The 55,653-nt window shown below is 71.7% G+C and carries 54 protein-coding genes and 1 pseudogene (1 of these 55 cut by a window edge); 28 read left to right on the top strand and 27 right to left on the bottom strand.

Features of this window, described 5'->3' with window-relative positions:
• Positions 1-413: the final stretch of a M14 family zinc carboxypeptidase gene (locus tag ACIPSA_RS43805; protein WP_402645852.1), read on the top strand. 838 nt of this gene lie to the left of the window's left edge; the window shows 413 of its 1,251 coding nt (coding positions 839-1,251); the start codon falls outside the window, past its left edge; its stop codon occupies positions 411-413.
• 100 nt (positions 414-513) lie between these two features.
• Here the strand turns inward: ACIPSA_RS43805 and ACIPSA_RS43800 are convergent, their stop codons facing one another.
• From ACIPSA_RS43800 to ACIPSA_RS43790, 3 genes are all read right to left on the bottom strand, one after another.
• Positions 514-942, bottom strand: coding sequence for an SSI family serine proteinase inhibitor (locus ACIPSA_RS43800; protein ID WP_402645851.1), 429 nt, complete (start codon positions 940-942; stop codon positions 514-516).
• Entirely contained in the window at positions 939-2,264 is a 1,326-nt protein-coding gene (locus tag ACIPSA_RS43795; RefSeq protein WP_402645849.1) for a M14 family zinc carboxypeptidase, read from the bottom strand. The genes ACIPSA_RS43800 and ACIPSA_RS43795 overlap by 4 nt, the downstream gene beginning before the upstream one ends.
• Before the next feature lie 180 nt (positions 2,265-2,444).
• Positions 2,445-2,996 (bottom strand): FHA domain-containing protein, encoded by a 552-nt coding sequence (locus ACIPSA_RS43790; protein WP_402645847.1) that lies wholly within the window; start codon positions 2,994-2,996, stop codon positions 2,445-2,447.
• A gap of 174 nt (positions 2,997-3,170) precedes the next feature.
• Here ACIPSA_RS43790 and treZ point away from each other — a divergent pair, with 174 nt between their 5' ends.
• Complete coding sequence (gene treZ, locus ACIPSA_RS43785) at positions 3,171-4,916, top strand: malto-oligosyltrehalose trehalohydrolase (RefSeq protein ID WP_402645846.1); 1,746 nt, start codon at positions 3,171-3,173, stop codon at positions 4,914-4,916.
• A gap of 29 nt (positions 4,917-4,945) precedes the next feature.
• Here treZ and ACIPSA_RS43780 read toward each other — a convergent pair whose 3' ends face one another.
• From ACIPSA_RS43780 to cyc2, 4 genes are all read right to left on the bottom strand, one after another.
• On the bottom strand, positions 4,946-5,890 hold the full coding sequence (locus tag ACIPSA_RS43780) for a phosphotransferase family protein (RefSeq protein WP_402645844.1): 945 nt from the start codon (positions 5,888-5,890) through the stop codon (positions 4,946-4,948).
• 52 nt (positions 5,891-5,942) lie between these two features.
• Positions 5,943-7,070 carry an aminopeptidase P family protein gene (locus ACIPSA_RS43775; protein ID WP_402645842.1) on the bottom strand — a complete coding sequence of 376 codons (1,128 nt, stop codon included), beginning with the start codon at positions 7,068-7,070 and terminating at the stop codon, positions 5,943-5,945.
• A gap of 117 nt (positions 7,071-7,187) precedes the next feature.
• Positions 7,188-7,748 (bottom strand): PDZ domain-containing protein, encoded by a 561-nt coding sequence (locus ACIPSA_RS43770; RefSeq protein WP_402645840.1) that lies wholly within the window; start codon positions 7,746-7,748, stop codon positions 7,188-7,190.
• Positions 7,749-8,291: 543 nt separating this feature from the next.
• A complete protein-coding gene (gene cyc2, locus ACIPSA_RS43765; RefSeq protein WP_402645838.1) occupies positions 8,292-10,484 on the bottom strand; it encodes a germacradienol/geosmin synthase Cyc2 in 2,193 nt (730 codons plus the stop codon).
• A 165-nt stretch (positions 10,485-10,649) separates the two neighbouring features.
• Between cyc2 and ACIPSA_RS43760 the strand changes: the two genes are divergently transcribed.
• Positions 10,650-11,441: an alpha/beta fold hydrolase gene (locus ACIPSA_RS43760; protein ID WP_402645835.1), complete on the top strand. Its 792-nt coding sequence runs from the start codon at positions 10,650-10,652 to the stop codon at positions 11,439-11,441.
• Positions 11,438-12,703 (top strand): cytochrome P450, encoded by a 1,266-nt coding sequence (locus ACIPSA_RS43755; protein ID WP_402645832.1) that lies wholly within the window; start codon positions 11,438-11,440, stop codon positions 12,701-12,703. The genes ACIPSA_RS43760 and ACIPSA_RS43755 overlap by 4 nt, the downstream gene beginning before the upstream one ends.
• Here the strand turns inward: ACIPSA_RS43755 and ACIPSA_RS43750 are convergent.
• Positions 12,675-13,871, bottom strand: a complete 1,197-nt coding sequence (locus tag ACIPSA_RS43750) for a damage-control phosphatase ARMT1 family protein (protein ID WP_402645830.1) — start codon at positions 13,869-13,871, stop codon at positions 12,675-12,677. The two genes, ACIPSA_RS43755 and ACIPSA_RS43750, sit on opposite strands and share 29 nt — an antisense overlap.
• A 22-nt stretch (positions 13,872-13,893) precedes the next feature.
• Positions 13,894-14,541 (bottom strand): ScbR family autoregulator-binding transcription factor, encoded by a 648-nt coding sequence (locus ACIPSA_RS43745; protein WP_402645827.1) that lies wholly within the window; start codon positions 14,539-14,541, stop codon positions 13,894-13,896.
• A 527-nt stretch (positions 14,542-15,068) separates the two neighbouring features.
• Here ACIPSA_RS43745 and ACIPSA_RS43740 point away from each other — a divergent pair.
• Positions 15,069-16,016, top strand: a complete 948-nt coding sequence (locus ACIPSA_RS43740; protein WP_402645824.1) for a lytic polysaccharide monooxygenase — start codon at positions 15,069-15,071, stop codon at positions 16,014-16,016.
• A gap of 18 nt (positions 16,017-16,034) precedes the next feature.
• On the opposite strand, the gene ACIPSA_RS43735 is transcribed toward ACIPSA_RS43740, so the two are convergent.
• Positions 16,035-16,685, bottom strand: coding sequence for a Tat pathway signal sequence domain protein (locus ACIPSA_RS43735; RefSeq protein ID WP_402645822.1), 651 nt, complete (start codon positions 16,683-16,685; stop codon positions 16,035-16,037).
• A gap of 615 nt (positions 16,686-17,300) precedes the next feature.
• Here ACIPSA_RS43735 and ACIPSA_RS43730 point away from each other — a divergent pair.
• From ACIPSA_RS43730 to ACIPSA_RS43720, 3 genes are all read left to right on the top strand, one after another.
• Positions 17,301-17,963, top strand: coding sequence for a DUF6230 family protein (locus ACIPSA_RS43730; RefSeq protein ID WP_402645921.1), 663 nt, complete (start codon positions 17,301-17,303; stop codon positions 17,961-17,963).
• Entirely contained in the window at positions 17,963-18,409 is a 447-nt protein-coding gene (locus tag ACIPSA_RS43725) for a DUF6114 domain-containing protein (protein ID WP_402645819.1), read from the top strand. Before ACIPSA_RS43730 ends, ACIPSA_RS43725 begins: the two co-directional genes overlap by 1 nt.
• A 251-nt stretch (positions 18,410-18,660) precedes the next feature.
• Positions 18,661-19,731, top strand: a complete 1,071-nt coding sequence (locus ACIPSA_RS43720) for an Lrp/AsnC family transcriptional regulator (protein WP_402645817.1) — start codon at positions 18,661-18,663, stop codon at positions 19,729-19,731.
• Positions 19,732-20,040: 309 nt separating this feature from the next.
• Here the strand turns inward: ACIPSA_RS43720 and ACIPSA_RS43715 are convergent, their stop codons facing one another.
• The 3 genes from ACIPSA_RS43715 to ACIPSA_RS43705 form a co-directional block, all read right to left on the bottom strand.
• Complete coding sequence (locus tag ACIPSA_RS43715; RefSeq protein ID WP_402645815.1) at positions 20,041-21,468, bottom strand: MFS transporter; 1,428 nt, start codon at positions 21,466-21,468, stop codon at positions 20,041-20,043.
• Between the two features lie 85 nt (positions 21,469-21,553).
• The gene (locus tag ACIPSA_RS43710) at positions 21,554-21,790 is read right to left on the bottom strand and encodes a hypothetical protein (protein WP_402645812.1); all 237 of its coding nucleotides are present in this window, start codon (positions 21,788-21,790) and stop codon (positions 21,554-21,556) included.
• A gap of 40 nt (positions 21,791-21,830) precedes the next feature.
• Positions 21,831-22,790: an ABC transporter substrate-binding protein gene (locus tag ACIPSA_RS43705; RefSeq protein WP_402645809.1), complete on the bottom strand. Its 960-nt coding sequence runs from the start codon at positions 22,788-22,790 to the stop codon at positions 21,831-21,833.
• 317 nt (positions 22,791-23,107) lie between these two features.
• Between ACIPSA_RS43705 and ACIPSA_RS43700 the strand changes: the two genes are divergently transcribed.
• From ACIPSA_RS43700 to ACIPSA_RS43685, 4 genes are read left to right on the top strand one after another with little or no spacing between them, the layout of a single operon-like run.
• A complete protein-coding gene (locus ACIPSA_RS43700; RefSeq protein WP_402645806.1) occupies positions 23,108-25,693 on the top strand; it encodes an ATP-binding protein in 2,586 nt (861 codons plus the stop codon).
• Positions 25,690-26,166: a roadblock/LC7 domain-containing protein gene (locus ACIPSA_RS43695; protein WP_402645803.1), complete on the top strand. Its 477-nt coding sequence runs from the start codon at positions 25,690-25,692 to the stop codon at positions 26,164-26,166. Before ACIPSA_RS43700 ends, ACIPSA_RS43695 begins: the two co-directional genes overlap by 4 nt.
• 37 nt (positions 26,167-26,203) lie before the next feature.
• Positions 26,204-26,620, top strand: coding sequence for a DUF742 domain-containing protein (locus tag ACIPSA_RS43690; protein WP_402645801.1), 417 nt, complete (start codon positions 26,204-26,206; stop codon positions 26,618-26,620).
• Entirely contained in the window at positions 26,607-27,209 is a 603-nt protein-coding gene (locus ACIPSA_RS43685) for a GTP-binding protein (protein WP_402645799.1), read from the top strand. The genes ACIPSA_RS43690 and ACIPSA_RS43685 overlap by 14 nt, the downstream gene beginning before the upstream one ends.
• A 4-nt stretch (positions 27,210-27,213) precedes the next feature.
• Here the strand turns inward: ACIPSA_RS43685 and ACIPSA_RS43680 are convergent, their stop codons facing one another.
• From ACIPSA_RS43680 to ACIPSA_RS43655, 6 genes are all read right to left on the bottom strand, one after another.
• Positions 27,214-27,882, bottom strand: a complete 669-nt coding sequence (locus tag ACIPSA_RS43680; protein WP_402645798.1) for an ABC transporter permease — start codon at positions 27,880-27,882, stop codon at positions 27,214-27,216.
• Positions 27,879-28,532, bottom strand: a complete 654-nt coding sequence (locus tag ACIPSA_RS43675) for an ABC transporter permease (protein ID WP_402645795.1) — start codon at positions 28,530-28,532, stop codon at positions 27,879-27,881. The genes ACIPSA_RS43680 and ACIPSA_RS43675 overlap by 4 nt, the downstream gene beginning before the upstream one ends.
• Positions 28,529-29,653 carry an ABC transporter ATP-binding protein gene (locus ACIPSA_RS43670; RefSeq protein WP_402645792.1) on the bottom strand — a complete coding sequence of 375 codons (1,125 nt, stop codon included), beginning with the start codon at positions 29,651-29,653 and terminating at the stop codon, positions 28,529-28,531. The genes ACIPSA_RS43675 and ACIPSA_RS43670 overlap by 4 nt, the downstream gene beginning before the upstream one ends.
• A 213-nt stretch (positions 29,654-29,866) precedes the next feature.
• Positions 29,867-30,619: an FAD:protein FMN transferase gene (locus ACIPSA_RS43665; protein WP_402645789.1), complete on the bottom strand. Its 753-nt coding sequence runs from the start codon at positions 30,617-30,619 to the stop codon at positions 29,867-29,869.
• Positions 30,620-31,012 (bottom strand): FMN-binding protein, encoded by a 393-nt coding sequence (locus ACIPSA_RS43660; RefSeq protein WP_402645786.1) that lies wholly within the window; start codon positions 31,010-31,012, stop codon positions 30,620-30,622.
• 13 nt (positions 31,013-31,025) lie between these two features.
• The gene (locus ACIPSA_RS43655) at positions 31,026-32,363 is read right to left on the bottom strand and encodes a ferric reductase-like transmembrane domain-containing protein (RefSeq protein WP_402645783.1); all 1,338 of its coding nucleotides are present in this window, start codon (positions 32,361-32,363) and stop codon (positions 31,026-31,028) included.
• Positions 32,364-32,514: 151 nt separating this feature from the next.
• On the opposite strand from ACIPSA_RS43655, the gene ACIPSA_RS43650 reads away from it, so the two are divergent.
• Together ACIPSA_RS43650 and ACIPSA_RS43645 are read left to right on the top strand one after the other, a co-directional pair.
• On the top strand, positions 32,515-33,207 hold the full coding sequence (locus ACIPSA_RS43650) for a response regulator transcription factor (RefSeq protein ID WP_402645781.1): 693 nt from the start codon (positions 32,515-32,517) through the stop codon (positions 33,205-33,207).
• Positions 33,204-34,679, top strand: coding sequence for a sensor histidine kinase (locus ACIPSA_RS43645; RefSeq protein WP_402645778.1), 1,476 nt, complete (start codon positions 33,204-33,206; stop codon positions 34,677-34,679). Before ACIPSA_RS43650 ends, ACIPSA_RS43645 begins: the two co-directional genes overlap by 4 nt.
• A gap of 629 nt (positions 34,680-35,308) precedes the next feature.
• Here the strand turns inward: ACIPSA_RS43645 and ACIPSA_RS43640 are convergent.
• A pseudogene (locus ACIPSA_RS43640) lies at positions 35,309-36,037 on the bottom strand (ATP-dependent helicase); the annotation flags it as partial.
• A gap of 1,554 nt (positions 36,038-37,591) precedes the next feature.
• Between ACIPSA_RS43640 and ACIPSA_RS43635 the strand changes: the two are divergent.
• Both ACIPSA_RS43635 and ACIPSA_RS43630 read left to right on the top strand, forming a co-directional pair.
• Positions 37,592-39,709 (top strand): RNase A-like domain-containing protein, encoded by a 2,118-nt coding sequence (locus tag ACIPSA_RS43635; RefSeq protein WP_402645918.1) that lies wholly within the window; start codon positions 37,592-37,594, stop codon positions 39,707-39,709.
• A 21-nt stretch (positions 39,710-39,730) separates the two neighbouring features.
• Entirely contained in the window at positions 39,731-40,387 is a 657-nt protein-coding gene (locus tag ACIPSA_RS43630) for a contact-dependent growth inhibition system immunity protein (protein ID WP_402645774.1), read from the top strand.
• 5 nt (positions 40,388-40,392) lie between these two features.
• Here ACIPSA_RS43630 and ACIPSA_RS43625 read toward each other — a convergent pair whose 3' ends face one another.
• On the bottom strand, positions 40,393-40,824 hold the full coding sequence (locus tag ACIPSA_RS43625) for an ATP-binding protein (RefSeq protein ID WP_402645771.1): 432 nt from the start codon (positions 40,822-40,824) through the stop codon (positions 40,393-40,395).
• A gap of 151 nt (positions 40,825-40,975) precedes the next feature.
• Here ACIPSA_RS43625 and ACIPSA_RS43620 point away from each other — a divergent pair, with 151 nt between their 5' ends.
• Both ACIPSA_RS43620 and ACIPSA_RS43615 read left to right on the top strand, forming a co-directional pair.
• A complete protein-coding gene (locus ACIPSA_RS43620) occupies positions 40,976-41,824 on the top strand; it encodes a helix-turn-helix domain-containing protein (protein ID WP_402645768.1) in 849 nt (282 codons plus the stop codon).
• On the top strand, positions 41,821-42,009 hold the full coding sequence (locus ACIPSA_RS43615; RefSeq protein WP_402645766.1) for a DUF397 domain-containing protein: 189 nt from the start codon (positions 41,821-41,823) through the stop codon (positions 42,007-42,009). The genes ACIPSA_RS43620 and ACIPSA_RS43615 overlap by 4 nt, the downstream gene beginning before the upstream one ends.
• A 731-nt stretch (positions 42,010-42,740) precedes the next feature.
• Here the strand turns inward: ACIPSA_RS43615 and msrB are convergent.
• From msrB to ACIPSA_RS43595, 4 genes are all read right to left on the bottom strand, one after another.
• A complete protein-coding gene (gene msrB, locus ACIPSA_RS43610; RefSeq protein ID WP_402645764.1) occupies positions 42,741-43,148 on the bottom strand; it encodes a peptide-methionine (R)-S-oxide reductase MsrB in 408 nt (135 codons plus the stop codon).
• A gap of 13 nt (positions 43,149-43,161) precedes the next feature.
• Entirely contained in the window at positions 43,162-44,553 is a 1,392-nt protein-coding gene (gene murC, locus ACIPSA_RS43605; RefSeq protein WP_402645761.1) for a UDP-N-acetylmuramate--L-alanine ligase, read from the bottom strand.
• 98 nt (positions 44,554-44,651) lie between these two features.
• Positions 44,652-45,125, bottom strand: coding sequence for an indole-3-glycerol phosphate synthase (locus ACIPSA_RS43600; protein ID WP_402645916.1), 474 nt, complete (start codon positions 45,123-45,125; stop codon positions 44,652-44,654).
• A gap of 156 nt (positions 45,126-45,281) precedes the next feature.
• Positions 45,282-46,157 (bottom strand): pyrimidine reductase family protein, encoded by an 876-nt coding sequence (locus tag ACIPSA_RS43595; RefSeq protein ID WP_402645760.1) that lies wholly within the window; start codon positions 46,155-46,157, stop codon positions 45,282-45,284.
• A gap of 37 nt (positions 46,158-46,194) precedes the next feature.
• Here ACIPSA_RS43595 and zapE point away from each other — a divergent pair, with 37 nt between their 5' ends.
• The 8 genes from zapE to ACIPSA_RS43555 all read left to right on the top strand — a co-directional run bounded on the left by zapE (position 46,195) and on the right by ACIPSA_RS43555 (position 52,688).
• A complete protein-coding gene (gene zapE / locus ACIPSA_RS43590) occupies positions 46,195-47,301 on the top strand; it encodes a cell division protein ZapE (protein WP_402645757.1) in 1,107 nt (368 codons plus the stop codon).
• Between the two features lie 184 nt (positions 47,302-47,485).
• Positions 47,486-47,881 (top strand): hypothetical protein, encoded by a 396-nt coding sequence (locus tag ACIPSA_RS43585; protein ID WP_402645755.1) that lies wholly within the window; start codon positions 47,486-47,488, stop codon positions 47,879-47,881.
• A 75-nt stretch (positions 47,882-47,956) separates the two neighbouring features.
• Positions 47,957-48,535, top strand: coding sequence for a carbonic anhydrase (locus ACIPSA_RS43580; RefSeq protein WP_402645753.1), 579 nt, complete (start codon positions 47,957-47,959; stop codon positions 48,533-48,535).
• A gap of 8 nt (positions 48,536-48,543) precedes the next feature.
• Positions 48,544-50,043 carry a SulP family inorganic anion transporter gene (locus ACIPSA_RS43575; protein WP_402645750.1) on the top strand — a complete coding sequence of 500 codons (1,500 nt, stop codon included), beginning with the start codon at positions 48,544-48,546 and terminating at the stop codon, positions 50,041-50,043.
• 117 nt (positions 50,044-50,160) lie between these two features.
• Positions 50,161-51,027 (top strand): slipin family protein, encoded by an 867-nt coding sequence (locus ACIPSA_RS43570; RefSeq protein WP_402645747.1) that lies wholly within the window; start codon positions 50,161-50,163, stop codon positions 51,025-51,027.
• Entirely contained in the window at positions 50,963-51,517 is a 555-nt protein-coding gene (locus tag ACIPSA_RS43565; protein WP_402645744.1) for a YbhB/YbcL family Raf kinase inhibitor-like protein, read from the top strand. The genes ACIPSA_RS43570 and ACIPSA_RS43565 overlap by 65 nt, the downstream gene beginning before the upstream one ends.
• Positions 51,518-51,644: 127 nt before the next feature.
• On the top strand, positions 51,645-52,487 hold the full coding sequence (locus tag ACIPSA_RS43560; RefSeq protein ID WP_402645741.1) for a polysaccharide deacetylase family protein: 843 nt from the start codon (positions 51,645-51,647) through the stop codon (positions 52,485-52,487).
• Between the two features lie 18 nt (positions 52,488-52,505).
• Positions 52,506-52,688 (top strand): hypothetical protein, encoded by a 183-nt coding sequence (locus tag ACIPSA_RS43555; protein WP_402645739.1) that lies wholly within the window; start codon positions 52,506-52,508, stop codon positions 52,686-52,688.
• Here the strand turns inward: ACIPSA_RS43555 and ACIPSA_RS43550 are convergent.
• Together ACIPSA_RS43550 and ACIPSA_RS43545 are read right to left on the bottom strand one after the other, a co-directional pair.
• The gene (locus ACIPSA_RS43550) at positions 52,680-53,351 is read right to left on the bottom strand and encodes an ABC transporter (RefSeq protein ID WP_402645736.1); all 672 of its coding nucleotides are present in this window, start codon (positions 53,349-53,351) and stop codon (positions 52,680-52,682) included. The two genes, ACIPSA_RS43555 and ACIPSA_RS43550, sit on opposite strands and share 9 nt — an antisense overlap.
• A complete protein-coding gene (locus ACIPSA_RS43545; RefSeq protein WP_402645734.1) occupies positions 53,348-54,244 on the bottom strand; it encodes an ATP-binding cassette domain-containing protein in 897 nt (298 codons plus the stop codon). The genes ACIPSA_RS43550 and ACIPSA_RS43545 overlap by 4 nt, the downstream gene beginning before the upstream one ends.
• Positions 54,245-54,279: 35 nt before the next feature.
• On the opposite strand from ACIPSA_RS43545, the gene ACIPSA_RS43540 reads away from it, so the two are divergent.
• Entirely contained in the window at positions 54,280-55,011 is a 732-nt protein-coding gene (locus ACIPSA_RS43540) for an aminoacyl-tRNA hydrolase (protein WP_402645731.1), read from the top strand.
• A complete protein-coding gene (locus ACIPSA_RS43535; RefSeq protein WP_402645729.1) occupies positions 55,008-55,646 on the top strand; it encodes a TetR/AcrR family transcriptional regulator in 639 nt (212 codons plus the stop codon). The genes ACIPSA_RS43540 and ACIPSA_RS43535 overlap by 4 nt, the downstream gene beginning before the upstream one ends.
• The last annotated feature ends 7 nt before the right edge of the window (positions 55,647-55,653 follow it).

Below are 55,653 nucleotides of genomic sequence, written 5' to 3'. Positions count from 1 at the left end.
GTCGGCTGCGGCGGGACGCGCGGCAGGTGGAGCGGGTGCTGGCCGAGGTGCTGCCGCGGCTGGACGACGCCGAGGGGCCGCTGCTGCGGGCCGCCAGGTGGGGGCTGGAGCTGATCCCGGGCCTGGCCGACGACTGGATCCGCACACCGCCCGTCGACACCACGAGGGCGTACGTGGGCAGCGTGGACGCCTTCGGGCGGCGGCTGCCGCTGCGGGCGGCGTCGATGCTGCTGCGGGTGCTCCAGGAGGCCGACGACCGTGCCGCTCCCGGGCTGGAACAGCTCGTCGTGTCCTGGTGCGAAGCCTTCGCGGAGCGCTTCCGCGCCCGCTGGGTGCCGCTGGAGGATCAGGTGCGGCACCAGTCGCGTACGGTCCTCGCGGCGGCGCAGTACGCGCGTGACCGGGCGGCCTGAGGGACGGGAAGCACACGGCACGCGCGCGGGGGCGCCGAGCCGTCCCACGCGCGCGTGCCCCGTTGCGCCGCATTCCGTCCCCCGCTCAGCCGTCCCCCGCTCAGCCGTCCAGCGCGAACACCGCTCCCGCCCGCGCCGTCATCGCGCACGCGTTCGAGAAGGTCTCCTTGTACAGGACGGGCCGGCCGTGCCACTTCCCCAGGGCGCGGGCGGTGACCGGGGCGTAGACCATCGGGCAGACGGCGCCCTCCTTCGGGGAGGTGCTCTGGATGTCGCCGTCCGCAGCCTCCAGTTCGGCACAGGCCTCGGCCGCGTGGGCATGGCCCCGGGGCGGGTCGCACAGCAGCAGGGTGCCGCGTGTGTCGCCGACGGAGTCGTCACGGGTGACGGTCAGGAAGAGCCAGGTGTCGGGGAGCGCGTCCCGGGGCGCCGCCTGGGCGGGAGCGGCGGTAGCAGCCGTGAGCAGGGCGGCAGCCGCCAGCAGGGCGCCGCGTACGACAGTCGCTTCGATGGATGTGCGGTACGTCATTCCCGGTGCATCGGCACGGCGGCCTCCGTCCCCCACCCCGGCTCACCCGAACGGGATCGCACGCGCGCGTGTCGTTGCGCCAGTTCGAACGCGCTCAGCACCACGCGCGCCTGGTACTCGGCCTGGCGCGCGACCGGGATCCAGCGCGCCCCACAGCCGTCGCGGTAGTCCGCGCACCACTCGTCGATGAGCCGGTCCAGGTCCGGCAGGACACCGGCCGGATCGTGTCCGGTGCTGAGCGCGAGCCGCTGCAGCAGCCCGGCCGTGCGCAGGGCGAGCCGGCGCCCCGAGATGCGCAGAGCGGCCAGGTGGGCGGTATTGAGCGCGGGCAGCGGGCGTGCGCTGCCGTTGTCGATGTCGGGGTCCCAGGCGTCGGCCAGACCGGGGCACACCAGTAAATAGTCGTCGACCGGTGCGAGCAGGCTCGCCGTGTCGGGCACGGCCGCCAGCTGGGGCCGGATCCGGGCGAGCACCCCGTCCAGGAGCCGGGTGTCGTGGCGCAGGGTGCCGCTGACGGTGCGCAGCACCGCGTCCCGGTCGGCGGGCGGCGAGCTGTCCTCGACGGCGTCCACGCCCCACATGGGAGCCTCGACGATGGCGGTCACCGTGCCGTGCCGGTGCGGGTGGAACCAGGTCGACTCGACCGCGGCCTCGGTGATGGCCGCGGCCAGGTCGCCCCGGCGGGGCGGCGGGATCCGGTAGACGGCGGGGCCCACGGTGGGCCAGTACAGGGTGTCGTACGCGCCGAGTTCGCGCGGGATGCCCAGGCGGGCCGCGGTGTGCGCCACGCGCCGGGCGAGGCCCGGCAGGTCCCTGGTGAGCTCCACGAAGCCGCCGCCGACGTCGACGCCGTGCAGGGAGCACTGGAGAAAGGGCCGCAGTTCGTCCTGGAGGTCGAGCAGGGCGCGCGTCTCGGGCAGGACGACCGCGTCCGCGCCGTCGGGCAGCCATTCGGGCTGCTCCAGGAAGCCGGGCCGAAAGAAGTTCCGGAAGTAGTGGCCGAGGGTGTAGGGACCGGACAGCCAGCCCTCGTTGCGGCGCGAGCCGTCGGGGTCGAGGCACAGGAGCAGGTTCCAGGTGGCGTCGGAACCCTCGGTGAGCCGGGGGTCGGCGAGGGCGCGTTCGGCCAGGCGCAGGACGGTGGCGCCCCCCACCGGCTCGTTGGCGTGCGGTCCTGCGACGACGAGGGCGTGGCGGCTGCCGTGACCGACGGAAAGCAGCCACAGGGGCGCGCCCGCGCGGGAGGTCCCGATGCGGCGCAGCCGGGCGTCCTCGGGGCGGCGCGCGACGAGCGCCGCCGCGCGGGCACCCAACTCGTCCACGGTCGGGTAGCGGAGGAGCGGCAGGACACACCTCCACAATGTGGTGCCGTCGGTTCACCTGCTGTGCGTGGCGTACGCACAGTCAGTCACGACTTCATGGGTACGTCAACACCGCGGCGGACAAACGCTTTTCGGCCACCGCGCGCCGGTGCGGTCCCGGGTCGGCGCCGGGGTCCTCGCTCAGTTCGAGGAGAGCCGGAAGGCCATCCGGCCGAAGCCGATCTGGTCGCCCTCGCGGACCACCACGGCACCGATCACCCGGCGACCGTTCACGGTCGTGCCGTTGGTCGAGCCGAGGTCCCTGAGGACCCACATCCCGCCCTGCCGGCGGAGTTCGGCGTGCACGCGGGACACCGTCTCGTGGTTGAGGCGCAGCCCGTTGGCGGGATCGCGGCCGATGCGCAGCGGATGGCCGTTGCCGGGGTGCGGCAGCAGCAGCTTGGGCAGCCGCTCGGCCTGCCAGGCCCTGCGCAGCCGTACGGTGAAGCCGGAGACCGCCTCGACGCCGGAAAGAAGCACGCGCGAGAAACGGTTGTCCCGGGGCAGGTCGGCGGTGAGCGCGGCGAGTTCGTCGGACCGGCGCGCGGCGAGCGCGAGCTCCATGCGGCGTACGAATGTGTCGTGCGACAGCCGGCCCATGGCGACGCCCTCGCGGAGCACGTTCAGCGCCTTGTCGCGCTCCACGTCGGACAGCCGCGCGGGATACGTGTTGAACTCGAAGGACGACGTCACGCTGGCGATTGTCGGTCAGTGAACCCCGAGTGTCCAGAAAACGGGGAAACGGCCCGCCACGCGCGTACTTCCGGCGACACCCGCGGGGAAAGGGAAGATTCAAAAGCGGATCGATCTCGCTCGCGGCACGATGGGCGAGCTACATCACGGTGAGCAGACGAAGGGGAACCGTCCGTGCAGTTCGAGGTGTGGGCACCGCAGGCAGACCGCGTGACGCTCCATTGCGAGGGTGCCACGCGCGCGTTGGAGCGTGATCCGGAGCGAGTGGGCTGGTGGTCCGGGGAGGCGGAGGCGCGTGACGGCGCGCGCTACGGGTTCGCGCTGGACGACGGTCCCGTGCTGCCCGACCCGCGCTCGAGCCGCCAGCCGGACGGCCCGGACGGGATGAGCGCGGTCGTGGACCAGGGGCGGTACGCGTGGCGTGCCGAGTGGGCGGGGCACCCGCTGCCGGGGGCGGTGCTCTACGAGCTGCACGTGGGGACGTACACCCGCGAGGGCACCCTGGACGCGGCCGCCGACCGGCTCGGGCACCTCACCGAACTGGGTGTCACACACGTGGAGTTGATGCCGCTGTGTCCCTTCCCGGGGCGGCACGGCTGGGGGTACGAGGGCGTCTCGCTGTGGGCGGTGCACGAGCCGTACGGCGGTCCGGAGGCACTGAAACGGTTCGTCGACCGGGCGCACGAACTCGGTCTCGGCGTGGTCCTGGACGTCGTCCACAACCACCTGGGGCCGTCCGGGAACCACCTGCCGGCGTTCGGGCCGTACTTCACGGAGACCCACCACACCCCCTGGGGAGCGGCGGTCAATCTGGACGCGCCCGGCTCGGACGAGGTGCGCGCGTACCTGGTGGGCAGCGCGCTGGCCTGGCTGCGCGACTACCGGATCGACGGGCTGCGGCTGGACGCGGTGCACGCGCTGCGGGACACGCGCGCGTGCCACTTCCTGGAGGAGCTGTCGACGGCCGTGGACGGCCTCGCCGCCGAGCTGGGACGGCCCCTGTTCCTGATCGCCGAGTCCGACCTCAACGATCCGCGGATCATCACCCCGCGCTCGGAGCACGGCCTCGGTCTGCAGGCGCAGTGGAACGACGACTTCCACCATGCCCTGCACACCGCGCTGACCGGCGAAGCCCAGGGCTACTACGCCGACTTCGCCCGCTCCCCCTTCGCCGCCCTCGCCAAGACCCTCACCGGCGGCTTCTTCCACGACGGCACGTACTCCAGCTTCCGGGGCCGGCACCACGGCCGCCCGCTGGACCGCGCCCGGGTCGCCGCGCACCGGCTCCTGGGCTACGGCCAGACCCACGACCAGGTCGGCAACCGCGCCCAGGGCGACCGCCTCGCGCAGTCCCTGTCCCCCGGCGTGCTGGCCTGCGCGGCCACGCTCACGCTGACCGCGCCGTTCACGCCGATGCTGTTCATGGGCGAGGAGTGGGCGGCGGGCACTCCGTGGCAGTTCTTCACCGACCACACGGACCCGGAGCTCGCGGAGGCCGTACGGCGGGGCAGGCGGCGGGAGTTCGCGGCGCACGGCTGGGCCGAGGAGGACGTGCCCGACCCGCAGGACCCGGCGACCCGCGAGCGCTCCTGCCTGGACTGGTCGGAGCCGGACCGTGAGCCCCACGCGCGCGTGCTGGCCTGGTACCGGCGGCTCATCGCCCTGCGCCGGGAGCAGGCGGACCTCACCGATCCCGACCTCGCCGACACCAAGGTGGCGTACGACGAGGAGGCCCGCTGGCTCGCCTTCCGGCGCGGGGACGTCCGCGTGGCCGTGAACCTCGGCAAGGAACCGGCGGCGATCCCCCTGGGCGCCGGAGAGGTACGGGTCCTCGCCGCGTGGGAGCCGGTCGAGGCGCCGGGGGCCGACGGGCTGCTGCTGGTGCCCAGGGAGTCGTGCGTGGTGCTGACGCAGGACTGACCCGCCGGGCCCGGGCCGACGACGGGGCCCTACGGCTCCTCGTCCGTCTCCTGGTCCCGCAACTCCGTCGCGCGCTCCAGCAGGATCGTCTCCCAGGCGTGCCGCAGCTGGGTCCTCAGGAGCGGGAGGGGGCCGGTGTCCCGGCCGTCGAGGCGGTCCATGAGGCGGATGACGGTGTCGCAGCGGGCCAGCCACAGGCCGCGCAGGCAGGGGCGGGCGCCGTAGCCGGCGAGGGTGGCGGCGCGGACGGCCGCGCCGGAGCCGACGGCGAGGGCGAGCCCGGCGATGTCCTCGGCGGGGTCGCCGACGGCCGCGTCGGTCCAGCCGAGGACGCCGCGCACCCGGCCGTCGGCGCTCACCACGAGGTGCTCGCCCTTGAGGCCGTGGTGCACCAGGACCGCGGTGCCGGGCTGTGCGGCGAGCTGGGCGGCGCCGGGCGGGGTGAGCTGGTGGAGCCGGGCGGGGTCGAACTCGTCGGCGGCGCCGAGGCGTTCGGCGGCCCGCACGGCCATCCGGCGCAGCGCCTCCAGGGAGCGCGGGGCGGCGCGCGGCACGCCGAGCGTCTCGGCCTGCCGTACGGGCACCTCTCGCAGCCCGGTGAGCAGTCCGGCGAGATCGGCCTCGCCGACGGCGGACACGTCGTGCTCCTCGCCCGTGCCGCCGGCCACCCTGGTGTCGAGCGAGCAGGTCAGCCCCGGGGCCCACTCGCCGTGCGCCACGCTGGTGGGGACGGCGACCGGGAGGTGCGGGCGGACGAGGTCGCGCAGGCGCAGTTCGCGGCGCCGGCGGGCGGAGGCCTCGCGGTCGGGGGCGAGGCGGAGCACATGGCGGGTGCCGACCCACCACGTGAAGTGCCCGGCGCCCTCCGCGACGGGCCGGACGTCGGGTCCCGAGGTGCCGTCCGCGCTCTCCTTGAACAGCGAACGGACCAGTCGGCGGACGGTGTCCGCGGTGGGTGTCGGTGCCTGGGTCATGGTCGCGCCGTTGCCGTTCCGGAGTCTTGTCGAGGGTGTCTCCTGGGTCCTCTCAGTCCACTATGACCATCTCGCGGGTGGTGGTGTTGAGGCGGCGGCCGCCGTTCTCGGTCACCGTGACGATGTCCTCGATGCGCACTCCGAAGCGGCCGGGCAGGTAGATGCCGGGTTCCACGGAGAAGCACATGCCGGGCACGAGGGGCTGTTCCTCGCCCTCGATCATGTAGGGCGGCTCGTGGGTGGTGACACCGATGCCGTGGCCGGTGCGGTGGATGAAGTACTCGCCGTAGCCTGCGTCGGCGATCACGGCGCGGGCGGCCCGGTCGACCTCCTGGCAGGCGACGCCCGGCCGCACCGCCCGGAAGCCCGCCTCCTGGGCCGCGCGGACGATGTCGTGGACCTTGCGCTCCTCGTCGGTCGGCTCGCCCACGTGCACGGTGCGCGTGGTGTCGGAGCCGTAGCCGTCCTTGAGGCCGCCGAAGTCGAGGACGACCATGTCGCCGTGCTGGATGACGCGGTCGCCGACCTCGTGGTGCGGGTTGGCCCCGTTCGGGCCGGAGCCCACGATGGTGAAGTCGACCTGCGCGTGCCCGAACCGCCGCAGCAGGCCGGCGAGGTCGTGGCCGATGTCGGACTCGCGCCGGCCGGCGAAGGGGACCTTCCGGATCTCCTCGAACGTCGCGTCGGCGGCCGCCCCGGCGGCCGCGAGCAGTTCCAGTTCCGCCGCGTCCTTCACGGCACGGAGCATGGGCAGCGCGTCGGTGAGGGAGGCGTAGGAGGTGCCGGGCAGCGTCTTCTGCAGGCCGAGCAGGTGCATCGCCCACGCGTTGTCGCTGATGCCGAACCGGCCGTCCTTGTCGAGGAGGGCTGCGGTGAGCGCGTAGGGGTCCTTGCCGTCGGTCCAGTCGCGCAGGGTCAGGGCGGGCGCGCCGGCCGCCTTCTCCGCGTCCGGGGCCTCCAGGGCCGGTACGACCAGGATCGGGTCCCGTCCGGCGGCCAGGACCAGCACGGTGAGCCGTTCGGTGACCGCGGTGGGCGCGTAGCCGCTGAGCCACACCATGTCCGGCCCCGGCGCCACGAGCAGCCCCGCCAGCCCGGCCTCGGCGGCGGAGCGCGCGGCGCGCTCCATGCGGGCCCTGTAGACGTCGGCGGTGAAGGGCGCGGGCGTGCTGCCGGTCATCCGGGCCTCCGAGGGGCGTCTGGGGGCTGGCGAGGTACTACGTGCAGCATCCTGCCCGGACACGGAGGGCCGCGCGAGCCGGTTTCGAGGTCCCGCCGCCACGACGCCTCCGGCTGATCAGGTGACGACACCGGGGACGGCCCTCAGCTTCTGGTAGCCGCCGCCGCGGTGCCGCACCGTGAGCGTGACCTCGACTCCGGGGCGGGCGCGGGAGACGGCCCGCGCGAGGTCGGCGGCGGTGTCGACGCGGGCGCCGCCGAACCGCAGGAGCACGTCGCCGCGGACGAGGCCCGCCGCGTGGCCGGGGCCGGGCTCATGGACGCCGACGACCAGCGCCCCGGCCTTCTCGGCGTCCACGACCTCCACACCGAGGCTCGCGCCGGGCGGGGCCTGGGGCTGCGGCCGGTGCTGTAGCTGAGCGAGCCCGTTCGTGCCGATCACGGTGGCCCCGACCGCGCCGACTCCGACGCCGGACAGGACCAGGACCGTCCCGACGAACAGGCCGAACAGCAGGGTCCTGAGCCGCCTGCCGCGCCGTCGCGCGGCGTGCGGGCGCCGCACGGTGCCGGGGGTGCCGGGGGTGCCGGGGGTGCCGGGGGTGCCGGGGGTGTCATCGGTCTCATCGTTCCGCCGCTCCTGACCGGGCATCGGCTTGGGACGCAACGCAGTCTGTTCCATGGATCGCCTCCGGCTGATGCTCTACCCGGCGTGCACGGGCGCGACGAGCCACGAACGAGTGAGACTGACCCAGGATCAGCACAGGGAAGTCATAGGCGTCACGGGGACCAGCCGCTCGCGCGGGGTCCAGCCCCGTCGGTCGGCCGCCGCACGAGAACCGCGGCGGCTCCGCCCGGTGTGCCCGCACTCCCGGCGGACCGCCCAAGTTCCCCGAATATCCCGATCCACACGAGAAGACTGGAAATCGTCCACGGGAGTGAGGAGCGCGGCCCCAGTGGCAGGGGCGTCGCGCTGTCGGTGGGCGCCGTTGCGTTCTGGTCGTGCTGCACGCGGCGCTGCTGCGCACCGCGGGGCGTGCACCTCGGCCGGTTCATCGCCGAGGAGCACTACGCACTCGTCCGCGCCCTGGCCGATGCGGACCTCCCCGAGGAGGCCCGCGCGGTCCTGGCGGCGGGCGAGGCGGTACGCGGCGAGCTGTCCGGGGCGGCCGTGGAGGCCGTGCGGGAGCTCGCCGAGGAGACGTCGACGCGGATACGGGGGGGTTCAGCTGACGGGCAGCACGGGCGCCGGCGGCCGGTCCGGGAGGAAGCCGTGGGCGCGGCGGGCGAGATAGCCGGCCTTGTAGCGGTCTACCCGCTGATGCCAGTTCAGGATGGCGGCCATCCAGTTCTGCAGGTCGAGGACGTACTCCCGCATGCTTTCGCGCGCCTCTTCCGAGAGGCCGAAGTCCTCGTACACCAACGGCAGTTCGTTCGCCACCACGTGCTCGAACTGCCGCATGCGCCGGGTCATCAGGTCGTGCACGACGCCGAGGGCGGTCGGGTAGTCGACGCCGAAGAAGTTCTGGACGACGAGGATCGCGTTGTGGATCTCGCCCTCGTACTCGATCTCCTTCTGGTAGGAGAAGACGTCGTTGACGAGGCACCCGTAATCCATGGCGGCGTTCTCCAGCGAGCGCACCGGCCCGCTGCGACAGACCTCCGGCGGGATCGCGGCGCCCCGGCCCATCCGGCACAGGCTCAGGGTGAGGTCGGAGCCGAAGGTGGCGCGCCGCATCTCCAGGTGGTCGACCGGGTCGGGAATGCGGTTCTGCAGCCGGTTGGAGAGCTCCCACACCCAGCTCTCCGTCATCGTGTCGACCGCCTGCTTCAGGGCGGTGCGTTCACCGGGGGGCATCTCCGCCGTCGTACGGGCCCACAGGTCGACCAGTCCGCGTTCCATCCCGTCGGCCGGGACGGGGACCGGGTCGCCGTCGAGGGGCATGCACGCGGACAGCCGTGCCGTGGACAGCCGGGCGGCGGCCAGGTCGCGGCGGTGCCCGAAGACGAGGGGGTAGTAGTCGTCGCCGTACGTCCCCCAGGCGAGCCACTGTGCGCTGAGGTCGAGGGCCTCGGCGGTGGCGTCGGGGTCCATGCCCGCCGCGCAGAGCGGAAGGTCGTACGCGAGGAGCTTGTCCTCGTCCCAGACCCCCTCCCGGAGCATGCCCGTCCGGTGCATCCAGCCGGTGAGGCGCTCGCGGGCACCGTCCAGATGCGGGGAGAGCTCCAGCCGGAAAGGCATGGAGAAGTCGGGCAGCAGGGACGGGCCGACCTTCTGGAAGGGCACATGGGAGTACGCGCGCAATCGCCCCCACTGCCTGAAGGGCGTGGGAGGTACCCCCACCGAGGCGGCCGAGGCGAGGAGCGCGCCCACGTCGGCGGCGGAGGTGCCCGGACCAGTCAGGCCGTGCCACGGAGAGACGGACACGGCGCCTTCGTTCATGTACCGGCTGGAGCGCAGGTGCCATTCATGGCCGCCCGACTGCCAGTCCTGCAGCCCCTTGGTGTAGGCCGCCACCGCCGCCACCTGGCCCGGGGTGAGGCCCTTCTCCAGGGCGAGGGCAGGCACTTCGGTGAGCGCGGTGTGCTCGAACTGGTGGAGGCGCGAGGTGAGGATGTCGTTGACGGTGTCGGCGGCCTCCTGCGTGGTGCAGCCGAAGAAGGTCTCCAGGACGAGTACGCCGTTGCTGTTCTCGCCCTCGTCCTCCACCTCCCGCTGGTAGGAGAACAGGTCGTTGCGCAGGTGCACGGCGTCGGAGAAGGTCTCCATCAGCACCCTGAGCGGCCTGGATCCGGCGACGGACGCGGGCACCTCGGCGGTCGCGTACTCGACGAGCCCCGAGGACCAGGGGGCGCCGCCCACCTTGCGGCGCATCTCGATGTACTCGACGGGGTTGGCGATCCGCCCCTCGTTGATGTTGGACAGCTCCCACAGCGACTCGTTGAGCAGATGCTCGGTGGCCACGGCGAAACGCTTGCGCCAGTCGACGGACATCGACGGGACCGTGCGCGCCCACAGGTCGGCGAGGCCCGCCTCGACCGGGTTCTCCGGCCGCGGTACGGGAGTCGTGAGGTCGAGCGGCATGAACAGCGGCAGCCGGTCGAGGTGGGCCTTGCCGGCCGCACGGTCCTGGGTGCGCTTGTACATCTCCAGGAAGTGGTCGTCGAAGAAGAACACCCACACGTACCAGTCGGTGATCAGCGAGAGAGCGGGTCCGTCGCAGTCGGGGTGGGTGTAGGCGCACAGGAGCCCGTAGTCGTGCGCCTCCAGGTCGGCCTGTGTCCACACCCCGGAGCCCTCCAGCATGCCCATCCCGCGCGCCCACGCGGTCGAGTGCGCACGCGCCTCGTCGACATGCGGGTTCAGCCGCGCGGGGTACGGCATGTAGAAGTGCGGGAGTTCGAACGGCTGCGTCATGGCCGGGGCCCTACCCGTGCCCTCCGACGGCCATCCGCCGGGCGGCACATGATCACACCATCGCGTGAACCGGGAACAATTCCGTCTACTTCCGGCGCACCGGGCCCGCGGCCATGCCCCGTCCGCGCCCTTGCCGAGCCCCCGCTCACGGGTCACGGTGGTCGCATGACCTCCTTCGTGCTGCCCCATGAGGTGCACGGCGACGGCCCCCACAAGGTGTTCGCCGTGCACGGCTGGTTCGCCGACCGGTCCGCCTACGCCGCCGTCCTGCCGGATCTCGACCGCGAGACGTTCACCTACACGCTGGTCGACCTGCGCGGGTACGGGCCGGCGAGGGACGCCACGGGCGCGTACACCACCGCCGAGGCGGCGGTCGACCTCGTCGAACTGGCCGACCGCCTCGGCTGGGAGCGGTTCTCGGTGGTCGGGCACTCGATGGGCGGCGCGGTGGCCCAGCGGCTGCTGGCCGTGGCACCGCACCGGCTGCGCCGGATCGTCGGCGTCTCCCCGGTACCCGCCTCGGGGCTGCCGTTGCCCGGCGAGCAGTGGGACCTGTTCGCGGACGCGGCGCACAGGCCGGAGAACCGGCGCGCGATCATCGACTTCACCACCGGCGGCCGCCGTCCCGCGGCCTGGCTGGACCGGATGGTCGCCACCTCGCTGGACCGCAGCGACGCGAAGGCGTTCCGCGCCTGGCTCGACTCGTGGGCGGACGACGACTTCCGCGCCGATGTCGAGGGCTCCCTGGTGCCCGCGCTCGCCGTGGCCGGGGAGCTCGACCCGGCCCTGTCGCCCGGCCTGATGCAGGAGACGTGGATGTCCTGGTACCCGCGCGCGGAGCTGCGCAGCCTTCCCGGTGCCGGGCACTACCCCATGGACGAGACCCCGCTGGAGCTGATCCGGGTGGTCGAGGACTTCCTGCGCGAGGACGGGCCCGGCACGGGCGGACCGGCGTGAGCGTGCGCGAGGCTCCGCCCGTCCCGGACGTCTTCGATCCGCGCCGTTACGCGTCCGGGGTGCCGTACGCCGACTACCGCGTCCTGCGCGACCACCACCCTGTGGCCTGGCAGGACGAGCCCGAGGTGCTGGGCTGGCCGGCCGGGCCAGGGTTCTGGGCGGTGACCCGGCACGCGGACGTGGTGCGGGTGCTGAAGGACTCGGCGACGTACTCGTCGTACGTCGGGGCCACCCAGATCCGGGATCCGGACCCGGCGGACCTGCCCTTCATCCGCCGCATGATGCTCAATCAGGATCTGCCGCAGCACGGGCGGTTGCGTCGGCTGGTGAGCCGTGCGTTCACGCCGGGGCGCGTCGACCGGTTCACGGACGTCGCGCGGGAGCGGGCGCGCACGCTGTTCGCCGGCGCCCGGGAGACGGCCCGCGTGGCGGACGGCACGGTCGACCTGGTGACCGCCGTCACCGACGACTACGCGCTGCTCAACCTCGCCGACCTGCTGGGCGTTCCGGCGGGCGACCGGCGGCTGCTGCTGCGCTGGACGCAGCGGGTGATCGGCTACCAGGACCCGGACGAGGCGGGTCCGCCGGTACTGGACGGCGAGGGCAGGCCGGTCGATCCGCGGTCGCCGGCCATGCTGCGGGACATGTTCGACTACGCCGGTCAACTGGCCTCGTACAAGCGGCGCTACCCCGCCGACGACGTGATGACCACGCTCGCCCATGACGCCGAACTCTCGGGCGCCGAGCTGGAGATGTTCTTCTTCCTGCTCACCGTCGCGGGCAACGACACCGTACGCAGCGCGGCCCCGGGCGGGCTGCTGGCACTGGCGGAGCATCCGGAGGCGTATGAGCTGCTCCACGGAGGAAAGGTCCAACTCGCCACCGCGGTCGATGAGTTGCTGCGCTGGCATCCCCCTGTGCTGACCTTCCGCCGTACCGCGGCGCAGGACACCGAGCTGGCCGGACGGCGGATCCGCGCCGGGGACAAGGTGGTCGTCTTCCACGCCTCGGCCAACCGCGACGAACGGGCCTTCACCGGCCCGGACCGCCTCGACCTGGCCCGTACGCCCAACCCGCACGTGTCCTTCGGGGACGGCCCGCATGTCTGCCTGGGCGCCCACTTCGCCCGGCTTCAGCTGCGGCTGCTGTACGAGGAGGCGCTACGGGCGCTGCCCATGTCGCCACGCCTTGCCGGACCCCCCGAGCGTCTCGTGTCGAACTTCATCAACGGGCTCAAGTCGCTTCCCGTCCGGCTGGGTTGACCTGGATCAGGGCGTGCGTGCCGCCGGTGCGCCAGTGCTGTCCCTCGGCGGCGACCAGCGCGGCCTCGGTTGCGGCGGCCAGGCCGGTGATCACGTCGGACTTGAGTGTGCGCAGGGCGGCGACCGGGCCGGGGAAGTACGCGGTGACGTCCCGGAACGGCGTGGTCGGGGACCACAGCCGGTCGCCCACCAGGCGCCGGTAGTTGAGGTCGCCCTTGAAGATCGTCAGCGTGGCCGCGGCGAAGTCCGCGCGCAGGTCGTCGGGCATGTCCGCGTACGGCAGCGGGGCGCAGGAGAAGGGGTGGGCGCGCACGGTGAGGCGGCCGTCGGCCATGGCCGACCACAGGCGCCGCCCGTACGCGGCCGCCGCGCCCGGTGCGGCGGTGAGCCGGCGCAGGGCGTCGACCACGTCGGCGGTGGTGGCGTCGGAGACGTAGTACGGGTACGGCTTGATGTGCAGCACGGCCCGTCCGATCCGCCCTTCGGCCAGGAGATGGGCGATCAGCAGCAGATCGGGGACCAGTTCGCGGCCCGCGTTGTCCGCGACCAGGCAGAGCGTGCCCGTGCCGGAGGACGGGAGCAGGGACCACAGGATCTCGCTGTCGTCGGCGACGAGGGCGGGGGCGGCCTCCTTCGCCTCGGCGCCGGCGTCGGACAGCCGGAAACCGAGGTCGGCGCGGTTGCCCCAGAGCGAGCCGTGCAGCAGGGCGCGTGCCCGTTCGTCGTCCGGCCCGTCCTGCAGCGCGTCGAGCGCGGCCAGCTCCTCGTCCGTCTCCTTGGCGTCCAGTTCGGCGAGTTTGAACGGGCGGAAGGGGTCGACGCCCTGCCAGGCGCCGGGGGCGAAGAAGCCGACGGCGTCGAGGAGCCGGCGGTAGAAGTGGCTCTCCGACCACAGCCAGGGGACGTCGAACCAGGACCGGCCTGCGTACGCGTCCGCGCCCCACTCCCGCCAGCGGTCCCGGTCGGGCGCGTCCGCGGGGAGCGGCTCGATCACACCCTCGGTGCAGCTCTTCAGCAGCGCGTCGAGCGCGCGGTGCCGCCCGGGGCCGTACGGGAAGGCGTCCCGCACCTGCCGGATGATGGCGGGATGCCGTTCGGCCAGCACGCTGTGGGGGAACGAACCGGATTCGTTGCCGAGGAGCACGGGCGCGGCGGGGGTGTCGGGCATGTGCGTCACCGTACCGCGCGGGTCAGACGGTTCTGATCTCCCGCTCCAGCTGGGAGGCGAGTGTCAGATAGCGGGCGCGGCGGGGCACCGGCACCAGGCCGCGGATCATGAGGTGCCACATCTCGGCGACTCTGCGGGGCAGCCGTGCGACGGGGTCGAGGGAGCGGCCCGCGACACGGGTGCCGACGAAGAAGTAGACGAGGGAGTGGGCGACGGCGTCGATGTCGATGTCCGGGTGCACGTCGGATTCCTTGACGGCGCCCAGGAGTTTGCGGGTGGCGAGTTCCAGCCATTCGGCGAAGGGGTGCCTCAGCGGCGGCCGTACGGCGACCTCCGCGGTGGCCAGACGCAGTCCGGCCCGGGGGATCGGGCCCTCGACGGCGAGCCGGGCGATCCCGAACGTGGCGCGCATCAGGGACTCCAGTGACGAGCCGCCCCGGCTCTCCACCTCTCTCAGCACCTGCCGCGAGGCCCTGGACTGGAGCTCCATGATGGCGTGCGCCAGGTCCTCCTTGGCGGCGAAGTGGAAGTACAGCGCTCCTTTGGTGACCTGGGCGTGCTCGACGATGTCACTGAGGCTGGTGGATTCGTAGCCGTGACGGTCGAACAGGTCGGCTGCGGCTGTGATGATCGTTGCTCGGGTCTGCTCGGCGCGTAACTGCCTCGCCATCGACTGGACACTCCTTGCGGATGGAAACCAACGGGACATGCCGTTTGTTTTTTACCCTACGCACACGATAGCTCACCGTGCGAGAACGGTGGACAGGTGTGCGGACCTGATGGTCGACACGTGTAACTGATGCGGGAGCGGCCGTCATCACCATCGAGCCCCGACAAACGGACGACGTCAAAGCACGTCCCTCCCTCGACTCTCCCGCTTTTCCGGAGGCCATGACGGGCGGCGGGCCGCCGCATCGGTGATCGCCACGATACGAGGCGGACAGCCCGTTCTCAATGGGGCCTCTATGGGACCTCAAAACAGACGGGCCGGTCGGTGAGTCTACGCACCGACCGGCCCAGGGCTCACCGGAGTGGGGTCGATCGGCCTCGACCCGACCGAAAACACAGTGTCGGTTTCGGCCGGTCGACCGGTCCTGACCGCGTTCACGGCAACCGGCCGCGAGGTGAACACGAAAGGCCTCGGACCCGTACTGCACTGAACAGACCGTTCCCGCACCGGCCGAGGAGACGTCCCGGATGACCCGGATGACCGCACACCTCAGGGTCACGGGGGCCGCCGTCGCGGCCTCGGCCCTGCTCTCCCTGTGGGCGGCGGGCCCCGCCCTGGCGCACGGCGCGCCGACGGATCCCGTCAGCCGGGTGTACGCCTGCTCCCCCTCGGGCGGCAGCGCCGGGGCGGCGGCCTGTCGGGCGGCGATCGCGGCGAACGGCACGTCCTTCGTGGCGTGGGACAACCTGCGGGTGGCGGGGGTGGGCGGCCGGGACCGGCAGGTGATTCCGGACGGGAAACTGTGCAGCGGAGGCCTGTCCGCCTACAAGGGGCTCGATCTGGCCCGCACGGACTGGCCGTCGACGCGGCTGGCCCCGGGCGGACGGCTGACCATGACGTACGCCTCGACGATCGCGCACACCGGCACGTTCAAGCTGTATCTGACCAAGCCCGGATACGACCCGGCCAAGCCGCTGAAGTGGTCGGATCTGCCCACGCGGCCCTTCGCGGAGGTCAAGGACCCGGCCCTGACGAACGGGGCGTACCACATCGGCGCGAAGCTGCCGTCGGACCGGACGGGGCATCAGGTGCTGTACACGATCTGGCAGAACACCAGCACGCCCGACACCTACTACTCGTGTTCCGACGTGGTGTTCTCGGCGGCCGCCAAGGCGCCGGGCGCGACGACGGGCGCCGGATCGGCGAAGAAGCGGGCGAGCGGCAGTCCTTCGACGAGCGCGGAGCCGAGCCCGTCGGCGCCCTCGAAGAGCGCCGCGGCGCCTTCGGCTTCGGCGACGACCGGGGCGTCGGCCACCCCGCAGGCCGCCGAGGGCACCACCGCCGACAGCACGCCGGTCGCCTCCGACACCGCCACCGGCTCGGGTCCGTCCGCGCCGTTGCTGGCGGGCGGCGCCGCCGCGGTGCTGGTGCTCACCGGGGGCGCCGCCCTGGCGCTGCGTCTGCGCCGGCGGTGAACGCCGGGTCGGCGGGCGTCAGTTCACGTAGACGGCCGCACCCGCGTCGGTGACAGGGGCGTACTTGGCGGTGAAGTAGCCGCTGGAGAAGCAGAGCGAGGAGCCGGAGCTCTTCGTGAACTGCTGGTTGGTGAAGGCGATGCTGTTGTCGGCGTTGTCGGCCTTGCCGGTCAGGCTGGCGGCCTGGTAGACGCAGGTGATGCTGCCCAGCAGGGTCTTCAGCTTGACCGTGGTCTGGATGGTGGAGCCGCTCGCCGGGGTGACGGTGAGGGTGCCGTCGGAGGCGACCGCGGTGCTGTACGGCAGGTTGTCGACCGTGATGCTGGTGACGCCGGTGACTCCCAGGACGTTGCTGGTGCAGCTGCTGCTGTCGAAGGACTGCCCGCTGACCGACTCGGTGGCCGTGCCGGGGGCGGCGGGGTTGTCGGCGACGGTGGCGGTGAAGGTCGAGGACGTGCAGACGACGCCGCTGGTGCCGGTCGAGCTGGAGTAGAGCGTCGCGTTGGTGCCGCTGGCCAGCGGCGCGCTGAGCACGTCGCCGACCGCGACGGCGGTGCCGCCGAGGCTGCCCGTGGTGAGCACGGCACCGTCCGCGGAGGCGGGGACGGTGGCGGCGGCCGTGAGGGCGACGACGGTTCCGGCGAGGGCGAGGAGGGATCGCGTACGCATGCGGGTGCCTCTTTCTGGGGCGGGGGTGGGGTGATGTGGGGGGGTGGGACCCGTGGGGGGGGTTCTGGGGGGTGTGTGCGGCGCCAGCCGTTGCCGGCCCGTTACGCCTTCTCCGTACGTGACGGACCGGCAACGGCAGCCGACCGGCCACCGGCCGGAACACCTCAGGAGGAGGCCTCCGGCCGGGCCGGGTACAGGCGGCAGGGCACGGACCGAGGGGGGAAGCGACCGTGGCGGTGCCGCGCTGATGCGGAGCGGTCAAAAGGGTGGGGGGTCGGGCCGGGACGCGGCCGATGCCGCGCGGGCGGATCCGGCGCCACGGATCCGAGGGAAACCAGAGAGAGTTGTAGACCTGAGTGTCCGTCAACGTCAAGGCTGATCAAGGGAGTTGAAGGTCAGCGCACACCTGACCCACATTCAACACTCTTTTTTCACAACTCTCTTGACCCTGAAAAGTAACCACCGGTAACTTCCTCGAAGGCTACTGACGCGTAACGAGAAAGCCCTTGCAAAGTCCGGGACTTGTGAGGAGTTGTGCGCGGCAGCCGCTGTCCGCGCCAGGACAACGTGCCACTGAAGCCCGACCCGCATATGAATTTGCCCATGGGAGCAGACATGGCCTCGTCCGCCGACAACATCCCCGAGAACCCGGAAAGCGGTTCCGGAGAAACCACCGAAGGTCCCGACAGACGCGGCCGGGTCCGGCTGCGCCGTGCCGCCGTGATGGCCGTGCCGGCCACCATGGTCGTCGCGGGCCTCGCGGTACTCACCGCCCAGGGAGCGCTGGGTGTCCAGTTCGCCATCTCCGGCATGCCCTTCACCGTCACGGCCACCAACCTCGACGGCACCGGCTTCGAGCAGTTCGGCCAACTCGACAACATGGCGAAGGACAGCCCGAACGCGGGTGACACGGGCGGTCAGGTGCTGGTGGTCACCTCCGCGATCAAGAACGCCACGCTCACCAAGCTGTGCCAGAGCGTCGACCTCGGTGGTATCAACCTGAAGATCACGGCCGGCGGCGGCGTGGACAAGGTGACGGCGACAGACCTGACCACCGACTCCACCGAGCTGTCGGGCGACGCCGCGTTCAGCAACATCGAGATCGGCAACGACGCCAGCACGCTGACGAAGGCCGGGGTGAAGGGCCCGATCGGCGTCTTCAGCCAGCAGGCCGACATCGTGCACATCGGCAACCTGCGGCAGACCAACTACGCCACCACCGCCGGCGTGTTCAAGCTTCCGGGGCTGAAGCTCGGCTTCAGCGAAGACGCCTGCTGATGACCGACCGGTCACCGCAGGGGATGGGGCCCGCCTTCCGGCGCTGGCGGGCCCGCCGTCCGTTCTGGGGCGGGCTGCTGCTCACCCTGGGCGGGGCGGAGGTCCTGCTCACCATGAAGGCGTCGATGAAGGTCATCATGCACGTCGGCATGCAGGGCCTGGCCGGCTATCTCCTGCCGACCGTGATGCTGCTGTGCGGCCTGCTGACCCTGTTCAGCCCGGCCCAGCGGATCTTCTACTCCATCATCGGGGTACTTGTTTCCCTGGGCACCTGGCTCACGTCGAACCTCGGCGGCTTCTTCATCGGCCTCCTTCTCGGCCTCATCGGCAGTTGCCTCACCTTCGGCTGGCTCCCGGAGCAGGAGCCGCGCGTGAGCCGCCGGAAGCGGAGGAAGGCGCGCGCGGCGGCAGCCGCCCTTGCCGAGGGCGCGGGGGAACCCGCCTGAGCCCCGCGGCGCGGGGGCGACGGCCGGACGACCGGACCACGCGCCGCTCACAGCCCCGGCAGCCGCCGGGGCTCGATCGTTCCTCCACCGCCGTATCCCCGTCACGCACGACGTCGTCGTCCTGTACGGCCGTCCACGGCCGTCCACGGCCGTCGTCGTCCGTCCACGGCCGTTCTCGTCCGTCCCCGTCCGCGAACCGCCCCGGTCCAGGTCGCTGACGGGAGGACGCCTCCCCCGCGAGGATGGGGCGCATGCTCGACGACCTGGACCGTGCCCTGATCCACGCGCTGCACCTCGACGGGCGCGCACCGTTCAGCCGGATCGCCGACGTCCTCGGTGTCTCGGCGCAGACCGTCGCCCGCCGCTACCGGCGGCTGCGCACCGAGGCGGGTCTGCGGGTCGTGGGCCTCGCCGACCCGCAGCGGGCCGGGCGGACGCAGTGGCTGGTCCGGCTGACCGCGACGGCGCGTTGCGCGCAGGACATCGCGGGGGCGCTGGTGCGTCGGCCGGACACCTCGTGGGTGAAGCTCACCTCCGGGGGGACCGAGATCACGGCGGTCATCCACGCGTCCACGGACGACACGGCGGGCAACTCCCTGCTGTTGAGGGACATTCCGCGCACCGGCGGGATCACCGCGGTGTCCGCGCACTGTCTGCTGCACACCTACCTCGGTGGGCCGACGAACTGGCGGCGCAGCGCCGAGACGCTCGACGCGGAGCAGCAGGGGGCGCTGCTCGGGTACCTGGAGACCGCCGAGGGTGTACGCCAACCCGGTCCGCAGGACGCGGAGTTGCTGGCGGCGCTGGAGCGGGACGGGCGGACCGGGCAGGGGGAGCTGGCGCGGGCGACCGGGTGGTCGGCGGCCACGGTGGCGCGGCGGCTGACCGAACTGCGGGCGGGGGGCGGGGTGTTCTTCGACGTGGAGGTGGATGCCGGGCTCTTCGGGGTGTGTACGCGGGCGCTGCTGTGGATGTCGGTGCGGCCGGCCGATCTGGAGGGCGTGGCGACGGCCCTGGCGGGCCACGACGAGCTGGCGTTCGTCGCGGCGACCACCGGACCGGCGAATCTGGTCGCCCAGGCGCTGTGCCGGGACCCCGCCGACCTGCACCGCTATCTGACCCGGCGGCTGGGTGCGCTGGAGGCGGTCCACACGCTGGAGACGAGTCCGGTCCTGCGGACCCTGAAGGCCGCGAGCCCGGCGCTGACGGACCTGGCGCGGGTGCGCCGGGCCGCGCCCGGCGGCGCGGCGGCCCGCGGCCGGGACATGGGTGACACCCGGCATGCCCGTCAGCACGGCGGCACGCAACCGGAACGCGGGTGACACACGCCGCGCCCGGCAGCACAGCAGCCCCCGCGGCCGGCACGCTCACCGCACGCGGATCACGCCCGGCAACCAGCGGCCCGTGGCAGAGGACTCGGTCGGCACGCGGCGTCCCCGCGCGGGTGACACCCGCGTCCCCGCCGGGACCGGCCGCGGAGGTCCTGAGCGGGTGCGGTGAAGTCCGGTGCGGTTCGGCAGGGCCCTGAAGGGGTGCCGAACGGTGTTCATGCGGCTACGCGGCGTGTGCCCGACCGCCGCGACAGACCCGCGACAGGTCCGCGGATGACGCAACGGCTTCCGGCCGAGCACTCAGGCCTCCCGGTTTCCCATGCGCCCGGCGGCGGCCCAGCTCACCCCCACCAGCCCGATCGCGACCCAGCACGCGGCCTCGGCGGCCCCCGACGCCGCCGGGCCGCCCGCCCCCGCGTCGTCCAGGTACACGCTTCCGAGGGTCGCGACGCCCAGGGTCGCGCCCAGTTGCTGGACCGCGTTCAGGAGGCCGGCCGCCGAGCCGATCTCCTGGGGTCGCAGGGGCTTGAGCGCGAGAGTGAAGAAGGCGGGGGTGAAGAGGCCGGCACCGAGGCCGACGAGGGCGAGGGCGGGGAGGAGGGGGCGCGGGTAGTGGTCGGGGTCGGCCCAGTGGTACACCGCGGCGCACGCCAGCACGCCGGTCAGGAGCACGCCGAGGCCGTACGGCATCACCCGGCGCCCGAACCGCCGTACCAGGCGCGTCCCTGCCGCCCACGACGCGAGCGCCAGACCCACCGACCACGGGGACAGACTCGGACCCGCAGCCAACACGCTTGCCTGTGCACCGAGTTGGAGCTGGAGGACGACCACCGTCAGCAGTCCGTTGGTCACCGCGAAGAAGGCCGTCGAGGCGACCAGAGCGGCCGGGAAGCCGCGGTGGGTGAACAAGCCCGGTTCCAGCAGCGGACTGCCACCCGCGGCCGCCGCTCGCCGCTGCTGCAGGGCGAAGGCGGTCAGCACGAGGAGCCCGCTGACGGTCAACGCCCAGCCGCGTGCGGTGAGTTCGGTGACGTCGGCGCCGATCAGCGGGTACACGACGAGCCCGGTGCCGGTCGCCGCCAGGGCCGTGCCCGGGATGTCGAGCGCGGGGCGGCGCGGGGCCCGGTTCTCCGGCAGCCGGGAGGACAGCGCGAGGACGGCCAGGGACACGGGCACGTTCACCAGGAACGCGGCCCGCCAGGACGAGCCGAACAGGTCGGCATGGGTGAGCACTCCCCCGAGGACGGGACCACAGACGGCGGCGAGGCCCATCACGGGCCCGATGCTGCCCAGGGCCCGGGACATCTCGTCGCCGGAGAACATCGCCTTGATCAGCCCGATGGTCTGCGGGATGATCGCGGCCGCCGCGGCCCCCTGCACCGCCCGGAAGGCGATCAGCAGGCCCGCCGTCGGCGCCAGGGCGCAGGCCACGGAAGCGGCCGTGAAAGCCAGGACGCCGAGGACGAACACGCGCCGGCGGCCCGCGATGTCGCCCAGCCGCCCGCCGGTGATCAGCAGCACCGCGAACGGCAGGGTGTAGGCCGTGCCGAACCACTGGATGTCGGACACCGATCCGCCCAGCTCGGCGTGGATGGCGGGCGCGGCCACCTGGACCACGGTCGTGTCCAGCAGGTTCATCGCCTCGCCGAGCAGCAGCGCGACCAGCGCCGGCCACCGCCATCGGTAGGCGGGCGGGGCGGTGGGCGGCAGCAGTCGTTCCGTGGTCATGGGGATCCTCTCCAGCGTGCTCGGCACATCGGCCCGGGGTCGGGACCGGTCACGGGCCAGCGTGCGAGCGGGAGGGAGAGGGGCTTCAACCACGGCCGGGCGGTTGGGGATTTCTTCCATGGGACGGGCCGTCGGTGGAGAAAAACCTCATAAGCCGGCGAGCCGGCAGGAGTTCCGTCACCGTGGTCACGTCGCCCGTGAACGGGCGGTCCTCGGTGCCGGGCGGGAGGGCGGCGGCCGCGTCGGTGAGCCGGACGAGTCCGGGCACGTCGAGTCCGCGGCCGTCGAGCACGGCGCGGGTGTCCCCGGTGTCCGGGGGCACCCGCGCCGAGCCGTCGAATCCCGTGTCCGGACGCGGGACGTCAGTCGAGTCCGGCGGACTTCAGCCAGGCCTTGGCGACGTCCAGCGGGTCCTTGTTCTCCGACTGCACCTGGGTGTCCAGGTCGAGCAGGGCCGCCGTGTCGAGCTTGGCGGACACGGCGTTGAGCGCGTCGACGCCCTTCTGGGAGAGCGCGCTCTTGTAGACCAGCGGCTGGACGTTCTCGAACCCGAACAGGTTCTTCGTGTCCTGCAGGACGACGAACTTCTCCTTGGCGATGGTGGCGTCCGTGGTGAAGATGTCGGCGGCCTGCACGGCGTTCTTCTTCAGCGCCGTCTGGGTGAGCGGACCGCCCGCGTCGAGCGCCTTGAAGGACTTGAACTCCAGGCCGTAGACGTCCTTCAGGCCGACCAGGCCCTGCTGGCGGGTCTGGAACTCCGGCGAGGCGCCGATGACCAGGTCCTTCGCGACGTCCTTGAGGTCGGAGATGGCGGACTTGTCGGTGAGGTTGTACTTCTTCGCGGTGGCCGCGTTGAGGGTGACCGAGTCCTTGTTCTGCGCGGGCGACGGTTCGAGCAGCGTCAGCTTGGAGCCGAGCTTGGCCTCGATGGCCGACGTGGTCGTCTCGATGGTCTTCGGGGCGGCCTTCGGGTCGAGGTAGGCCAGCAGGGCGCCGTTGTACTCGGGCAGGACCGAGACGGAGCCGCTCTTGAGCAGGCCGTAGGTCGTCTCGCGGCTGCCGATGTTCGGCTTGTAAGTGACCTTGACCCCCTTGGCCTTCAGGGCCTCGCCGTAGATGTCGGCGATCAGGATGCTCTCGGCGAAGTTGTTGGAGCCGACGACGACCGTGTCGCCGCTCGCCTTGTCGCCCTTGAGCGGGTCGGTGGAGTTGTCGTCGGAGGAGGAACAGCCCGCCAGCAGGGCCGTGGCCGCGGCGAGCGCGACTGCGGCCGCGCCTCGGTGTCTCCGGATGGACCTGCTGGTGTGGGTGGTGGAAGTCACGATTCCCGTTCCGGACTCAGGGGTTGGTGGGGGGGGAACAGCGCTGGAAACAGCGCGAGGAAGCTCATCACTGATCCAATCCAGCCAGTTCTCCGTCAGTCAAGTGCCTTTGGGTCACCGATTGGCTTCAATCTGTGGTCAGTTGTGAACAGAGAGCGGTCTCTTTGTAACGGATTCTTGATAAAAGGCGAGCCGGTTGCCCCTTCAAGGACGCTGTAGTCTCGCGGCAGTTGATTCCGGTCACAGCGGTGCACGGGGCCCGCTTCGGTGTCGTTGCTCATCAGTTGGGGTGGAGACACCTCTACGAAGGAGGCCCGGTGTCCACGAACGAGGTGGACGCGCCCGCTCCGCCTGCCCGCCCGCAGCGGCCGGGGGCGCGCGGTTTCGCCGATCGCTGGGCCTTCCGGCACAAACTCAACCTGCTCCTCGGCGTGCCGCTCGCCGTGATCGCCGTACTGCTCTCCTATCTCGTCAGTGACCTGATCCAGCAGTCGGGCACCGCGGATTCGGCGGCGCAGGTCGTGCGTGACAGCGCCACGGTGGCCCGGCTGGTGGACCGCGTGGAGGCGGAGCACCAGCAGGCCATCCTGCTCTCCGCGCGCTACCAGTCCGCTTACACCAAGCCCTCCCTGGCCGCCTATCGCGCGGCCCAGGACGCGGTGGACGCCCAGGCCGAGACGGTGCGCAACACTTTCGGCGGCCGACTGCCGGACACCGAGGTGCAGGCGCTCAAAGAAGTCGAGGGCCTGTCCAGCCTGCGGCAGAGCGTCGAGCGGGGCTATCTGCCGGCCGACACCATCGACCCGGCCTACACCGACACGGCCAAGGGCGTGATCGGCGGCCTCGGGCTCGACCGCAACGCCTCGCTCGCGTCCACCTTCACCGGCGACCTGCTGGACTCCCTGCTGCGCGCGGACGCCGCCCACGGCGCCTTCGAGACCAGCGTGTTCTCGGCGACGACCGGCGACACCAACGCGCTGATCGAGTTCACCAACGCGGTCGGCGCCTACGACCTGTTCGTCCATCAGTCCGACCGCTTCGCCCGGTTCGCCACGGCGGGCCAGGCACAGCAGCTGACCGGGATCGAGCACACCGCCGCTCAGCAGCGCATCGCCGAGTCCTACGCCGAGTTGCAGATCGACCCCACGCAACTGGAGGCCGGGACGCGGGACGACATCCGCGCCGCGGTCCAGGACGCGCTGAGCGACTACCCCGACTACCCCGAACAGGCGAGCGACCGCCTGAAGATCACCACCTCGCTGATCGACCAGCTCGCCGACCGGGCCGACGAGGCGTCCGACGCGGCGCGGTGGCGCGCGGTTCTGCTGCTGAGCGGCGCGCTGATCGGCTTCGCGCTGTGGATCGCCTTCGCCATGCTGGTCCGGCGCTCGGTCATCCGCCCCGTGCAGTCCCTCACCGGCGCCGCGCGGGAGGTCGCCGACGTCGCCGGCCGGGAACTGGCGCGCGTGGCCGACGACGACGCCGAGGACGACGGGCCGCCGCGGCTGCGCGACATGCCCGTCACCGCGCGCGACGAGATCGGCGACCTGGCCGAGGCGTTCAACCACGTGCAGACGACGGCCGCCGCGCTGCTGGAGCGGCAGGTGCTCAGCCGCCGCAACGTCGCCGAGATGTTCGGCAACGTGGGCCGCCGCGTGAGCAACCTGACGACCCGGCAGCTGGCGCTGATCGACGCCGTCGAGCGGGGCGAGACCGACCCCGCGCTGCTGGAGCGCCTCTACTCCATCGACCACATCGCCGTACGCCTGCGCCGCAACGCCGACAGCCTGATGCTGCTGGCCGGCATCCGCGAGACGGCGCTGGACGCGGGACCCATGGCGCTGACCAACGTCATCCGGGCCTCGCTCGGACAGATCGAGGGCTACCAGCGGGTACGGCTGTACGCCGCGACGGACGCCGTCGTCGAGCCGGACATCATCGGCGACCTCACTCTCATGGTGGCCGAACTCCTGGAGAACGCGGTGTCGTTCTCCCCCGAGGGCAGTCCGGTCGAGGTGACCGTCCGCTCGGGCGGCGACGGCGCGTACGTCGTCGTCACCGACCACGGCCTCGGCATGAGCGCCGAACGCCTGGCCGAGGAGAACGCCCGTCTGATCCGCCGCGAACGCCTGGACGTGGTCCCCACCAAGGTCCTCGGCCTGTTCGTGGTCGGCGCCCTGGCCCGCCGCTGGGACATCGGGGTCGAGCTGACCCGCACCCCGGGCGGCGGCGTGACGGCCGAGGTGAAGCTCCCGGCGACGCTGCTGCTGACGATGAGCCCGGTCGAAGTCGCGGCCGACGGCGTCGCGGCGGCTTCGGCCGAGGCGGACGCGGACCCGGACGTGCCCGGTGCCGACGCGCCGGACGCCGGGCGACCGGCCCCCGCCCTCGCGGCCTCCGGGCGCGCCGCGGCGGAGCCCGCCCGTACGGGCGCCGTGCCGGCCGGAGACGACGCGGTCTCCGGGCCCGTGCCCTCGGCCACCGTCGAGGACCGCGCCGCACACCCGGACGCGGACCCGGAGCACCCCACCCCGCTCCCCCGCAGGGTCCCCCGCCGGGAGTCACCGGTGACCGACACGAGGACCCCGCTCGTCCCCGCCGCGCGGACCGGGACGCCGCCGGCCGCCGACGGTTCCCGTCCCCTGCGCCGCCGGGTCCGCGGGGCCACTCTGCGGACGACCGCCGGTGCCGCGCAGGTCGTGCCGCAGGGGGCCCGTACCCGGGACGCGGAGGCCGTGCGCAGCGCACTCGAGGAGTTCGAGGCGGCGGTCGAGCAGGCACAGCGCGACAGCGACACCGGAAACTTCGCCCGCCCCGGCAACGAGGCCGGTCGGGCGGCGACCACTGGGTCAACGAACCACACGCAGGACCAGAACCACCTTCCGGAAGGAGCCGAGCAGTGAGCACGTCGACAGGTGACACCCCGACGGGCGGCACCACACCGACCGACCTGCAGGCCGCCGCAGCCGACTTCAACTGGCTGCTGAACCGATTCGCGACCGAGACCGCCGGCGTCGTCGACGCCATCGCCGTGTCGTCCGACGGTCTGCTGATCGCCGTGTCCGAACTGCGCGAGCGCGCGCATTCGGAGCGGCTGGCCGCCATCGTCTCCGGCATCACCAGCCTGGCCGCCGGAGCCTCCGGCAACTACGGCCTGGGCGGCCTGAACAAGGTCATCATCGACCTGGAGGGCGGCCACGTCATCGTCTCCGCGATCGGCAACGGCGCCGTGCTCGGCGTGGTCGCCGACAAGGAGGCCAAGCTGGGCAACATCGCCTACGAGATGACCGTGTTCGCCAACCGCGCCGGTGCGGCGCTCAGCCCGCAGCTCGTGCTCGAACTGAAGAACACCGTCGGCTCCCTGCCGGCGCGCTGACCGGCCCCGCCCGGTCGAGAGAGGAAGCGACACAGCCATGGCGGACGGCTCCCCGCCACCGGGCCCCGACCCGGTCGGCCCCGCCCCCGCCGTACGGCCCTTCCTGGTCACCGCCGGCCGGGTGGCGGACAACGCCCCCGGCCGGACGATGCCGGTCGAGACCCAGGTGGTCGCCACCGCCGAGGGTCTCGACGCGCTCGACCGGCTCTCCTTCGAGCGGCACGACATCGTCGCCGCCTGCCGTCTCCCGCAGTCGATCGCGGAGCTCGCGGCCCGGCTGCGGCTCCACCTCAACGTGGTGCGTGTGCTGGCCGAGGACCTGCGCGACGCCGGGCAGTTGACGGTGTTCGTGCCCGACTTCGAGGCCACCCACGACGCATCCGTCCTGCGCAGGGTTATCGATGGCCTCCGTGCCATCCCCGACTCCCGAGGGATACTCCGTGACACCGACTGAACCGCTGCTGCGCGGCGCGGCTGCCGCGCAGACCCCCATGCGCCCGCCCCTGCCCGTGAAGATGGTGATCGCGGGCGGCTTCGGCGTCGGCAAGACCACGGCCGTGGGCTCCATCTCCGAGATCGAGCCGCTGACCACCGAGGCCGCGATCACGGAGGTCGCGGCGGGCGTGGACGACCTCACGCACACCCCGCACAAGACCACCACCACGGTCGCGATGGACTTCGGCTGCATCACCATCGACCCGACGCTGAAGCTGTATCTGTTCGGCACACCCGGGCAGGAACGATTCGGCTTCATGTGGGACGACATCGTGGAGGGCGCGGTCGGCGGGCTCGTCATCGTCGACACCCGCCGCCTGGACGACTGCTACGCGGCCGTCGACTACTTCGAGCACAAGGGCATCCCGTTCGCCGTGGCCGTCAACGCCTTCGACGGGAAGGTGGAGCACGGCCTGGACGAGGTCCGCTGGGCCCTCGACGTCAGCGACGGCACCCCGGTGGTGGTCTTCGACGCCCGGGAACGCGGCTCGGTGCGGGACGCGCTGCTCGTCGTACTGGAGCTGGCGCTGGCCCGCACCGAGCGGTGATGCCTCAGTTGCCGCGGCGCACCCCGGGCGAGACGACGATCCGGGACACCGCCCAGAACACCACGAGGGTCGCGAGCGCCATCCCGGCGACCAGGGTGGCGCCGCCGACGACCTTCTCGTAGTTCTTCTGGTAGAGGCCGTCGATGATGTAGCGGCCGAGGCCGCCGAGGCTGACGTACGCGGCGATGGTGGCCGTCGAGACGATCTGGACGGCGGCCGAGCGCAGTCCGCTGAGGATCAGCGGGAGCGCGACCGGGAGTTCCACCTGGAGGAGGACCCGTGACTCCGGCATGCCCATGCCCCGCGCGGCGTCCACCGGGGCGGGGTCGACGGACCGGACCGCTTCGTACGTCGTGACCAGGATCGGCGGAATGGCGAGCACGACCAGCGGGATCATCACGAGCCACATGCTGAAGCCCCACCAGATGACCAGCAGCACCAGCAGGCCGAAGGTGGGCAGCGCCCGGGCCGCGGTGGCGATCAGCGCGAGCACGTTCCCGCCTCGCCCGTAGTGCCCGGTGACCAGGCCGATCGGCAGCCCGATCAGCGTGGCCAGGGCGAGCGCCTCCAGGGAGTACTGGAGGTGTTCGACGACACGGACGGGGATGCCGTCGTAGCCGTGCCAGTGGTCGCCGTCGCTGAAGAAGGCGTTGACGAAGTGCAGTACGTTCACCGGGCCGCGCGCTCCTTCGGCATCCAGGGGGTCAGCAGGACACGCACTGCGACCAGCGACGCGTCGACCAGGACGGCCAGTACGGCCGTGGTCGACACGGAGTTCACCCCGAGCAGGGGCCGGTTGTAGATCTGGGCGTCGTGCAGCAGATTGCCGAGGGCTCCCTGGTTGCCGATCAGCATGCCGACGCTGACCAGGGAGATGCTCGACGCGGCCGCCACTCGCAGGCCCGCGATGATCGCCGGTACGGCGATGGGCAACTGGACCTGGAGATAACGCCGTACGGGTCCGAGGCCCATGGCCGTGGCCGCGGCGAGGGTCTCCGGCGGCACCGAGCGGACGCCGTCCACGATCGCGGGGACCAGCACCACCAGGCTGTAGACGGCGAGCGGGATCATCACCGTGGTCTCGGTCTGGCCGGTGTAGTCGATGAGGACGACGAAGAAGGCCAGGGACGGGATGGCGTACAGCACGGTGGCCACACCGAAGACGGGCGGGTAGAACCAGCGGAACCGTACGCACAGCTGGGCCACCGGCAGCGAGACGAGCAGCCCGGCCAGCACCGGCAGCAGGGCCTCCCGCAGGTGCAGGCCGATCAGGCCGAAGTAGCTGTTCTGGAGGTCGCTCGGAATGTCGAAGAAGCCGCTCATCGGGCGACCTTCACAGCCTGCCCGCCCACGGTGTGGGCCGCGCGGATCGCCTCGCCGATCGCCTGCTGGGAGACGACGCCGACGGTGTGCCCCTCACTGTCCACGGCCACGGCCCAGCCGGTCGGCGAGAGCACGGCCCCGTCGAGCGCGCTGCGCAGCGAGTCCGTGCCGGGCACGAACGGCCGCCCGTACGGCAGCAGTCGCTCCCGGTCGATCTCCCCAGCGGTGAGGTCGTCCGGCGTGCCCCAGCCGAGCGGCCTGCCGTCGGCGTCCGTCACCAGGAGATAGGGGGCCGCGCCTCGGGAGGCCGGCTTCTGCGCGACCGCGTCGATCGCGACGACGGGTTCGGTCTGCAACTCCAGTCCGGCGGACGGGAAGAAGGAGAGCCGCCGGATGCCCCGGTCCGCGCCGAGGAAGTCCTCCACGAAGGGGTCGGCGGGCGCGCTGAGCAGCTCGGCCGGCGGCGCGTACTGGGCGAGTCTGCCGCCGGTGCGCAGCACGGCGACCATCGTGCCCAGTTTGACGGCCTCGTCGATGTCGTGGGTGACGAAGACGATGGTCTTGCCCAACTCATCCTGGATGCGCAGGAGTTCGTCCTGAAGTCCCTTGCGCACCACCGGGTCGACGGCCGAGAACGGCTCGTCCATCAACAGCACCGGCGGATCCGCGGCGAGCGCCCGCGCCACGCCGACCCGCTGCTGCTGCCCGCCCGACAGCTGGTACGGGTACCGCTTGGCGAGGGAGGCGTCGAGCCCCACCCGCTCCATCAGCTCCGCGGCCCGCGCCCGGGCCCGCTGCTTGCTCCAGCCCAGGAGGCGGGGCACGGTGGCGATGTTGTCGACGATCGTGCGGTGCTGGAAGAGACCGGCGTTCTGGATGACGTAACCCATGGACCGCCGCAGGGTGTTGACCGGCTGCTTCTGGATGTCGACGCCGTCCATGAGGATCGTGCCCTCGCTGGGCTCGACCATCCGGTTGATCATGCGCAGGGTCGTGGTCTTGCCGCAGCCGGACGGCCCGACGAGGACGGTGATCGAGCGGTCCGGAATCTCCAGCGACAGCCGGTCGACCGCCACCGTGCCGTCCGGGTACCGCTTGGTGACTGAATCTATCCGTATCAAAGCGCCGAACACCCTTCGGGTTTGGCAGAAACCTGTCCACTTTCGGCCACGATCGTCGCAGCGCGGGCCGTTGCGGCACGAGTCTAGACCGCGAGTGTTTCAGCAACTTGGCGGGCGACGGCCGGACGGCCGGGGGGAGGCGGGCAAGCCGCACCACGCAGCGGGCTGTACCGCCTGGATGCAGCGGGCTGTACAGCCTGGACGCCTCCGGCGTCAGCCGGCCCCGGCGAGCGGCACCCCCGCCGTACGGACCACCCGCCGCCCGGCGTCGACCGCGAACACCTCGCAGCCCGCCCGGGCGGCGGCCCATGCCACGCCCTCCGCGCCCAGCGCGAAGGCGGCCGTGGCGGTCGCGTCCGCCTCGGTCAGGGTCGGGGCCACGACGGTCAGGCTGAGCAGTCCGGTCGCCGGGCGTCCGGTGCGGCCGTCGACGATGTGGTCGCCGCGCTCGTACCGCCCGGAGGTCGCCACCGCGCCGTCGGTGATCCCGAGGACCGCGCACAGCCGGTCGGCGTGTTCGGGGTGCCGTATCCCCACCCGCCAGGGTCCGCCGGCCGCGACCACGTCACCACCGGCGTTCAGGCAGAACCGCCTCGTCCCGGCCGCCGCCAGCAGCTCCGCCGCCCGCTGCACCGACCAACCCTTCACGACCGCGCACGGGTCGAGGCCACGGCCGGGCAGGCGGGCGTCGAAGGCCCCGCCCGTCGCGACCCGGTACTCCTCGCACAGGGCGAGGACCTCGGCGAGGTCCTCGCTCACCGCGTCGGCGCGCAGCTCACCCCGGTCGAGCCGGGACACCTCGCTGTCCGCCTTGAAGGGGCTGAAGCGGGCGTCGACCTCGCGCAGCCAGGCGAACACCGCGTCCGCGGCCTCCTCACCGACGCCCTCGCCGACGCCCTCGCCGACGTCCTCGTCGTCGATGCGCAGCGAGACCGGGAACCCCATGACGTGCTCGACCCGGCGCACCTACGCGCCCGCCTCGTCCAGGGCCGCCTGCAGCGACTTCTTGTAGCCCTCGCTGGTGATCGTGGCGCCGGAGACGGTGTCGATGTCGGCGCTCTGCGCCTTGAGGGTCTCCTTGATCAGCGCCGGTACCGCGCCCTTGGTCTGCGGGCTGTTCGGCTGCTTGAGCATCCGTACGGAGCCGATCCGGTCACCGGCGAAGGTCACCTCGACCTGTACGTCGCCCTTCTCGGTGCTGACGGTGGGGCCGGCGACGACCTGGGCCGAGGCACCCGACGAGGGCGTCGGCGCGGCCGCGGCCTGCGTGGTCGACGCGCTCTCCTGGGACGGCTCGTAGCGCCACAGCGGAATCAGGCCCGCGACGGTCAGCGCCAGGACGGGCAGTGCTCGCTTCACGTTCGTGTCCCTCTCATCCCGCCAGGCTGAAGCGCTCGAAGTGGATCTGCTGCTTGGGTACGCCCATGTCCGTGAGGCTGCGGAGCACCGCACTCGTCATCCCGGGCGGTCCGCACACGAAGACGTCGCGGTCGCCGATGTCAGGCGCCAGTCGGGCCAGTTCGCGGGGCGCCAGCAGGTCCGGAACCACCGGTCCGGTGATCAGGTGCAGCTCGGCGCCCTTGGCGGCGGCCAGTTCGGACAGCTCCTCGTAGAGGACCGCGTCCCGGTCGGTGGCGACCCGGTAGATCAGGACGGCGTGGCCCTCCAGGTCCTCCAGCAGGGCGCGGATCGGGGTGATGCCCACGCCGCCCGCGATGAGCACGGTGTCGGGGCGGGTGCGGTGCAGGGTGGTGAAGGCGCCGTAGGGTCCCTCGGCGAAGACCCGGGTGCCGACCTTGAGGTGGCGCAGGGCCGCCGTGCCGGCGCCGGCGGTCTTCACGGTCAGCCGCAGCTGGCGACCGTCGGGCGCGGCGGACAGCGAGAAGGGGTTCGCCTGCCACCAGCGGTCCCTGGTCAGGAACCGCCAGAGGAAGAACTGCCCGGCCACGGCCGGCAGCCTGTCGAGATCGCGTCCCGTGACGTACACCGACACCACGCTGTCGGACTCGGGCACGACGGCGGACACGCGCAGTTGATGCCGCAGGTTCCGCCACAGCGGGAGGACGAGACGTCCCACGAGCACCGCGCCGAGGGCCGCGCCCCACACCACGTACCAGTAGGTCTTCGCGGCGGACGACGCCGTGAACGTCGTACCGACCGCGACCTGGTGGGTGAAGGCCAGGACCACCGCCAGGTAGGTGTACAGGTGGATGAAGTGCCAGGTCTCGTACGCCAGTCGGCGCCGCGCCCAGCGCGCCGACACCGCGCCGACCGCCATGATCAGCAGGAGGGCGACCACTGCGCGGAGCACGCCCTCGGTGGTCTCGGCGAGGTCGACGAGCTGGTTCACCGGGTCCGTGGAGGACAGCTGGGCGTAGCCGAGGCTGATGAACACCATGTGCCCGACCAGCGTCCACAGCAGGCCGAAGCCGGTCCAGCGGTGCCAGGAGGTGAGCCGGTCCATGCCGATGCGCCGGTCGAGCCACGGCAGCCGGGCCACCAGCAGCAGCTGAAAGGCCATGAGGAGCGCGCCGTACAGCCCCGTGAGGCGGCCCAGCACCAGCAGGGCGTTCGAGCCGAAGCCGGCCTGGACGAAGAAGACGGCCACCACGGCGGCGTTCACGGCCAGCAGCGCGTACAGGCCGGTGCGCGCCACCACCCTGGGGCGTATCGCCGTGGGGGGCGCAGGGGGTGATTGGAGGGTCGTCACGGAACGGCAGCTCCTCGATCGGGTCCTGGGACTCGAGCTTCGCCCGGAGAAGCTGTCGTTTTCCTGTCGGACCACTTTCAACTGGTTATCGATGTGGCCGGTGGGGGTGGGCGGGTCTGGCGCCGGAAGCGCGGTGGCGCAGTATTGAGCGGTGGACAAAGTACGACTCCTCGTCGTGGACGACGACCCGCCCATCGCCGACCTGGTCGCGACGGTCGCCCGGTACGAGGGCTGGGAGGCGGTCACCGCGTACTCCGGTGAGGAGGCGCTGAGTCTGGCCGCCGGGTTCCGTCCGGACATCGTCGTCCTCGACCTGATGCTGCCGGATGTCGACGGCTTCGGCGTGCTCGACCGGCTGCGCTCCTCCGGGACGATGGTGCCGGTGGTGTTCCTGACCGCGCGTGACGGCGTCGCCGACCGGGTCGCGGGGCTGACCCGGGGCGGAGACGACTACCTGGTCAAGCCGTTCGCGGTGGAGGAGCTGATGGCCCGGCTGCGCACGGTGCTGCGGCGCAGTGCCGGGCCCGGGTTCCAGCGGTCGGTCCTGCGGGTCGCCGACCTGACGATCGACGAGGACACCCGGGAGGTGCGCCGCGGCACCCGCCTGCTCTCGCTCACCCCCACCGAGTTCGAGGTGCTGCGCTATCTGATGCGCAAGTCCCCGGCCGTGCTCACCAAGGCACAGATCCTCGACCACGTCTGGGAGTACGGCTTCGGCGGCCGCTCGAACGTCGTCGAGCTGGTCGTCAGCCGGCTGCGCCGCAAGCTCGACGAGACCGGCGGGGAGCCGCTGATCCACACCGTGCGGGGCTTCGGGTACGTCGTCCGGCAGGCGGCCCGGTGATCGGCCAGCTGCGGCGGACGTACGGCAGGCTGCGCCTGGGCACCCGGCTTGCGCTGGGCCTGGGCGCGCTGTCGCTGGTCGTCTTCGCGGTCGTGGGCACGGCGCTGACGACGTACATGCACGACTACCTCCAGCGGCAGCTGGGCGAGCAGCTGAAGCTCGTCCAGGTCGTGCAGACCAAGGACGCGTACTCGCACGGGACGGTGCGGCGCCAGCCCTACTACGGCTGGTACACCGCCGTGTTCGACGTCACGAACGGCTCGGCCGAGCTGCGCAGGCCCGCCGACGCGCCGCCCGACACCCGTGCGCTGGCGGCGCTGGCCGAGGCGCGGGCGCACTCGTCGCTGGAGGTGTTCCGCACCGCCCGCATCGACGGCGAGGGCACCTACCGGCTGCGGGCCTGCGAGGTGGAGCCCGGGGTGGTGCTGGTCAGCGCGGCGCCGATGGCGGGCGTCGAGGAGACGGTTCGGCGGCTGGTCGCGGTGCAGGTGGTGGCGTTCGCGCTGGCGCTGCTGGCCCTGGTGGTCTTCGGCCGCACGATGCTGCGGCGCGGTCTGAAACCCTTGAGCGACATGGCCCACACCGCGCACGGCATCGCCTCCCACGACCTGACCGAGTCCGCGGCCCGGCTCCCGCTGCGCGCGGACCGGCCCGGCGGCGGCCCGGAGGTCGAGGAACTGCGCACCGCGTTCAACACGATGCTGGAACACATCGACGCCTCGCTGGCGGTGCGCGCGGAGGCCGAACAGCGGCTGCGCCGTTTCGTGGCGGACGCCTCCCACGAACTCCGCACGCCCCTGATGTCGGTACGGGGCTACGCGGACCTCTTCCAGTACGCGGCCGCCAACGAGCCCGAGGAACGCGACCGTCATCTGGCCCGGCTGCGTGCCGAGGCGGCCCGCATGGGCGTACTCCTCGACGACCTGCTGCTGCTCGCCCGCCTGGACGCGGCGGAGGTGGAGGCCCCGCTGCGCCTGGAGGACACCGACCTGACGGAACTCGTGCGCGAGGCGGCGGACGCCTTCCGCGCGGGCCACCCCGGCCACCCGCTGACGGTGACCGCCGGCCCCGGTCCGGTGAAGCTGCGCCTGGACCCGGTCCGTATCCGCCAGGTCCTGGACAACCTCCTCACCAACGCGGCTGTGCACACGCCGGCCGGCACCGAGGTGTCCGTGGCGGTCTCGGTCACGGGCGACACGGCGTCGGTCCGGGTCGCCGACGCGGGTCCCGGCATCCCGGCCGCCGACCGGGCCCGGGTCTTCGACCGCTTCTACCGCGTCGACAAGGCCCGCAGCCGGGACCGGGGCGGGAGCGGGCTGGGTCTTTCGGTGGCACGGGCACTGGTGGAAACGCACGGCGGAACCATCGGGCTCGGCGGGGAAGAAGCGGCGACGGCGTTCACGGTCACTCTGCCATTCGGCGCGCCTCGCAGGGACGGCAGGCCGTCCGACCGCAGCGCCGCCGGTTCCTGACGGCCGGGACCGGCCGGCGCGAGTCGTGCCGCGGGCCGGGAGGCGGGCCAACTCGGCGGGCTCCGGACGCGGTTCGGTGCTGTCGCGGACAAGACGTCGGGCCCGGGGTGCTGAGCCCCCAGCGGCCCAGCGGCCGTCGGGCAGCAGGCCCGCGTTCCCGGTGACCGACTCGTACCCGGTGACGATCTCGACGGCCCTGTGCACGACGGCCGACGCGCCGCCGGCCAGCCGTGCGGCCGACCGCGCCAGTTCCGCGCAGGTCGTCCCCTCGTCGAGCGTCGTACCGATCCCGCCCGCCGCAGTCCGCAGCTCCTTCAGCCCGTCCTCACGGCCCTTGCCGTCGACCGCTCCGGAATCCCTGCTGCACTCCACGACGGCCGGGATGCGATGCTTGTTCCATCGCGGCCGATCGCCGCGGAGGCGATTCCTGGCCGCATGCACGCACGGCTAGCCTGACCCGGTCCTCGACCTGGCAGGCTGGTGCCGCTACCCGACCCTCAATCTGGGATACCGGCTACACCGGCACGCAGAGCGGGGCTCTGAGGTGGACCCCCGCTCATGTCGGCTGACAGCAGGCCACGTAAATCCCCTGCGAAGTTACGAACGCAAGCCGGACAGGGCCAGGTGTCTCATCCTGGACGCATGACGAAGCGCACGGGTTCGGAGAGTACCCGCGCTGCGGTTTCCAGATCCGCCAGCCGCCTCGCCAGCGTCGATTCGGCGAGCCGCGGCGGCAGTGCATCGGCGAACTTCAGCCCTCTGACCGCCCGCTCGTCGACCTCCGGCAGGCACAGGTGCTCGGCCGCCGCGGTCGACGTGTGTTTCCACGCGTCGGAGGTGAGGTCCTCACGCAGGCGGATCCAGCAGTCGTTGATCTGCTGGGCGGGTATGGCGACCTCTCCGAGCGTGGAGGCAAGCGTGGCGTTCGTCCGGTGGCCGGCCCATGTCCACCACTTCACGTACCCGCCCGGGCCGCAGTTGATCACGGTGCCGCCGGGGTGCACCTCTTCAAGGAAGTGCTCTCGTGCCTGGGCCAGGTACTTCTCCGCGCGCGAGGTGAGATCAACCAGGGGGTTCGCACCGAGAAGAACCTCTCGCACCGCGCGTGCCAGCTCGAAGGAGATGCCGAAGTCGAATCCCGCCCCGCTCCACTTGGCCCGGCCTCCTCCGTCGACGGGCTCGACGAAGCACCGCTTGCGCTTCCAGTCGATGTACGTGACCTGCCAGCTCCGCCCTGCGAGGAGCAGCCGCCGGGGCCCGTCGATCTTCTCCGTGAGCAGGCTCGGGTCCGTCCTGCCGATCTCCCTGCGGCCTTGCAGCACGGTGAACTGGGGCGGCGAGGTGAAGACCGCCGTGAGACCTCGTCCTTCGACGACTCGACGATCTTGAAGGCGTCGTCCCGGGCCTGTTCCATGCCCGGCTTCGGCGCGAGCACGCGGTGCTTGATGATCTCGACGAGGTTGCTGTCCTCGAGATCGACGACGTCCAGGCGCCCGGCGAGGTATTTGATCTGCTGCTCGAGGTTCTGCACGTCGGCGCCGGCCACGTCCGAGCCGATGAGCTGCGACAGGTCGCGCTGCCGGGAGATGAACGACACGATCGGCACCGGCCGGTCGCTGTCGCCCGATTCGATCAGCTTCACCAGCCTCTGCACCTGGTCGCGGACGAAGTCCTGCTCACCCATGTGCGCCTGCAGCCACAGGATCAGCTCGTCCAGGAACAGCACGATGCCGTCGTAGCCGAGCGACTTGGCGTGCCGGGAGATGACGGACAGCCCGTTCTCCAGCGGCAGGAAGGCGTCCTTGTCGCCGCGGGCGCCCTCCGCGTACGAGGCCATCGGCCCGGACAGCAGGGCGGACACGAGCGCGTCGCGGTACGGGTCCCCGGCCTGGGCGGCGAAGGCGCGGTCGAGGTCGGCCGAGGTCCAGCTGCTCCGGTCCGGGGCGTCACCGGCGTCGAGGACCTCGAGGTCGTCCTCGTCGTCCTCGTCCGCGGCCGTCACGGCACCGCCGGGGGCCACCGCCAGCGCGCCCTCCCCCAGCCACCGCACGAACTTCGCGTCGTCGGCGAGGAACTCGCGCTGCCGGTGCGCGTCCGTAAGCACGGCGTCGGCCCGGTAGACGGCGGGCGTCGGCTTGTCCTTGTGCCGGTTGCGGACAGCCTGCACATACCCGCCGAGCAGCGCGGAGTCCAGGTCCGTCGCCCCGACGAGGTGGTACGGCACCATCATGAACCGCCGGTCGCGCAGCCAGTCGTCGTGCTCGGCGATCACTTCCTGCAGGCGCGGCTTGGCGCGGGCCGCCGGGTTGTTGTTCAGGACCGCGTGCAGCACGGTCAGGAAGTGGCTCTTACCGGCACCGAAGGAACCGTGCAGGTAGGCGGCGTGCGAGTTGCCCGACCGGACGGCCGTCCCGACGAGCCCGAGAGCCTTGCGGAACGCTTCCTGGAGCTGGTCGGTGACGACGTACTCGGCGACCCGGGCATCGGTCTCAGTGAACCCACCGGAGAGCTCGATCTTGAAGTCGCCGGCATGGACGTCTTCCTTGATGTCGATGACATCCCGCAGGAAGAGCTCGCTGGTGGGCATTCGGCTCTCGTTCCCTCACCCGACGGCACCCGGATCACGCTGCATCGTGCGCGACCCCCAATCTTGCCAGTCTTGGCATGCCTTGCGCCCAGGCCAGATGCAAGTTCCGTGACCTGACGACCACGCTGTGCGACACCCGAGTGCGGGACTGTCGCTCAACGTGACGGGAGGGGTGCCTGCGGCGAGGACGGGCGGCGTCCAGCGGGATCGCCACGGTGTCCGAGAAGTGCTCCGCCGTAGGCGGGGGGCTTGCGGCGGGCGTGCATCCCGTTCACTGTCGCGATTCGATCGCCGCTTTGGTACAGGGGGGCCTGGGGTGACGTTGATGATGGCGGTGGCGGCCGTCTGGGGCGTGCTGCAACTGTTCGCCGTTTCCTGGCCGACGCGTTCGGTGCGCCTTTCGACCGTGCTGCTGGCGCTCGCGGTCGGGGTGTACGGGTGCGGCGTGGCGACGGCGTTGGTACAGCTCGCATACACCCGCCTCTACGCGCACCAGTCGGCGCAGTCGCTGGTGACGGTGGTGAACACCACCAGCTACACCGTGGCTCCCTGGGTGGAGGAACTGATCAAGGTCTCCCCGCTGCTGCTGGCCGGGCTGAGCCTGAAGGTTCGCCGCCAGTGGGGCCTGACCGACTTCGTGGTGCTGGGCGCGGCGCTGGGAGCCGGTTTCGGCCTGCTGGAGGCGGTATTGCGGTACGGCCTGGACGCGAACCGGGCGATGGCCCGCGACGGGGGCTGGATCATTCCGGACAGCTTGTCCCCGCCCTATGTGCCCGGCCCGGGGCAGGTGCTCACGGCCTGGCTCCCGGCACCGTTCAGTCAGCTGGACATGCTCGGCCCGCCGGGCACGGAGACCTTCACCCACCTGGTGTGGACGGCCATGGCCGGTTTCGGGGCCGGGCTGCTGTGGCGGGCGCGGGGCTGGGTGCGCCTGTTGTCGGTGCCCCCGATCGTGGCCGCTGCCGCACATCACACGCTGAACAACTACGCCCTGCAGAAACCCGGCGGCTGGGCCACACAGTGGGTCGAATCCCTGGACGGCAAGGCGTGGGCGGCACCACTCGTGTGCCTGGCCGTCGCCGAGGTTGTGGACCTGCGCCATATACACCGGGGCAGGCGTGCCGCGCCGGACGTGCTGCTCGCCTCTGAACGCGCCGACGGCGACAGCCTGGGAGCCCTCCTGCGATACGCCACCTGGCGTCTGCCATGGAGCCTGCTGATCGCCCTACGCTACGTCAAGCTGCGGCGCTCCCTGCTGTACGCCATGGCGTCGACGCCGCTCGGCACCACTGAGGAACTGCGTGCGGTGGTCGCCGGGATCACCGCCCGGATGGAAGCGTCCGACAACCAGCGCGCATGGCAGACGCTGAACATCCGCGCCCTGCTGAAGGCAGCCCGAACGGCCCGCAGTTCTCGACGGCGGTGGCTGCTGGTGATCCCGTGCGTCTTGGTGCTTCCCTCGTTACTTTTCCTGGGCGTCGGCTCGTTCACCTCCACCGCCGGCCTCCAGAAGTTCTTCAGTACCGGTTCGGGGCCGAGGATACTCATGGGATTCGGCATCGCCGCCCTGGCCTGGATCGCCTACCAGCTCATCACCCTGCTCCGCACCTGGCGGACGGCGTCCGCCCAGCCGATGGCGGAACTGCTGGCGGTCCACCGCTTCCGCCTCGGGACCGCGCTGGGGGCGGCCACCACCGGCGCGCTGCTGCTGTGGCGCGGGTTCGGGGCCGCGGGCCCCGACGGCAGAGCGATCCACACGTTCCATCTGCTCGACGCGCTCAACACCTTCCTGGTCTACCTCGGCTTCGCCCTCCTCTTGCTCTCCCTGCTCGCCCTGTTCCCTCCCGGAGGTCTCGCGCTCGCCGGAGGCGAAGTCGCCGGGGCCCTCACAGCGGAAGCCGCCCTGAATGCCGGCGTCCTCGGTGCCGCCGGGATCGTCCTCATGGCGCTGGGTGCGTCGGATGGCTCCGGCGGGGACTACAACGCGTGGCCGAGGAGCAAACGCAAGGGGCGCGTGAAGCCCGAGCACCGCGCGGATGTCCGCGGTGACGAGGGCAAAAGCCTTGGCGGCAGGAGCAAGGCTCATACGATCAAGAGGCATGTCGACAAAACCATCGACGACATGCGCAGGCGTCTGCGTGAAGACCCCAGCCTTGGCTCGGACTCACGTTACGTTGACGTCGACGCGGCCCAACGCTTCACCGACGAGACTCTCGCCACCGTAAGGAACCAGCGGAAGATATCCGCCTGGCTGGCCAAGGGTGCGAAAGCACCGCTGCGACTGGATGCAAGGTTCGAGGAGAACACAGGACTCCACCTCACCCGTTACGACTTCACCCACGGGCAGCCGACGAAATGGGTGAAAGGGGTTCGCGTCATCCTGAAGGCCGACCCGTCGGCGCCGTCTGGATACCGCGTCCTCACCTCGTTCCCCCAGCCCTGACACGCGCGCTTGGAGCAACCCATGAGTCAGGCACTTCCGCCGGGCCAGCGATTCCATGAACTCAGCAGTCTGCTGGAGGCCTATGCGTGCACCGGCTTCACGTTCTCCGACACACCAGAGACCCCGGGCCCTGGCCTGGACTCTTATCTCAGGATCACCGCCCGGGATCCCGCACGCGCCGCAACGGCGGTACAGCAGATCGACGACCTGCTCTCGGCCGGGCTCTTCTCCGAGGAGATCGCTGACGACGTGGAGAACCTGCCGCGCATCCGCCCACCGATGGGGACAAGCGTGGAGGACTGCCTGCGCATCGCCAGGGACCATCTCCACCGACTCTTGCAGGACCCGTCACGCGTTCCCCAGGCGAACCCGCAGAACGCCTGGGAATGGAACGAGCGATTCCCCGAGGTGAGCCAGTTGCTCGGGGCCTACTTCCACCGGGATTTCTCCTACATCTACGAGTCTCGCGATGAGGCTCTCGATGAGTACGTCAGCCAATCCGAACCGGAGGATCGTGCACGGGCAGCGCGAGAGCTCGGTGAACTCCTGGCCATGGTTTCCTCGGACCAGGAACTCGGCGATGCGGCGACGGCCTTGGGGCTCGACCTTTTGCCCCCGCAGGGGATGTCGCTTCGGCAGTGGCTGGAGTCGGTCCGCCAGAGGATCGCCGCGGCTTAGCGGATTCAGATCTCGATCTCGGCCCAGGCCGTCTTGCCCGGGCCGGGCTCGGTCTCGACGCCCCAGCGGACGGCGAGCGCGTCGACCAGGAGGAGGCCGCGGCCGGTGTCGGCTTCGCCGCCGGGAGGGGTGGACGCGAGAACGGGGAGGCGTTCGCCGCGGGCGTCGGCGATCTCGATGCGGATCTTGTCCGGCGTGTGCGTCAGGCGCAGGGCGAAGTCCCGGCCGGCGACGCGGCCATGGAGGACGGCGTTGGCGGCGAGCTCCGCGACGATCAGGGCGGCGGTGTCGGTGACGTCGGAGCCGTACGGGACTCCCCAGGCGTCGAGTTGGTGGGCGGTGAGTCGCCGTGCGAGTCGGGCGCCGCGGCGGGTGGCACTGAGGCGCTGACTGAACACACGTACGGCGACCGGGGCTTGGGCGTGGGGAGCTGTCATGGAGGCCAGCGTTCCGCCGAGGCGAGCGGTTCAGCCAGGCACGACACTGGTACAGCCGCGTTGTACTGGTTCACTCACTGGACAGGGTTGGTGACGTGTCGTAACCATGGGCGGGTTGAGCGCGCGTGGTGGGAACGGGAGGTGGCCGGGCGTGGTGGACGTCGAGGACGCGGGGGCCGGAGCCGGAGGCAGTGAACCAGAGGCGTCGGACAGCCTCAAGACCTTCGGCGCCGTCCACAAGGCGCTGCGGGAGACGGCAGGGCTCACGCAGGAGGAGTACGCCGAGGTCGTCGGCTACTCGGTCCACGCCATCGCCAAGCTGGAGCAGGGCAGGCGCTTTCCGCAACCGCGGTTCATCGAGCGGGCCGGGGAGGTACTGGAGGCGCCGCGTGTTCTACGGGCAGCGGCGCGGAATCTGACGCGGAGGCAGGGGTTGGCGTCGTGGTTCCAGCAGTGGGCGGGGATCGAGGAAGAGGCGATCTCGCTCTATGCGTATGAGTGCCGGGCGATTCCGGGGTTGTTGCAGCCGGAGCCGTATATCAGGGCGATCTTCCAGAGGCGGTTGCTGCCGCTGACGGAGGAGCAGATCGAGCGGCAGGTTGAGGCGCGGTTGGAGAGGCAGCGGTTGCTGGTGGAGAGGCCGAACACGGCGTTCAGCTTCGTCATCGAGCAGGCGCTCATCGAACGACGGGTAGGCGGCACAGGGGTCACCAGGTTTCTCATCGACCACCTTTTGAAGACCGCGCATCTGCGTAACGTAGAGATCCAGATCATGCCACTGCGGCAAGAAGATCACGTAGGTGTCGACGGGCAGATGTACCTTGCGGAGACGCCCGATCATCAGTGGATCGGGTACACCGAAGGGCAGCAGTCAAGCGTCCTGATCACCAGTCCGGAAGACGTGAGCGCGATGCTCCAGCGTTATGGCAAGCTGCGTCAGCAGGCTCTCGGCCGCGAAGCCAGCATGAGCTTGCTGGAGCAGATGCGAGGAGCGTTATGAGCAGCACCGAACTGGACTGGTTCAAGAGCAGCTACAGCGGCAGTTCCGGGGACAACTGCATCGAGGTCGCCGTGGACGAGTCCATCCACGTGCGCGACTCGAAGCAGCGGGAGCTGGGACAGCTCGCCCTCTCCCCCGCCGCTTGGTCGGCGTTCATCGATTACGCGGCCAACACCCAGGCCTGAAGTCGTCTATCGCGCTTGGTGGGCCGAGCTTTCGCGCAGTGGCCCACCAAGGCGTATGCGGACTACTCGATGTCAAGTGCAGGCTGCTCTGGAGCCGCCGTCGGCTTCTTCGGGGCGGCGGCCTTCCGCCCCCGCGTCTTCTTCACGGGGCGCCAGGCCTTCAGATCCGCACCGTGAAAGTGCAGTCGCGGGCCAGATTCGAGCGCTCGCCGACCGGACGGACCTGACGTTACGTCAGTTGGCGCCGTCTGCTGCGCGGCGCTGCCAACCGTGACGCGGCCTTCTCCGAGGCCAGGGCCGTAGGCTCCGCGCCGGCCATCTCGGCCAAGACCCCTACCTGATGACCAGTCAGGCCAGCAAGGGAGTCGCGCAGGCCGATTGGGCACGTGACCTGTATCTTCGCCGTGATCGCTGTTACACCACACGGCGGGACACGACCCCATCCCATGGATCCGAACCAGCCCGACGGCGTCTCCCGCCGCTCATCTCCTGGGACTTTTCAGGGACTCTCAGCTCTGCCTGAGGGACTTCCGATGGACTTTCGCCGCCTGACGCGGCAAGCCCCCGAAAGATCGGAAAGGACCTCCGACGCAGGTCAGAGGCCCTTTCCCAGGTAAAACCGCAGGTGGCGGCAGACGAGTCGGGCTGTTCGCCGGGTTCTGGCCCCTTCGAGGACATGCCATAGTGCCGATTCCGGCCAACCCCCGAAGGCGCCGTCGACGAAGCCCGCGTCAGTCCTCGTCCGGCGTCATCCGCAGGGAGATGCTGTTGATGCAGTACCGCTGGTCGGTCGGGGTCGCGTACCCCTCCCCCTCGAAGACGTGCCCGAGGTGGGAGCCGCAGCGGGCGCAGCGCACCTCCGTGCGCACCATGCCGTGCGAGCGGTCCTCCAGGAGCTCGACGGCGTCGGTGTCCTTGGGGTCGAAGAAGGACGGCCAGCCGCAGTGGGAGTCGAACTTCGTCTCCGAGGTGAAGAGTTCGGCGCCACAGGCGCGACAGGAGTAGACGCCCTTGGTCTTGGTGTCCGTGTACTCACCGACGAAGGCCGGCTCGGTGCCGGCCTGGCGCAGGACGGCGTACTCGGCCGGGGTCAGCTCCGTGCGCCACTGCTCGTCCGGCTTCTCGACGTCGTACGACATGAGTGTCAGCCCCTCACTGCTGCGACAGGTGTTCCAGGATCCGCGGGCCCAGGTCGGTCACGTCGCCCGCGCCCATGGTGAGAACGAGATCACCGGGCTTCGCCATTCCCGCGATCACCGAGGGGACCTCCGCCTTGTCGTGCAGGGCCATGACCGCCGCGCCCGCCGCACGTGCCGACTCGATGATCAGGTCGCTGGTCACGCCGGGGATCGGGTCCTCGCGGGCCGGGTAGATGTCCAGGACGACGGACTCGTCCGCGAGGGCGAGGGACTCACCCATCTCCTTGCCCAGCTCCTGGGTGCGGGAGAACAGGTGGGGCTGGAAGACGACCAGAATGCGGGCCCCGCCTGCCGCCGCGCGCATCGCCTCCAGGTCGGCGGTCATCTCCGTGGGGTGGTGGGCGTACGAGTCGATGACCTGGACGCCGGCCGCCTCGCCCTTGAGCTGCAGGCGCCGCTTCACACCCGTGTACGCGGCCAGGGCGGGCGCCAGCTCCGCGACCGGGACACCGAGCGCCACGCCCGCCGCCAGCGCGGCCACCGCGTTGTGGGCGTAGTGGCGGCCGGGGACGGACACCGTGAAGGTGAGCTCCGCGCCGTCCAGGAGGACGGTGACCTCGCTCTTCAGGCCCTGCGGGACGACGGACAGGATGCGCACGTCGGCGTCCGCCGACTCGCCGTACGTCACCGTCCGCACCGAACCGGCCAGGCGCTCGGTGAGCTTCCGGGCGCCCTCCTGGTCCGCGGCGATCACCAGCGTGCCGCCGGGCACGATCCGGCCGGCGAAGGTCTCGAAGGACTCGTAGATCTCTTCCATCGAGGCGTAGTTGGCGTGGTGGTCGAGCTCGACGTTGAGGACGATCGCGACCTCGGGGGCGTACTTGTGGAAGCTGCGGTCCGATTCGTCCGCCTCGGCGACGAAGATCTCGCCGTCGCCGTGCAGGGCGTTGGAGCCGGGGGCGTCCAGGTCGCCGCCGATGGCGTACGAGGGGTCCAGGCCCAGCTCGGACAGGGAGACCGCGAGCATCGACGTGGTGGTCGTCTTGCCGTGGGTGCCCGCGACGGCGATCGGGCGCAGGCCCTCCATCAGGGCGGCGAGGGCGTCGGAGCGGTGGATCACGGGGATGCCCAGCTCCTCCGCGCGCACCAGCTCCGGGTTGTCCTTGCGGATCGCCGAGGACACGACGACACAGCCGGCGTCGTCGGCGAGGTGCTCGGCCGCGTGCCCGATGTGCACGGTCGCGCCCAGCGCGCGCAGCGCCTGGGCGGTCTCCGAGTCCTTCGCGTCGCTGCCCGCCACCTTGGCCCCGCGCTGCGCGAGGATCTTCGCGATGCCCGACATTCCGGCGCCGCCGATGCCGATGAAGTGCGGTCGGTCCATGGCGGTAGGAAGGCCCGGGGCCATGTGCGTCTCCCTGGAGTGGTGCGGCGAAGCGAACATTCAGCGCACCACCATATGGCCCCGGCGCACCCAATACCTATTAGGTCCGTTACGGCGGCCGGTCACACCTTGCTGTGCGAGAACAGCTTGAGCACCGGTACGCCGACCTTGTGGCGGGCCCTGGACGCCCAGTCCCGGTGGAAGAACTCCTCCACGTAGTGGGGGTCGGTCAGGACGATCACCTCGTCCGCGCCGACCTCGCCGACCAGGGTCTTCAGGGCGTCCAGCGGGTGGTCCTCGACCAGCCTGCCGTCCGCCTCGGCACCCGCCGCGCGCAGCGCTCTCAGGGACACCTCCAGGGCCTGCTGGGCGGGCTCCTTCGCGGCTTCGCCCTCGGGGGTCCCGCGCTCGTGTGCCGCCTCGTCGAGCTCGCCGAGCGCGATGTCGTCGATCGCCCGCAGAAGGCGGTCGGCCTGGTCGCCGCGCGGCTGGAGCAGGACACGGAAGGCGACCTGCTCCTCTCCGTGCAAAGTGGTGACGAACTCCACGTCGGCGGACGTCAGGGCCTTCTCGATCATCAATACGCTTGTGAACACCAACGCCCCATTCTCCTTCGAGGACCCGTGTGGGCCCTCTCTCCTCCGTGGGCCGTGCCAGACCCTGCGGAAACCATCCTGCCCCGTGATCGCACCGGTACTGCCGGATTCAGTGTGCCCGTCGAACGCAAATCGGAACGTCGCATTCCGCCCATTTCAGGACCGACGGTAGCGACTGAACAGGAACCCGGCCTCCTCCAGGAGGGACACGAGCTCGAAGCGTCGGGGAACCGCGAGCGACGGCCCCCCGGCGATGCGCTGGGCGTCTCCCGCGGTGAGCATCGGCGAGATGCTCAGGCACAGCTCGTCGAGCGTCCCGGAGGCGATGAACTGCCCCAGCAGCCGGGGGCCGCCCTCGGTGAGCAGCCGGGTGTGGCCGAGGACGGCGAGGGCCTGCACGGCACGCGCCGGATCCACTCCGGCGCCGTCGCCCGCGATCACCACCCGCGCGCCCGCCTTCTCGGCGGCGGCCACCCGCTCCGGGGCCGCCGCGGCGCCGGTCAGGACGAGGGTGGGCACCTCGGGGGAGGTGAACAGCGGGAGCGAGTAGTCCAGGTCCAGGCTCGCGGTGACGACCGCGATCGCCGGCGCCGGGGCCTGCCCCGCCGCCTTCCTGGCCGCCGCGAACTCCGCACGCGCGCGTGCCGGGCGGTACCCCTCCAGCCGTACCGTTTCCGCACCCACGACGACGACATCCGCCAGTGCCCTCAGCGTGCCGAAGATCCGCATGTCCGCCGCGCTGGAAATAGGCTGCGACCGGCCCTCGTGCTGGCCGGCACCGTCGAGCGTGGACACCATGTTGGCGCGCAGCCAGGGCTCGCCGGTCGCCGGCGCCGGGTACGCGTAGGCGGCGGCGAGCTCGGCCAGGCTCCACTCACGGTCGACGAGATCCGCGGGGGCACGACCGGCCGGGGCACCCGGCTCACCAGCCTCCCTCGCCCCACCGGTCCCTCCGGCACCGGAGGTCCCAGCGGCGTCCCCACCTGAGGTCCGGGCTGCTGTTTCGTCGATCACAGGGAACAGGCGTCGCATGCCGTGCAGTGTGACACGGCGCTTAGCATGGGGAACCGTGTCGTCCTCCACCGCCGCGTCCAGCCTCAGTCCGATAGCCGACGCGACCCCGATGTCCCTGTGCGCCCGCGAGCCGCACGTCCCCGCGGACCGGCTGGTCGCCGAGATGGTGCCGCCGCCGCGCTTCGACTCGGTCCGCTTCGCCACGTACATACCGGACCCGAACCAGCCCAGCCAGACCGAGGCCGTACGGGTCCTCGAAGCCTTCGCGGGCGGTCTCGGCGGGGCGCACGCCGTCGGCGGCGGCAGGCGCGGTTTCTTCGGATTCGGAAAGGCCAGGGCGCCGAAGGCGCCGGCCGGTCCCCGTGGTGTCTACCTCGACGGCGGGTACGGCGTCGGCAAGACCCACCTCCTCGCGTCCCTCTGGCACGCCACCCCGGCCGAGCCCGCGCTCAAGGCGTTCGGCACCTTCGTCGAGCTGACCAACCTCGTGGGCGCGCTGGGATTCCAGAAGACCGTCCAGACCCTGTCCGGCCACCGGCTGCTGTGCATCGACGAGTTCGAGCTCGACGACCCCGGCGACACCGTGCTCGTGTCGACCCTGCTCGGCAAGCTGGTCGAGGCGGGCGTCGCGCTCGCCGCCACCTCCAACACCCTGCCGGGCAAGCTCGGCGAGGGCCGGTTCGCGGCCGCCGACTTCCTGCGCGAGATCCAGGGCCTGTCCGCCCGCTTCCGCACCCTGCGCATCGACGGCGAGGACTACCGCCACCGCGGCCTGCCCGAGGCGCCGGCGCCGTACTCGGACGAGCAGGTGACGAAGGCGGCGTACGCCACCCCGGGCGCCTCGCTCGACGACTTCCCGCACCTGCTGGACCACCTGGCCAAGGTGCACCCCAGCCGGTACGGCGCCCTCACCGACGACCTGACGGCGGTGTGCCTCACCGACGTGCGGCCGGTGCCGGACCAGTCGACGGCGCTGCGGCTCGTGGTCCTCGCGGACCGGCTCTACGACCGTGAAGTCCCCGTGCTGGCCTCGGGGTTGCCCTTCGACCAGCTGTTCAGCGAGGAGATGCTGAAGGGCGGCTACCGCAAGAAGTACTTCCGCGCGATATCCCGGCTCACCGCACTGGCCCGGGACGCCAAGGGACTCGTGGCGGCCATCTAGCCCACTCGGACTCCACCGGTCAAGGGCTGGTTCAGGCCACGCCACCCGCACTTTTCACGCTCTCTTCCGCGCGACACATCGAGTTGACCCTGCAAACAACTTTGCAGGGTTAACGTGTTTCTTGACCATCCATTGACTAGTCTTTGGTGTGTGCGAGAAGTGTGAACTGCCGGAAGGGGGGCGCATGTTCCGAGGTACGACGGCCCGGGCCGTGATCTCGCTCCTCACCGCCGCCCTGCTCGCCCTGCAGCTCATCAAGGTCGCGGAAAACTTCGCACCTGCGCATACTTTCAGTCACACCGAGGCCAAGGCTCAGCCCGGATTCAAGCACTCCTCGAAGACGGCACGCGACGGTTTGGACACGTTCCGCGCGGTCGGCCGCTCCGGGGAACCGGCCGGCCCCCCACTGACCCGCGACCGCCATCGCACCGCCGCCCCCGGATGGGCGCACGAGCGCCCGCTCGCCGGCCGGAGCACGGCGGCCGCGCACCCGACGGCCACGAACGGCACCACGCACCACCGCACAGCAAGACCCTCGAGAGCCCTCTCTCCGGCCGCACTTCAGGTCTTCCGCTGCTGAGAGGCGGTTCAGCCCCGCCCCCACCACCGTCGTGCAAGCCCGACGCGCCACCGAGGCGCGCCAGGAGGTCACACCATGCAGCCCCTCATCGACAACGCCCGTACCTTCGGACAACGCCCTGAGGAGTTCGCCAAGCTCGCCGAAGGCCAGTCCCCGCAGGTGCTGTTCATCACCTGCTCCGACTCCCGGGTCGTCCCGGCCCTGATCACGGGCGCCCGCCCCGGCGAGCTCTTCGAGCTCCGCACCGCGGGCAACATCGTTCCCCCGTACGCCTCCGAGCACCCCACCGGCGAGGCGGCCACCGTCGAGTACGCCGTGGAGGTGCTCGGCGTCCGCGACATCGTCGTCTGCGGTCACTCGCACTGCGGCGCCGTCGGCGCGCTGGTGCGCGGCGACGACCTGACCGCCGTACCCGCGGTGCGCGACTGGCTGGCACAGGCCACCCCGCGCCCGGCGGGAGCGGCCGAGGACCCCGAGGTCGCCGAGGGCGTCCAGAGCCACGTACTGACACAACTGCTGCGACTGCGCTCGTACCCGTGCGTCGCCGAGAAGCTGGCGAAGGGTCGACTCGCCCTGCACGCCTGGTACTACGAGGTGCACACCGGCGCCGTACGGACGCACCGGCCGCAGACCGACACGTTCGAGGCCCTGTGAGCGCGCCGATGACCCCCGCGACCGTCACGGCCGTCAAGGCCGTCAAGGCCGTCAAGTCGAAGTTTCCTCATCTCAGGAAGGACTTCGCCGCCTCCCTCGTCGTCTTCCTGGTCGCGCTCCCGCTGTGCGTGGGCGTGGCCGTCGCCTCCGGTGTTCCGGCGGAGCTCGGACTTGTCACCGGCATCGTGGGCGGCATCGTCACCGGGCTGATGCGCGGCAGCAGCCTGCAGGTGTCCGGCCCGGCCGCCGGTCTGACCGTGCTCGTCTTCGAGGCGGTGCAGGAGTTCGGACTCGCCGTCCTCGGCGTGATCGTGCTCGCCACCGGTGTCCTCCAGATCCTCATGGGCGCGCTGGGGCTCGGCCGCTGGTTCCGGGCCATCTCGGTCTCGGTCGTCGAGGGCATGCTGGCCGGTATCGGCCTGGTCCTGATCGCCGGACAGCTCTACCCGGCGCTGGCCGCCAAGGCCCCGGCCTCGGGGCCGGACAAGATAGCCGGGCTGCCCGGGGCGTTCGCGGACGCCCTCGGGGACGGCAGGGCGCTGGCCTCGCTCGCCCTCGGCGCGGGCACGGTCGCCGTCCTCGTGCTTTGGAAGCACACGCCCGCGAAGGTGCGTACGGTGCCCGGTCCGCTCGCCGCGGTGGGCCTCGCCACGCTGGCCGCGCTCGCGCTGAGCCTGCCGGTGGCCACCGTCGAGGTGCGGGGGCTGCTGGACTCGGTCCAGCCGCCGCCGCTGAGCGCCTTCGGTGAACTGGCCGGCTTCGATGTGATCGGCACGATCGTGGCGTTCACCCTGATCGCGTCCGCCGAGTCGCTGTTCAGCGCGGCGGCCGTGGACCGGCTGCACGACGGGCCGCGCACCGAGTACGACAAGGAGCTGCTCGCCCAGGGCGCGGGCAACGCGGTGTGCGGGCTGCTCGGCGCGCTGCCGATGACCGCGGTGATCGTGCGCAGCGCGGCGAACGTCCAGGCGGGCGCCCGGACCAAGGCCTCCCGGGTGCTGCACGGCGTCTGGCTGCTGCTGTTCGCGGCCCTGCTGCCGGACGTGCTCGGCTACATCCCGATCCCGGCCCTCGCCGGCATCCTGGTGTACTCGGGCGCCAAGCTCGTCCCGGCGCGAGCGATCGCGTCCCTGTGGCGTGAGCACCGGGGCGAGGCGCTGATCCTCGTGGTCACCGCCGTGTCGATCGTCGTGGTCAGCATGTTCGAGGGCGTGCTCATCGGGCTCGCGCTCGCGGTCGTCAAGACCGCCTGGGAGGCCTCGCACATCCGGCTGGACGTCGTCGACAAGGGTGCCGGCCCCGTCGAGGCGTATCTGTCGGGCAACGCGACCTTCCTGCGGCTGCCGAAGATCCTCGACAGCCTGGAGGCACTGCCCCAGGACCGGCCGGTGCGCCTCGACCTGTCCGGACTGCACCACCTGGACCACGCCTGCCGTACGGCGCTGGAGAACTGGGCCGAGCGACACAGCGCGGCCGGCACGGAACCGGTGCGGATGACGGCGGTCTAGGTTCAGTACACCTGGGCGCCCGCCCATCTGGTCCGGGGCGCGGGGCGTGGCCCCGGACCAGACAGCGGGCATATCGTTATAGAAGTGGAAAAAGGGCCTCTTACGAGGGAGGTCGTCATGCTCCAGGAACTGATCGGGGCGATCGTCGCCGCCGGGGCCGTCGGTCTGGTGTACCTGGCTTCGGGTGTGCGGGTCGTCAAGCAGTACGAGCGCGGGGTGGTCTTCCGGCTCGGCCGCCTGCGTAGTGAGATACGCACGCCGGGGCTCGCTCTGATCATCCCGGCCGTGGACCGGATGCACAAAGTGAACATGCAGATCGTGACGATGCCCGTGCCCGCCCAGGAGGGCATCACGCGCGACAACGTGACCGTGCGGGTCGACGCGGTCGTGTACTTCAAGGTCGTGGACGCGGCAGCCGCGACCATCAACGTGGAGGACTACCGCTTCGCCGTCTCCCAGATGGCGCAGACCTCCCTGCGCTCGATCATCGGCAAGAGCGACCTCGACGATCTGCTCTCCAACCGGGAGAAGCTCAACCAGGGCCTGGAGCTGATGATCGACAGTCCGGCGATCGGCTGGGGCGTGCAGATCGACCGGGTCGAGATCAAGGACGTGTCGCTGCCGGACACGATGAAGCGCTCCATGGCACGCCAGGCCGAGGCGGACCGCGAGCGCCGGGCGAGGATCATCAACGCCGACGCCGAGCTGCAGGCCTCCAGGAAGCTGGCCGAGGCCGCGCAGCAGATGGCCGACACACCCTCCGCTCTGCAGCTGCGGCTGCTGCAGACGGTGATGGCGGTGGCGGCGGAGAAGAACTCCACGCTGGTGCTGCCCATCCCGGTGGAACTGCTGCGGTTCCTGGAGAGGGCACCGCAGCCGGTCGGTGACTCCGGGGTCTCCCACGGCTACGGTTCCGGGCATGCGCCGGAACTTCCTGACCGCAGTGCTGGTGACCACGATGGGCATCCTCCCAAGCTGCGGTGACGCCAAAGGCGGCTCCTCCGTCCCCACTCCCAGCGCCTCGCACCGCATCGCGGTGACGAGCTCCGCGTTCACCGAGGGCGGCACGATCCCGCGCCGCCACACCTGCGACGGCGAGGACGTCTCGCCGCCGCTCGCGTTCTCCGGTGTGCCCGCGGACGCCGGCGGACTGGCGCTCGTGGTCGAGGACCCGGATGCCCCGCACGGCACGTTCACCCACTGGCTGATGTGGGACATCGGCCCGCACACCACGGAGCTGGCCGCCGGGCAGGTGCCCCCGGGCGCCACCCAGGGCCGCAACGGCTTCCGGAAGACGGGCTACGGCGGCCCGTGTCCGCCCAGGGGCGACAAGCCGCACCACTACGTGTTCTCGGTGTACGCCACCGATCGGCCTCTGGACCTCACCGCCGGCGCCACGCCCGACGGCATCCGGCGCGCCCTGGCCGGCCACACGCTCGCCACCGGCACCCTGACCGGCCGGTACGGCCGCTGACCGGGCTGCCGGAGGGGCGGGCGCGCAGCCGGGAGGGCTGTCGGGCAGGCGGCCGGGCGGGTGACTCCGGTACGACCGGCGGGGCGCGTCGAGCGAATTGCCATATTTATGCTCATATCTTCATACGGTGTTCACTCTTGTACGACGTGTTACCGCCGTCTGCGCCCTGAGCGCCGCCCTGGCCGCCTGCGGTACCGCGGGCGCTCCGCACACCGCACACCCGGCCTCCGCCCGCCCCGCCCCCGCCGCCTCGAAGCCGCCCACGCTCGCCCCCGGCCCCGGCGGCCTCACCCCGGTCTTCACGAACGGCCCGCGCACGCCGGACAAGACTGTCGCCCTCACCTTCGACGCCGACATGACGGCCGACGAGGGGCCCCGAGCGGCCGCGGGCGAGCACTTCGACAACCCGGGGCTCATCGCCGCGCTCCGCGCGCTCAAGGTCCCGGCCACCGTCTTCATGACCGGCCGGTGGGCCGACGAGTACCCGGCCGAGGCTCGCGCCATCGGCCGCGACGCGCTGTTCGAGGTCGCCAACCACTCCTACAGCCACTACGCCTTCACCGGTGACTGCTACGGGCTGCCCACCGTCGCCGCGGACCAGATGCGGGCGGAAGTGGAGCGTGCGTACGCCGCCATCCGCAAGGCGGGCGTGCCGCGCCCCATGCCGTACTTCCGCTTCCCCGGCGGCTGCTACGACCACAAGGCGCTGCGCGCGCTGAGCGGCGTGGGCGTCACCGCCGTGCAGTGGGACGTGGTGAGCGGGGACGCGTTCGCGAAGGACGCCGACGCCGTCACCCGGCAGGTGCTGGACGGGGTGAAGTCCGGGTCGGTCGTCGTCATGCACTGCACCCGCAGCGCCGCCCCGACGACGGAGCGGGTGGTGCGCGCGGTCGTGCCGGAGCTGCGCAAGCGGGGCTTCCGGTTCGTGAAGGTGTCCGAGCTGATCGGGGAGACCGGCAGGCACCGGTGACCGGCCTACGCTGAAGGCATGAGCGACGAGGACTACTGCACGATCATCGACGCCGCGCAGCCGCCGGTCGCGGACGGGCCGCCGTACGCGGAGTGCGTGCTGTGCCGGAAGCCGACGGAGTATCCCGAGTCCTACAAGGGCATCACGCTGTGCCCCCGATGTGAATGGCAGGAGGCTCAGCGCACCGCCTGCTCAGGGTGACCGGCGGCTGGTGAGCGCGCAGGCCGTGGCGAACGCCGCGGCGGTCAGCAGGGCCGCCGCGGCCAGGGGCAGCAGCGGCACCGGGACCCGCCCGGACTCCGAGCCGGTGACCAGGCCGCTCACCGCCGCCTGTGCCGGGGAGCCCGCGACGACCACCGACAGCAGCGCGGCCAGCAGCATCGCGGGCACCGCCCGGCCGGGCGAGCGCAGCAGCGGCCAGTTCGTGAGCGCGCCGACGGCCGAGCCCAGCAGCGCGCACGCGAGGGCGGCCAGGACTCCGGCCGCACCCGCCTGGAGCGGCGGGACGTGGGCCCGGTGGCCGTTGGTCACCGGGTCGCTGATCAGGGTCACGGCCAGGGCGGCCACGGTGCCGAGTGCCGCCGACGCGAGGAGCGCCGCCAGGAGACCGGCCAGGTGGGCCTTGGCCGGTCCGGTCGCGGCGGCGACGCAGGCGCGGGCCGCGGGCGGCTCGCCGGTGACGCCGATCCGCACCAGCCAGGCGGCGACGGGCAGCAGGGCCGCCGCCGTGTAGCCGAGCGAGTCGAGCACCGGCTGGCCGCTCTGCACGCCGACCCCCAGGAAGACCGCGTACAGGATGACCGGCGGCAGCCAGCGCTGGGAGCGTACGAGGAGTGCGGCCTGGTAGCGCAGGAGTGCGGTCATGGGCGGCCTTCGGTGTCGGCGGGTATGTCGGGGGGTGTCGCGGGAGGTGTGTCGCCCGGGTGCAGGCTGACCACGTGCCAGGGCGGGCGGGCCGTGAGCAGGGCGCGGAGCAGGACGTCGGAGTGGGACGCGGGGACGGTGAGCCGGTGTGTGCCGGGCGCGGTCTCCGCGGCGGAGCCGACCGTCCGTGTGACGTCGGGGGGCAGCTGTCCGCCCGGCGGTCCCTGCACGGTGACGACGGTGTGCGGGCCGCCCGGCGGATCCTCCGCTCCGGTACGGCGGTCGAGGCCGCCCTCGACGACCGCGTACGTCGCGTCGGGCGCCCCCGCGAGGCGGCGCGGGTCGTGGTCGACGAACACCACGGCGCATCCGGCGGCGGTGCGCTCGGCGACCGCACGCTCCAGTTCCGCGCGGGCCGCGACGTCCAGGCCGGTCCAGGCCTCGTCCAGCACGAGCAGCTCCGGCTCCGCGAGCAGCGCCTGCGCCACCGCGACCTTCTGGCTGCTGCCCTTCGACAGCTGGGCCATCGGTGTGCCGGCGTGGGCGGCGGCGCCGAAGCGGTCCAGCCATTCGGCGGCGGCGCGGGCCGCCGTCCGGCGGGAGAGTCCGTGCACCGTGCCGAGATGGGTGAGGTAGCCGGCGGCGGTGAAGGGGAGCGCCGAGGGAAACCTCTCCGGGACGTACGCCGTGCGGGGGCGGCCGGTGATCCGGCCCTCCGTGGGGGCGTCCAGGCCGGCGAGGAGGCGGAGCAGGGTGGACTTGCCGGTGCCGTTGGCACCTTCCACCCGGGTGAGGGTGCCAGGGGTGATGGTGAGGTCGATGCCTCGTAACACCCAGGGGCCGCGTATGCCGTAGCGGCGGCCTACGCGGGCCAGCAGAAGATCACGTCGCATGGGGCTATTTTGGTCCGGCCGTAGGGTTGTCTGCTGTGAGCCACGATTCGACATCCCTCGGTGACAGCCCTTTCCGTTCCGAACGCAGTGTGCGTGACGAGGCACCGCAGTTCGTGCTGCCTCTGGTCGCGCGGATCGAACGGAGTGCCCCGCCCGCCCGTACAGACGCGCTGGAGACCGCCGCGCGTTCCGTGCTGGTGCTGCTCAGTGACGAGCGTGCGCTCGGGGACGGGGAGTGGGCCCAGGCCGTGCGGGACTGGCAGGACGCCCGGATACGGAAGGTCGTCCGGCGGGCCCGTGGCGCCGAGTGGCGGCGGGCGGAGGCGCTGCCCGGGATCACGGTGACCGGCAAGTCGGCGGAGGTACGGGTCTTCCCGCCCGTTCCGCTGGACGGCTGGCCCAAGGACCTGGCGAAGCTCCAGGTCTCCGGCACCGACCTCGACGACCCGGAGCCGCCGGCCGGTCCCGACCCCGCGCACCCCGTGCTGTGGATGAGCCCGGACCTCGACATGTCGGCCGGCAAGGCGATGGCCCAGGCCGGGCACGGTGCCCAGCTCGCCTGGTGGGAGCTGTCCGACGAGGAGCGGGCCGCCTGGCGTGACGCGGGCTTCCCGCTCGCCGTACGCACCGCGGACCCCGCCGAGTGGGGCCGGCTCACCGGCAGCGGACTGCCGTTGGTGCGTGACGCGGGCTTCACGGAGATCGCGCCGGGCTCGTGCACCGTCGTCGCCGATCACCCGGCGCTGCGCCAGGGGCTGCGGAGATGACCCGGCTCGACGGGCGGGTCGAACGGGGCAACAGGACGCGGAAGTTGGTGCTGCGCCGCACGGTCGACATCGCCTCGGTCGAGGGGCTGGAGGCACTGTCCGTCGGACGGCTCGCGACCGAGTTGGAGCTCAGCAAGAGCGGGGTGTTCGCGCTCTTCGGATCCAAGCAGGAACTTCAGCTCGCGACCGTGCGCGAGGCGGGCCGGATCTTCACCGAGCGGGTGATCCGGCCGGCGGCCGAGGTCCGGACAGGGGTCGGGCGGGTGTGGCGGCTGTGCGAGCTGTGGCTGGAGTACTCGCGGGGGCGGGTCTTTCCGGGCGGCTGCTTCTTCTACGGGGTCATCGCCGAGTTCGACGCGCGGTCCGGGCCGGTGCACGACGCGGTGGTACGGGCCCAGCGGGAGTGGACGGCCCTGGTGGAGCGCACGATCGACGAGGCCCGTACGGGCGGTGAGCTGCGCCCCGACACCGACGTTCCCCAACTGGCCTTCGAGCTGGTGGCGTTGATGGAGACCGCCAACGCCGTCTCGGTGCTGCACGACGAGGAGACCGCCTATCGCCGGGCCCGGGTGGGCATCGCGAGCCGGTTGCGCGGTGCGGCGGCAGATGGTGTGCCTGTTCCCCAAGTGGACTGATCCGCCC

This window comes from Streptomyces sp. NPDC086549, from assembly GCF_044746205.1.
Lineage (GTDB): Bacteria > Actinomycetota > Actinomycetes > Streptomycetales > Streptomycetaceae > Streptomyces.
Note: the sequence above shows the minus strand (reverse complement) of the source record. Positions and strands in the feature narration are given on the sequence as shown.

Bases quoted from the DNA above. Each gene is read 5' to 3' on its own strand.
- ACIPSA_RS43800 (WP_402645851.1), bottom strand. From the start codon at position 942: ATGACGTACCGCACATCCATCGAAGCGACTGTCGTACGCGGCGCCCTG.
- ACIPSA_RS43780 (WP_402645844.1), bottom strand. From the start codon at position 5,890: ATGACCCAGGCACCGACACCCACCGCGGACACCGTCCGCCGACTGGTC.
- ACIPSA_RS43775 (WP_402645842.1), bottom strand. From the start codon at position 7,070: ATGACCGGCAGCACGCCCGCGCCCTTCACCGCCGACGTCTACAGGGCC.
- ACIPSA_RS43770 (WP_402645840.1), bottom strand. From the start codon at position 7,748: ATGGAACAGACTGCGTTGCGTCCCAAGCCGATGCCCGGTCAGGAGCGG.
- cyc2 (WP_402645838.1), bottom strand. From the start codon at position 10,484: ATGACGCAGCCGTTCGAACTCCCGCACTTCTACATGCCGTACCCCGCG.
- ACIPSA_RS43760 (WP_402645835.1), top strand. From the start codon at position 10,650: ATGACCTCCTTCGTGCTGCCCCATGAGGTGCACGGCGACGGCCCCCAC.
- ACIPSA_RS43750 (WP_402645830.1), bottom strand. From the start codon at position 13,871: ATGCCCGACACCCCCGCCGCGCCCGTGCTCCTCGGCAACGAATCCGGT.
- ACIPSA_RS43745 (WP_402645827.1), bottom strand. From the start codon at position 14,541: ATGGCGAGGCAGTTACGCGCCGAGCAGACCCGAGCAACGATCATCACA.
- ACIPSA_RS43740 (WP_402645824.1), top strand. From the start codon at position 15,069: ATGACCCGGATGACCGCACACCTCAGGGTCACGGGGGCCGCCGTCGCG.
- ACIPSA_RS43735 (WP_402645822.1), bottom strand. From the start codon at position 16,685: ATGCGTACGCGATCCCTCCTCGCCCTCGCCGGAACCGTCGTCGCCCTC.
- ACIPSA_RS43730 (WP_402645921.1), top strand. From the start codon at position 17,301: ATGGCCTCGTCCGCCGACAACATCCCCGAGAACCCGGAAAGCGGTTCC.
- ACIPSA_RS43725 (WP_402645819.1), top strand. From the start codon at position 17,963: ATGACCGACCGGTCACCGCAGGGGATGGGGCCCGCCTTCCGGCGCTGG.
- ACIPSA_RS43720 (WP_402645817.1), top strand. From the start codon at position 18,661: ATGCTCGACGACCTGGACCGTGCCCTGATCCACGCGCTGCACCTCGAC.
- ACIPSA_RS43715 (WP_402645815.1), bottom strand. From the start codon at position 21,468: ATGACCACGGAACGACTGCTGCCGCCCACCGCCCCGCCCGCCTACCGA.
- ACIPSA_RS43690 (WP_402645801.1), top strand. From the start codon at position 26,204: ATGGCGGACGGCTCCCCGCCACCGGGCCCCGACCCGGTCGGCCCCGCC.
- ACIPSA_RS43675 (WP_402645795.1), bottom strand. From the start codon at position 28,532: ATGAGCGGCTTCTTCGACATTCCGAGCGACCTCCAGAACAGCTACTTC.
- ACIPSA_RS43635 (WP_402645918.1), top strand. From the start codon at position 37,592: ATGATGGCGGTGGCGGCCGTCTGGGGCGTGCTGCAACTGTTCGCCGTT.
- ACIPSA_RS43630 (WP_402645774.1), top strand. From the start codon at position 39,731: ATGAGTCAGGCACTTCCGCCGGGCCAGCGATTCCATGAACTCAGCAGT.
- ACIPSA_RS43625 (WP_402645771.1), bottom strand. From the start codon at position 40,824: ATGACAGCTCCCCACGCCCAAGCCCCGGTCGCCGTACGTGTGTTCAGT.
- ACIPSA_RS43615 (WP_402645766.1), top strand. From the start codon at position 41,821: ATGAGCAGCACCGAACTGGACTGGTTCAAGAGCAGCTACAGCGGCAGT.
- msrB (WP_402645764.1), bottom strand. From the start codon at position 43,148: ATGTCGTACGACGTCGAGAAGCCGGACGAGCAGTGGCGCACGGAGCTG.
- murC (WP_402645761.1), bottom strand. From the start codon at position 44,553: ATGGCCCCGGGCCTTCCTACCGCCATGGACCGACCGCACTTCATCGGC.
- ACIPSA_RS43595 (WP_402645760.1), bottom strand. From the start codon at position 46,157: ATGCGACGCCTGTTCCCTGTGATCGACGAAACAGCAGCCCGGACCTCA.
- ACIPSA_RS43585 (WP_402645755.1), top strand. From the start codon at position 47,486: ATGTTCCGAGGTACGACGGCCCGGGCCGTGATCTCGCTCCTCACCGCC.
- ACIPSA_RS43580 (WP_402645753.1), top strand. From the start codon at position 47,957: ATGCAGCCCCTCATCGACAACGCCCGTACCTTCGGACAACGCCCTGAG.
- ACIPSA_RS43575 (WP_402645750.1), top strand. From the start codon at position 48,544: ATGACCCCCGCGACCGTCACGGCCGTCAAGGCCGTCAAGGCCGTCAAG.
- ACIPSA_RS43570 (WP_402645747.1), top strand. From the start codon at position 50,161: ATGCTCCAGGAACTGATCGGGGCGATCGTCGCCGCCGGGGCCGTCGGT.
- ACIPSA_RS43565 (WP_402645744.1), top strand. From the start codon at position 50,963: ATGCGCCGGAACTTCCTGACCGCAGTGCTGGTGACCACGATGGGCATC.
- ACIPSA_RS43555 (WP_402645739.1), top strand. From the start codon at position 52,506: ATGAGCGACGAGGACTACTGCACGATCATCGACGCCGCGCAGCCGCCG.
- ACIPSA_RS43550 (WP_402645736.1), bottom strand. From the start codon at position 53,351: ATGACCGCACTCCTGCGCTACCAGGCCGCACTCCTCGTACGCTCCCAG.
- ACIPSA_RS43545 (WP_402645734.1), bottom strand. From the start codon at position 54,244: ATGCGACGTGATCTTCTGCTGGCCCGCGTAGGCCGCCGCTACGGCATA.
- ACIPSA_RS43535 (WP_402645729.1), top strand. From the start codon at position 55,008: ATGACCCGGCTCGACGGGCGGGTCGAACGGGGCAACAGGACGCGGAAG.